45 protein-coding genes (2 of these 45 only partly in view) are annotated in these 57,671 nt (G+C 44.2%); 39 read left to right on the top strand and 6 right to left on the bottom strand.

Annotated elements, in window-relative coordinates; genetic code table 11:
* Window positions 1-2,050, top strand: the 3' portion of a protein-coding gene (locus ACT89M_RS12455; protein ID WP_154886222.1) for a bifunctional cytochrome P450/NADPH--P450 reductase. The gene continues 1,124 nt to the left of window position 1, outside the view; 2,050 of the gene's 3,174 nt are visible here — the last part of the coding sequence; its start codon lies beyond the left edge, outside the window; it ends in the stop codon at window positions 2,048-2,050.
* Between the two features lie 171 nt (window positions 2,051-2,221).
* Here ACT89M_RS12455 and ACT89M_RS12460 read toward each other — a convergent pair whose 3' ends face one another.
* Together ACT89M_RS12460 and ACT89M_RS12465 are read right to left on the bottom strand one after the other, a co-directional pair.
* Window positions 2,222-2,647 carry a hypothetical protein gene (locus ACT89M_RS12460; RefSeq protein ID WP_154886221.1) on the bottom strand — a complete coding sequence of 142 codons (426 nt, stop codon included), beginning with the start codon at window positions 2,645-2,647 and terminating at the stop codon, window positions 2,222-2,224.
* Between the two features lie 210 nt (window positions 2,648-2,857).
* Window positions 2,858-4,147: a Gfo/Idh/MocA family oxidoreductase gene (locus tag ACT89M_RS12465; protein WP_090920758.1), complete on the bottom strand. Its 1,290-nt coding sequence runs from the start codon at window positions 4,145-4,147 to the stop codon at window positions 2,858-2,860.
* 125 nt (window positions 4,148-4,272) lie between these two features.
* On the opposite strand from ACT89M_RS12465, the gene ACT89M_RS12470 reads away from it, so the two are divergent.
* The 24 genes from ACT89M_RS12470 (at window position 4,273) to infC (ending at window position 29,136) form a co-directional block, all read left to right on the top strand.
* A complete protein-coding gene (locus ACT89M_RS12470) occupies window positions 4,273-5,154 on the top strand; it encodes an AraC family transcriptional regulator (RefSeq protein ID WP_154886219.1) in 882 nt (293 codons plus the stop codon).
* A gap of 82 nt (window positions 5,155-5,236) precedes the next feature.
* On the top strand, window positions 5,237-5,695 hold the full coding sequence (locus ACT89M_RS12475; RefSeq protein WP_154886218.1) for a RidA family protein: 459 nt from the start codon (window positions 5,237-5,239) through the stop codon (window positions 5,693-5,695).
* A gap of 4 nt (window positions 5,696-5,699) precedes the next feature.
* A complete protein-coding gene (locus ACT89M_RS12480; protein WP_154886217.1) occupies window positions 5,700-6,287 on the top strand; it encodes a GNAT family N-acetyltransferase in 588 nt (195 codons plus the stop codon).
* A gap of 37 nt (window positions 6,288-6,324) precedes the next feature.
* On the top strand, window positions 6,325-7,158 hold the full coding sequence (locus ACT89M_RS12485; protein WP_487345246.1) for a phosphotransferase family protein: 834 nt from the start codon (window positions 6,325-6,327) through the stop codon (window positions 7,156-7,158).
* A gap of 22 nt (window positions 7,159-7,180) precedes the next feature.
* Window positions 7,181-9,340 (top strand): class I SAM-dependent methyltransferase, encoded by a 2,160-nt coding sequence (locus tag ACT89M_RS12490; RefSeq protein ID WP_487345247.1) that lies wholly within the window; start codon window positions 7,181-7,183, stop codon window positions 9,338-9,340.
* Window positions 9,337-9,915 carry a histidine phosphatase family protein gene (locus tag ACT89M_RS12495; protein WP_487345248.1) on the top strand — a complete coding sequence of 193 codons (579 nt, stop codon included), beginning with the start codon at window positions 9,337-9,339 and terminating at the stop codon, window positions 9,913-9,915. The genes ACT89M_RS12490 and ACT89M_RS12495 overlap by 4 nt, the downstream gene beginning before the upstream one ends.
* A 5-nt stretch (window positions 9,916-9,920) precedes the next feature.
* Entirely contained in the window at window positions 9,921-10,610 is a 690-nt protein-coding gene (locus tag ACT89M_RS12500; protein WP_186809539.1) for a 3'-5' exonuclease, read from the top strand.
* Window positions 10,607-10,966 carry a hypothetical protein gene (locus ACT89M_RS12505; protein ID WP_154886213.1) on the top strand — a complete coding sequence of 120 codons (360 nt, stop codon included), beginning with the start codon at window positions 10,607-10,609 and terminating at the stop codon, window positions 10,964-10,966. Before ACT89M_RS12500 ends, ACT89M_RS12505 begins: the two co-directional genes overlap by 4 nt.
* The gene (locus tag ACT89M_RS12510; protein ID WP_251503213.1) at window positions 10,923-11,378 is read left to right on the top strand and encodes a putative metallopeptidase; all 456 of its coding nucleotides are present in this window, start codon (window positions 10,923-10,925) and stop codon (window positions 11,376-11,378) included. Before ACT89M_RS12505 ends, ACT89M_RS12510 begins: the two co-directional genes overlap by 44 nt.
* Before the next feature lie 180 nt (window positions 11,379-11,558).
* Window positions 11,559-12,872 (top strand): RES family NAD+ phosphorylase, encoded by a 1,314-nt coding sequence (locus ACT89M_RS12515; protein WP_308721926.1) that lies wholly within the window; start codon window positions 11,559-11,561, stop codon window positions 12,870-12,872.
* Between the two features lie 318 nt (window positions 12,873-13,190).
* Window positions 13,191-13,445, top strand: coding sequence for a hypothetical protein (locus ACT89M_RS12520; RefSeq protein ID WP_154886210.1), 255 nt, complete (start codon window positions 13,191-13,193; stop codon window positions 13,443-13,445).
* A gap of 114 nt (window positions 13,446-13,559) precedes the next feature.
* Window positions 13,560-14,180 carry an SH3 domain-containing protein gene (locus ACT89M_RS12525; protein ID WP_251503216.1) on the top strand — a complete coding sequence of 207 codons (621 nt, stop codon included), beginning with the start codon at window positions 13,560-13,562 and terminating at the stop codon, window positions 14,178-14,180.
* A 45-nt stretch (window positions 14,181-14,225) separates the two neighbouring features.
* A complete protein-coding gene (locus tag ACT89M_RS12530; protein ID WP_487345249.1) occupies window positions 14,226-14,969 on the top strand; it encodes a hypothetical protein in 744 nt (247 codons plus the stop codon).
* A 365-nt stretch (window positions 14,970-15,334) separates the two neighbouring features.
* On the top strand, window positions 15,335-15,772 hold the full coding sequence (locus ACT89M_RS12535; RefSeq protein ID WP_154886207.1) for an Imm8 family immunity protein: 438 nt from the start codon (window positions 15,335-15,337) through the stop codon (window positions 15,770-15,772).
* A 222-nt stretch (window positions 15,773-15,994) separates the two neighbouring features.
* Entirely contained in the window at window positions 15,995-16,981 is a 987-nt protein-coding gene (locus ACT89M_RS12540) for an ABC transporter substrate-binding protein (RefSeq protein ID WP_090920731.1), read from the top strand.
* A 134-nt stretch (window positions 16,982-17,115) separates the two neighbouring features.
* Window positions 17,116-18,759, top strand: coding sequence for a helix-turn-helix domain-containing protein (locus tag ACT89M_RS12545; protein WP_341181961.1), 1,644 nt, complete (start codon window positions 17,116-17,118; stop codon window positions 18,757-18,759).
* Between the two features lie 294 nt (window positions 18,760-19,053).
* Window positions 19,054-20,130 carry a fibronectin type III domain-containing protein gene (locus tag ACT89M_RS12550; RefSeq protein ID WP_154886204.1) on the top strand — a complete coding sequence of 359 codons (1,077 nt, stop codon included), beginning with the start codon at window positions 19,054-19,056 and terminating at the stop codon, window positions 20,128-20,130.
* Window positions 20,131-20,340: 210 nt separating this feature from the next.
* Window positions 20,341-22,500: a putative PEP-binding protein gene (locus tag ACT89M_RS12555; protein ID WP_154886203.1), complete on the top strand. Its 2,160-nt coding sequence runs from the start codon at window positions 20,341-20,343 to the stop codon at window positions 22,498-22,500.
* A 251-nt stretch (window positions 22,501-22,751) separates the two neighbouring features.
* The gene (locus tag ACT89M_RS12560; protein ID WP_154886202.1) at window positions 22,752-24,695 is read left to right on the top strand and encodes an LTA synthase family protein; all 1,944 of its coding nucleotides are present in this window, start codon (window positions 22,752-22,754) and stop codon (window positions 24,693-24,695) included.
* A 280-nt stretch (window positions 24,696-24,975) separates the two neighbouring features.
* Window positions 24,976-25,983, top strand: a complete 1,008-nt coding sequence (locus tag ACT89M_RS12565; RefSeq protein WP_308721922.1) for an LLM class flavin-dependent oxidoreductase — start codon at window positions 24,976-24,978, stop codon at window positions 25,981-25,983.
* Between the two features lie 141 nt (window positions 25,984-26,124).
* Entirely contained in the window at window positions 26,125-26,871 is a 747-nt protein-coding gene (locus tag ACT89M_RS12570) for a metallophosphoesterase family protein (protein WP_487345250.1), read from the top strand.
* A gap of 117 nt (window positions 26,872-26,988) precedes the next feature.
* Window positions 26,989-27,312, top strand: coding sequence for a (2Fe-2S) ferredoxin domain-containing protein (locus ACT89M_RS12575; protein ID WP_154886199.1), 324 nt, complete (start codon window positions 26,989-26,991; stop codon window positions 27,310-27,312).
* 210 nt (window positions 27,313-27,522) lie between these two features.
* The gene (locus tag ACT89M_RS12580) at window positions 27,523-28,455 is read left to right on the top strand and encodes a manganese-dependent inorganic pyrophosphatase (protein WP_308721920.1); all 933 of its coding nucleotides are present in this window, start codon (window positions 27,523-27,525) and stop codon (window positions 28,453-28,455) included.
* A gap of 189 nt (window positions 28,456-28,644) precedes the next feature.
* Window positions 28,645-29,136, top strand: coding sequence for a translation initiation factor IF-3 (gene infC, locus ACT89M_RS12585; RefSeq protein ID WP_308722023.1), 492 nt, complete (start codon window positions 28,645-28,647; stop codon window positions 29,134-29,136).
* A 116-nt stretch (window positions 29,137-29,252) separates the two neighbouring features.
* Here infC and ACT89M_RS12590 read toward each other — a convergent pair whose 3' ends face one another.
* On the bottom strand, window positions 29,253-30,077 hold the full coding sequence (locus tag ACT89M_RS12590; protein ID WP_090920700.1) for a protein-glutamine gamma-glutamyltransferase: 825 nt from the start codon (window positions 30,075-30,077) through the stop codon (window positions 29,253-29,255).
* A 202-nt stretch (window positions 30,078-30,279) separates the two neighbouring features.
* Here ACT89M_RS12590 and ACT89M_RS12595 point away from each other — a divergent pair, with 202 nt between their 5' ends.
* Window positions 30,280-33,036: a PAS domain-containing hybrid sensor histidine kinase/response regulator gene (locus tag ACT89M_RS12595; RefSeq protein ID WP_308721919.1), complete on the top strand. Its 2,757-nt coding sequence runs from the start codon at window positions 30,280-30,282 to the stop codon at window positions 33,034-33,036.
* Window positions 33,037-33,123: 87 nt separating this feature from the next.
* Here ACT89M_RS12595 and ACT89M_RS12600 read toward each other — a convergent pair whose 3' ends face one another.
* Together ACT89M_RS12600 and ACT89M_RS12605 are read right to left on the bottom strand one after the other, a co-directional pair.
* Window positions 33,124-33,336, bottom strand: a complete 213-nt coding sequence (locus ACT89M_RS12600; RefSeq protein ID WP_253495001.1) for a cation:proton antiporter regulatory subunit — start codon at window positions 33,334-33,336, stop codon at window positions 33,124-33,126.
* A 119-nt stretch (window positions 33,337-33,455) separates the two neighbouring features.
* A complete protein-coding gene (locus ACT89M_RS12605; RefSeq protein ID WP_154958806.1) occupies window positions 33,456-34,211 on the bottom strand; it encodes a hypothetical protein in 756 nt (251 codons plus the stop codon).
* 594 nt (window positions 34,212-34,805) lie between these two features.
* Here ACT89M_RS12605 and ACT89M_RS12610 point away from each other — a divergent pair.
* From ACT89M_RS12610 to ACT89M_RS12630, 5 genes are all read left to right on the top strand, one after another.
* Window positions 34,806-36,500 carry a M3 family oligoendopeptidase gene (locus ACT89M_RS12610; protein ID WP_253494997.1) on the top strand — a complete coding sequence of 565 codons (1,695 nt, stop codon included), beginning with the start codon at window positions 34,806-34,808 and terminating at the stop codon, window positions 36,498-36,500.
* 205 nt (window positions 36,501-36,705) lie between these two features.
* The gene (locus tag ACT89M_RS12615) at window positions 36,706-37,857 is read left to right on the top strand and encodes an iron-containing alcohol dehydrogenase (protein ID WP_339838422.1); all 1,152 of its coding nucleotides are present in this window, start codon (window positions 36,706-36,708) and stop codon (window positions 37,855-37,857) included.
* Between the two features lie 108 nt (window positions 37,858-37,965).
* Window positions 37,966-39,417, top strand: coding sequence for a glycoside hydrolase family 32 protein (locus tag ACT89M_RS12620; RefSeq protein WP_487345251.1), 1,452 nt, complete (start codon window positions 37,966-37,968; stop codon window positions 39,415-39,417).
* Between the two features lie 144 nt (window positions 39,418-39,561).
* The gene (locus tag ACT89M_RS12625; protein ID WP_253494991.1) at window positions 39,562-40,500 is read left to right on the top strand and encodes a tyrosine-type recombinase/integrase; all 939 of its coding nucleotides are present in this window, start codon (window positions 39,562-39,564) and stop codon (window positions 40,498-40,500) included.
* Window positions 40,501-40,543: 43 nt separating this feature from the next.
* Window positions 40,544-41,779 carry a PLP-dependent aminotransferase family protein gene (locus ACT89M_RS12630; RefSeq protein WP_154958802.1) on the top strand — a complete coding sequence of 412 codons (1,236 nt, stop codon included), beginning with the start codon at window positions 40,544-40,546 and terminating at the stop codon, window positions 41,777-41,779.
* Between the two features lie 77 nt (window positions 41,780-41,856).
* Here ACT89M_RS12630 and ACT89M_RS12635 read toward each other — a convergent pair whose 3' ends face one another.
* A complete protein-coding gene (locus tag ACT89M_RS12635; RefSeq protein ID WP_253494989.1) occupies window positions 41,857-44,199 on the bottom strand; it encodes a tetratricopeptide repeat protein in 2,343 nt (780 codons plus the stop codon).
* Window positions 44,200-44,928: 729 nt separating this feature from the next.
* Here ACT89M_RS12635 and ACT89M_RS12640 point away from each other — a divergent pair.
* The 8 genes from ACT89M_RS12640 to treP form a co-directional block, all read left to right on the top strand.
* Window positions 44,929-46,092: a glucose-1-phosphate adenylyltransferase gene (locus ACT89M_RS12640; RefSeq protein ID WP_487345312.1), complete on the top strand. Its 1,164-nt coding sequence runs from the start codon at window positions 44,929-44,931 to the stop codon at window positions 46,090-46,092.
* 34 nt (window positions 46,093-46,126) lie between these two features.
* Complete coding sequence (gene glgD / locus ACT89M_RS12645) at window positions 46,127-47,230, top strand: glucose-1-phosphate adenylyltransferase subunit GlgD (RefSeq protein WP_487345252.1); 1,104 nt, start codon at window positions 46,127-46,129, stop codon at window positions 47,228-47,230.
* A 332-nt stretch (window positions 47,231-47,562) separates the two neighbouring features.
* Window positions 47,563-49,995: a glycogen/starch/alpha-glucan phosphorylase gene (locus ACT89M_RS12650; RefSeq protein ID WP_487345253.1), complete on the top strand. Its 2,433-nt coding sequence runs from the start codon at window positions 47,563-47,565 to the stop codon at window positions 49,993-49,995.
* Window positions 49,996-50,278: 283 nt separating this feature from the next.
* Window positions 50,279-51,148, top strand: a complete 870-nt coding sequence (locus tag ACT89M_RS12655; protein ID WP_487345254.1) for an AraC family transcriptional regulator — start codon at window positions 50,279-50,281, stop codon at window positions 51,146-51,148.
* Between the two features lie 182 nt (window positions 51,149-51,330).
* Window positions 51,331-53,034 carry a glycoside hydrolase family 13 protein gene (locus tag ACT89M_RS12660; protein ID WP_487345255.1) on the top strand — a complete coding sequence of 568 codons (1,704 nt, stop codon included), beginning with the start codon at window positions 51,331-51,333 and terminating at the stop codon, window positions 53,032-53,034.
* A 332-nt stretch (window positions 53,035-53,366) separates the two neighbouring features.
* Complete coding sequence (locus tag ACT89M_RS12665) at window positions 53,367-54,059, top strand: metal-dependent hydrolase (protein ID WP_487345256.1); 693 nt, start codon at window positions 53,367-53,369, stop codon at window positions 54,057-54,059.
* 291 nt (window positions 54,060-54,350) lie between these two features.
* Window positions 54,351-56,066 carry an alpha,alpha-phosphotrehalase gene (treC, locus tag ACT89M_RS12670; protein WP_487345257.1) on the top strand — a complete coding sequence of 572 codons (1,716 nt, stop codon included), beginning with the start codon at window positions 54,351-54,353 and terminating at the stop codon, window positions 56,064-56,066.
* A 37-nt stretch (window positions 56,067-56,103) separates the two neighbouring features.
* Window positions 56,104-57,671, top strand: the 5' portion of a protein-coding gene (gene treP, locus ACT89M_RS12675) for a PTS system trehalose-specific EIIBC component (protein ID WP_487345258.1). The gene runs 427 nt beyond the window's last position; the window shows 1,568 of its 1,995 coding nt (coding positions 1-1,568); the start codon lies at window positions 56,104-56,106; its stop codon lies beyond the right edge, outside the window.

The following is a 57,671-nucleotide window of genomic DNA, read 5'->3' on the forward strand; positions in this document are numbered from 1 at the left end:
GTTTCGCCCTGAACGTTTCGAAGACCCAAGCAAAGTACCGCATAACGCGTATAAGCCGTTTGGCAACGGTCAACGCGCATGTATTGGTCAGCAGTTTGCGCTTCAGGAAGCGACGCTTGTGCTGGGCATGGTCCTGAAACATTTTGACTTCATCGATCATATGAATTATCAGTTAAAAGTCAAAGAGACATTGACACTTAAACCCGATCAATTCATCATTCGTGTACGTTCGCGTGGAGGTCAGCCTGTGATGGCTGTACCTGGTGTGGCTATACAAGAGCCTGCTAACACAGTGAAAAAGGATGAACAAGGTGCTGTAGAAGCACACGATACTCCCTTGCTTGTACTCTACGGTTCGAATCTCGGGACGGCTGAAGGGATCGCTCGCGAAATAGCGGATACCGCGATACACCAAGGTTTCCGCAGTGAAGTGGCTGCGCTGGATGATCGCGTCGGTAGGCTGCCTAAAGAAGGAGCTGTCATCATTGTCAGCGCATCGTATAATGGTCAGCCGCCAAGCAATGCCAGAACGTTTGTAGAGTGGATTCAGCATGCAGATCAGAAGGAATTCGAGGGCGTAAAATATACGGTTCTTGGGTGCGGTGATCACAACTGGGCTAGCACGTATCAGCGAATTCCACGTTTGATTGATGAACAGCTCTCCTCACGGGGAGCCAAGCGTTTATCCTCTCTGGGAGAGTCAGATGCCAGCGGGGATTTCGAGAAGCAGGTCGAGGATTGGACGGAACAGTTATGGCCTGATCTTGCACGAACGCTGGAACTGAATCTGAATACGGGATCAAAAAGTGAACACAGCTCCCTGTCGGTACAATTTGTTAGTGGCAGAGCGGTTACTCCGCTGGTTGAAACCTATGAAGCTCATGTTGCAACCGTGCTGGAGAATCGGGAGCTTCATGATGAAGGGAGCGAGCGAAGCACGAGACATCTGGAGATTAAGCTGCCGGAGGGCATCACTTATAAGGAAGGTGACCATCTTGGCGTTCTGCCGCAAAATCCACCAGAGCTTGTGGAGCGTGTGCTGCGTCGTTACGGTTTCACCGGAACAGAGCATCTGGTACTGGATGCATCGGGGAGAAGCGCGGCGCATCTGCCATTGCAACGGCCAGTGAACTTGTACGATCTGCTCAGCCACAGTGTGGAATTGCAAGAGGCCGCAACACGTGCGCAATTAAGGGAACTTGCTGCATATACGGTCTGCCCTCCACACAAGAAGGAACTTGAAGCGCTCTTGGATGAGACATCATATATGAAGGAAGTTCGTGGCAAACGGATAACCATGCTGGACTATCTGGAGAAATATGAAGCATGTGAATTGCCATTTGAACGTTTTCTTGCATTATTGCCTTCGTTGAAGGCCAGATACTATTCCATATCCAGCTCACCACGGGTACAAGTAGCGCAAGCGAGCATAACGGTAAGTGTCGTAAAGGCATCTGCCTGGAGTGGAAAAGGGATATATAAAGGCATTGCTTCCAATTATCTAGCTGATCTGAAGCCTGGTGACGAGGTTGTGATGTTTGTCCGTACACCGGAATCCGGCTTCCAATTGCCTGAAAGAGCAGACGTGCCGATCATTATGGTAGGTCCGGGAACAGGGGTAGCTCCATTCCGTGGTTTCTTGCAAGCGAGACATGTGATGAAGGAACGAGGCGAGCCAGTTGGTGAAGCGCATCTGTATTTTGGCTGCCGCAATCCGGAGCATGATTATTTGTACAAAAACGAGCTGGAAACTGCAGAGCAGGAGGGGCTTGTACAGCTTCATACAGCTTTCTCCAGGATTCAAGGGGAAGAGAAATGTTATGTGCAACATCGGATGAAAGAGGATGCACATCTGTTAATTCCTTTGCTGGTAAACGGGGCGCATCTATACATCTGCGGAGATGGCAGTAAAATGGCTCCTGATGTGGAAACAACGCTAAAACAGGCTTATGCAGATACTCAAGGTAAGACGGTAGAAGAGGCAGAAGCCTGGCTTAATCAGCTTCAAGAGCAAGGTCGTTATGCCAAGGATGTCTGGACAGGCATTTGATTGGATGGAGCGAACGCGTTCTAAGATTTGAATAAATACAGCAAGCATGCGTAGCAATGTGCGCATCTAGCCTCGCGGTGAGAAGCGGAGACAACCGATTCTCACCGTTTTTTTCTCATGGGCTTGTTGATTAGTTATCTAACTTGAGCAGTTCTTTCAACTCGATCTGATCTATCTACGACGGATACAAGCACGTTTCCGCTTCAAGGTTCGCTTGCGAGGGCGATAGATGGACTCCACGCTGGAAAGCGGAAACAGAATACGTGAAGGAACTCTACCTTTGCCTTGTACCTCAATATAATTGAGTCCAACGCCAACCAGTCTAATATTTCGGAATGCATTGCGGGAAGGAAATGTTGTACGAATGCCAACCCGAATCCCTCGCTGTGTGCGTGGAACGTTGAACACACGAATGGAATTCAGGCTAAGCGGAATAAATAATTGATGATTGATTTTGACAAAATTACGAGGGAATACCCGACGGATGCGTCCAGGCTCCAGACCGGAACGCGGGGCGTTAAGCTCAGCAAGATGTCCCTGGAATTGGGCCAACCGTTGCTGGAGTGTTTTGCCTGTACGAAGATGTTGCCAGCTCATAATTTATCCTCCGTTCATCATTTATACCTAGTATATGAACGGAGCAAGGAGGAAGGTGAATACTTGACAGCCCATGTTGATGGCGGGGTGCAACGTACGTGAGATGTACTATGGGATGTGAAATAGAATGTGCAATGAAACGAAAATCAGAAAAGGCATCGGATTAGAGATACAAGGTCTCTAATCCGATGCCTTTATCCGTGCAATTTATTAGAATTGCACCAGAGTATCCACTTTAACGGGAAGGCCTGTTGCAATCGCACGATTGGCTGCAATGCCTGTTAAAATCGAACGGGCTCCATCCACATGATTGGCTGCACGATGGAACGGATCTTCTGACGGTGCGCCGAACAGATCGTTGAGCAGTACAGGGTCGCCTCCGCCATGGCCGCCTTCCTTTTCCTCGACTTCAACGTCATAAGGTGAGCCGAACATCGGAAGTACACGGAGTGTTTTGCCAATCAAAGCGCCTTCCTTGCTTTTGTCACCCAGGGAATTGACGTAGGATTGTTCGATAATGCTCATTTCGATACGGCCTTTAGTACCGTTAATTGCAATGCGGTAACCTTCCCACGGCTGATAAGCAACAAGGGAGTACGTCAAGATTGCCTTGTTCCGATATTGGACAAGAACACCCATCGTATCTTCAATGTTGATTCCTTCACCAAATACACTCTGATCACGCTGGTAGCCATCTTCAGTCTCGGCATCCAGATACATCGATTTCAGGTGATCATCAGAATCCAGATGCAGTGCAAATGGATCATCCTGTGCGAGCGGATTACCTGTAGCACGGTTGTAGAATTGGGTAACCCCGCGATCCTCGGCATTTTCTCTGCCGTAGAACATCAAATCTCCAAACGCAAAGACAGTATCTGGCTGTGAGCCAATCCAGAAGTTGACGAGATCGAAGTGATGCGTCGATTTGTGAACAAGCAGACCTCCACTATTGCGCTTATCCCGGTGCCAGCGGCGGAAATAGTCCGCACCGTGACGTGTATTCAGTAGCCATTCAAAATGCACAGAAGTCACTTTGCCGATAGTATCGTTCAGAATAAGCTCGCGTATTTTCGTGTGATGCGGTGCATAACGATAGTTGAATGTCACGCGTACATTCTGTCCGGTACGTTTTACTGCATCCAGAATGTCCTGACATTTCTCTTCATTTATAGTCATCGGTTTCTCCGTAACCACGTCACAGCCGAGTTCCATTGCTCGAATGATGTATTTATGGTGAGTTCGATCCACGCTGGTCACGATAACGTAGTCGGGCTTCTCGTTCTCAATCATCTGGTCAAATTGATCTGCCAGGTATGTAGGCACCTCAGCATAGTTATATTTTTCTCGCAATAGCTTGTTCGCATAGTTCATACGTACTTGATTGATATCACAAAAGCCGACAAGTTCGGAAGTAGCGCTAAAATCCCGGGTCAAAGCACCATAGAAAAATTCAGCACGACCACCGGTTCCGACTAATACATAACGTTTTTTGTTCCCCACATATATCGCCTCCTTGAATGTAGGTTTAGACTATAACAAAGGAGCACTTCTTTCACCGCATTTTATGCGTAACCGCTTTCAAACGCCGCATATTTTGCTATAATTGTGAAAAAGGAGAGAGTGACATGACCGAAGCCATTCGTGCAGATTATCATGATGCAACGGATTTATTACATATGGAATACGATCGCCGGATCGGATATTACTCTATGCCTAATGATCATTTTCATGACCATTATGAGTTGTATTATTTACTTTCTGGGGAGCGCATTTATTTTATCAAAGATCGTTCGTATCTGGTCAAAGCAGGTGACTTGGTATTTGTAGACCGCAATACGGTGCACAAAACACTGGAAAGTGGAATGCCGGACCACGAACGAATTGTGCTGTATCTGCAACCTGAACTGTTTGCCGCTATGGCGGTCACGAGTGAGCTCACAGAAGGGTTAACGGAGCCCTTTCGCTGGGACATACCGATTGTGAGATTCGCCGCTCAGGTCGCCAAAGTGACAGAGGAGATTGTGGCAGAAATGGTCCGAGAAATACGTAACCCCGACGAGGGAAGTGGAATGCTGCTACGTCACCGTGCGCTGGAGCTGTTGCTACACACGTACCGTCACCGTCATCTATCACGTATACAGTCGGATGATCAGGCCCCTGTCCTTCACCCCAAGATTCAGGTCGTTGTCCGTTATCTGAATGAAAATTATCAGAACCCGGTTACACTGCCGGAGGTGGCAGACAAGTTTAGGATTAGTCCTCATTATCTAAGCCGGTTGTTCAAACAAACGACGGGTTTTACATTTAGCGATTATCTGAATTTACTGCGAGTGAAGGAGGCCCAGCGATTACTGCGTGAGAGTGAAGAGTCGGTGACCGATATTGCTTTGCTGGCGGGATTCGGCAATTTTTCGCATTTTGGAAAGATGTTCAAACGCTCGGTTCAGATGTCGCCAAGAACTTACAGGCAGGAGTACAATGGACGGGATGGAATTAAAAAAACATAAACAACAATAAACTGATGAGTTAACTATAGTGAGGTAGGGAAAGAATTCAACGAATGCATGACTAAAATAGAGAAGGAGCCTGATGATGAACATAATCGAAGCCAGACTACAGGAACTAGGAATCACGCTACCGCAATCCAGTTCTCCTGCGGGGAAATATGCGAATGCTGTCATTGTAAATGGCATGATGTATGTATCAGGAAAAGGACCGGCTACGGATGAACGCGGCAAGCTTGGCGTGGAATTTACGACAGAACAGGGATATGATTTTGCCCGGAATGCAGGACTTGAGGTGCTCGCAGTTGTTCGGGATGTGCTAGGTTCGCTTGATCGAGTTAAAAGGGTAGTTAAAGTGCAGGGCTTCATCAACGCTTCGGCTTCCTATCAGGAACATCATAAGGTACTGAATGGGTTCTCGGATCTGATGCTTGACGTTTTTGGAGAAGAACAGGGAATGCACGCCCGGTCTGTTCTTGGGGCCGTTTCTGTCAGAGATCAGCTACCGCTAATTATTGATTCGATCTTTCAGGTGGAGGAATAGATTTATGACAGATTATGGTGCGGTTGATCCCGTGATGCTTGAATTTCCGGAGAGCTTTGATACGGAACGTCTTACGATTCGCTCACCGCAGTGGGGTGATGGCGCTGATGTTAATGAAGCGATTCGGGAAAGTGTGAAAGAGCTGCGGCCGTGGTTACCTTTTGCAGAGAACATTCCTACATTAGAGGAGTCAGAAGCTTCTGTACGTAAAGCCAGACTACAATTTTTGGAACGCAGTGACCTCATGTTACACTTACGCGATAAAGCTACAGATGAGTTTGTGGGCAGTAGCGGTCTACACCGGATGGACTGGAGTGCACGCTCTTTCGAGATTGGTTACTGGGTGCGGACCTCCCGGTCGGGCGAAGGTTTGGTTGCAGAGGCTGTGCGGGGGATCGAACAGTTTGCCATAGTACATCTGCAGGCCAATCGGCTTGAAATTCGTTGTGATGCCCGAAATGTTCGCAGTGCCAGTGTAGCTAAACGGCTCGGTTACACACAAGAAGGAATATTGCGCAGGATAAAACGAGATCGCACAGATGCATGGGTAGATATGATCATTTTTTCCAAAGTCAGAGGCATTGAGTTTTGATTAGCAAAAAATCTCACGTACTCAGGGGGATAAGCAGATGAAGCTGATTGGACAAGGAAGAACGGCGGAGATTTACCATTATGCAGATGATCTTATTTTAAAATTATACCGGACAGGGTTCTCAGGAGAAGCGGTACAGAATGAATATCGCATGAGTCAGTGGGTATATGAAAAGGGGTTGCCCGTTCCTCGTGCTGTGAAACAAATGCATCATGCTACACGTACGGGTATTCTATTTGAGCGGTTTGAGGGAACAACATTGTTATCGCTGATGATTCAGCAACCGGAATTGCTGGAACATCTATCCTACATCATGGCGGCAACTCATTATAAAGTGCACATGGTACAGGATGAGGGTAACTTATTGCCTTCTCAGAAAAAGATTCTGGAGCACGCGATGCTGCGCGTATCGCTCTTCTCCGATCTTGAACACGAACGACTGATTCACTATTTGTCCGTATTGCCTGAACAACGGGCGATTTGCCATGGTGATTATCATCCTGATAATGTAATGCTAAGCAAGGACGGAGAACAACATTGTGTCATAGACTGGATGACTGGCATGGCAGGTGATCCTGCGGGTGATGTGGCCAGGACATGGGTAATATTAAAGAGCGGCAAGCTGCCAGACGATGCGGAACCTGCTATTCAGGAAGGATTCGAGCAAGCTCGAAATTTGATATTGGAGCAGTATATAGCACATTACATCGCTCTTTCCGGGATCAAACGTGGGCAGATCGATGCCTGGATGTTACCTGTTGCTGCGGCACGTTTGGACGAAAGCTTGCCTTTCTCGGAAGAGGAGTATCTCCTTCAGTTTGTGCGGGACAGACTGCGCTTGCTGGATGAAACGGTTCATACAACATCATGAAAATAAAGAGGGTGGAGAATCCATGCTGCACGCGCTGGAAGTGATTCAACGTTATAAATCAGGAAAGACCCAACAACAACATTTGCAAAAAGAACAACAAGAGCCGCAATGGCTGCAATGGTTAGTCGCGGCGGAGAAGCCGCGAATTAATCTGGAGCGCATTCACTCCATTGCCGAGCTTCAGAAGACAAATGCGGTATTGGATTACACCGAGCGTACACTTCGCATGCTGGATGGAATGCAGCTTTCGTTCTGGATTCGGGAACTGCTGGAAGAGGTGCTGTCCTGGTCGGAAACGGCAAAAGGGGGTTCACTGGAACAGCGCAGAACGTGGCAACAGCAGGGCATTAACCTGTTTGTACATAATATTGGCTCGGCTCAGCTATATCATCGATATACTACAGAGCAAGAAAATGGACTGGAATCGGCAGCCTCGCCGAGACAGGAGATCATTCGTATTTTAATATCAACACATGGACTGATTGGGCAATACATACGGGGGGAAATTCCGTACGCTGAGAATACACCGTTGCGTGCTTTGATTTCTGAAGGCTGGGTTACTGGTGGTGAACTTCGTATTCTGTTAATGGCTCTGAACCAATGTATTATTGGAGCGGTTGATTCTGGTCTTTGGGAGCAGGTTCAGGATGAAGTAGAGCAAATTGTGGACTGGATTGTGTCAGGAACGGAACATACAGATTGGAGCGTGAAGGAGCGATTATCTCGCCTAAGAAGTAATTCAATCCGGCAAGGTGAGGCGATGGATGAAACGTATGCCAAGCTGAAACAACAGTTTCCTGTGGAGCAACAACTGTCTGCTCTTGCTTCACGTACATTGTGGTATGTGGAGTCAGCCATGCGGGATTTTTCGTTGGAAGAGATGGTCAAGGTGTTTTTACTTGCACTTCATAGCGAAGAGTGGGAGAAGGAAATAGAGGGGCATTCAAAGGACTCTTCATTGAACTCTATACGTCATATCAGCTTTGAACCGTTAATGAACACGATGTATTACGACTATAAGGGTGTCAAAAAGCTGAATATTTACAAGAAACGTATGATTGAAAAATATCTGGAGCAGTATTCATGGGAACAGATTACCGCTGGCGAGCAGTTGCCTTATCCGCATCTGGGGCATCGGATTGAGCGGTATCCCGATCTGCCCGATACGTTGTTTGTAACCTTTGAATTCTCGCCTGCGGCCGAAAAATTGATTGCTTTTTGCATCGAAGCAGAGAAATCTCCGTTGTACGAACAGGCGGTACTGCTTTTATTTGATCTGTTTGGCCTGCGACGGGATGCGTATGATCGGTTCCACAACGAAGAGACGTACCTTTCGGATATGAATAGCTCGGGAGACTACAAAAAAGTGCTCCTTGACTATATGGTGGGCAAACGTGTACTTGATATCGGCCCGGGTGGCGGTGTGTTGCTGGATTTGATTGAGCAGGAGAAGCCCGAGGTTGAAGCGATCGGCATCGATATTTCGGCCAACGTAATCGAAGCGCTGGAACGCAAGAAGCAACGGGAGTCTCATCGCTGGCATGTGATGAAAGGGGATGCGCTGCAACTGGATCAGTATGTGGAGCCGGGAACAGTGGATACGGTGATCTTTTCCTCTATCCTGCATGAGTTGTATTCGTATATTGAGCGTGACGGACGCAGATTTAATACTGATACGGTGGCGGCTGCGTTGCAAAGTGCTTTTCAGGTGCTCTCGCCGGGCGGAAGAATCCTTATTCGGGATGGTATTATGAGTGAACCGGAGTCACAAAAACGACGAATTCGATTCATGGAGCCGGATGGGTTAAGCTGGCTGGAACGTTATGCAACTGACTTTAAAGGGCGCGGGATCAGTTACGAACGTCTATCCGATGATGAGGTGATTATGCCAATTAATGATGCGATGGAGTTTCTGTACACGTATACTTGGGGGGAGGAAGCCTATGTGCATGAAGTTCAGGAGCAGTTTGGTATATTCACACCGCAAGCCTATGAGAAATGCATACGCGACACGTTAGGGGAGCAAGCGGATATCATCATGCTACGTCATTTCCTGCAAGAAGGGTATACCGAAGCTTTGGCAGATCGGATTATTTTTATGGATGAGAAGGGTAAACCTGTCTCCTTGCCTGACAGCACCTGTCTGATTGTGATCGAGAAGAAGGGCGGAGTAGATGCATGAGCGTAGAAGCTTATACAAGCTTGTATTTTGTGCGACATGCAGAATCCAGGTTCATCGAAGGTCAAGAGCGCGAACGTGGACTGACTGAGCAAGGGGATTTGGACGCGAACAAGGTCGCTCAGCTTTTGCATAAAGAGGACGTGGAGGTATTTTACTCCAGTCCTTATCTCAGGGCTGTACACACCATTCAGCGTCTGGCTGACTTGTGCGGAAAGTCTGTATTCATTGAGGAAGATTTACGTGAGCGTACGCTGTCTTGTTCCCACGTAAAACATGATGATTTTCATGAAGCCAAGCGGCAGCTGTATCGTGATGCCACCTTTGCTTTTCCAGGTGGAGAGTCTGGTATTCAGGCTCAGAAGAGGGCTATTAACACCATTGAAAAAATGTTAGGCGAGCACAGGAGGAAAAAGGTCGTAATTGGCACGCATGGTGATATCATGACCCTTATTTTTCAGCATTATAATCCGAGTTATGGTTTCGATTTCTGGAAGGGCACGACGATGCCGGATATCTACAGGATGGATTTGGATCAAGCTGACAAGATGCTTCAGATTACACGAATGTGGGAGTGAAAGATGTGAAAATCACGTTTTTGCCGGGTACATATACGGTGGACGAGCTAAATGTGACACTGCTACAGGATAGAACATACTGCATATTTGATCTGGAAGGAACAGGTATTGATGTAGCCGTGGAGAGTGTCACTCAGTTTGGTGCAGTACGCTACAAAAGGAGCGAGGGAGCCAGTGGATCCAGTTTCTCTTCTCTGGTTCGGGCATCCAAACCAATTCCGGCATCGGTGGAGAAACTCACTGGTATTACGAATCAAGCGATGTCACAGGCTCCGCTTTTTAAAGAGGTTTACGAGCGATTCTGCAGCTTTATCGGAGATCAAGTGCTCGTGACTCATGCGGGATACGAATATGATCTGCCCATGCTGGAGCGTCATTGTGAAGAATTCGGGTTAACCATGTTTACCAACAAGGTGCTGGATACCAAGGCGATGTTTACATATATTCATCCAGAGGTAACGGACGTTGTTTCAACCGATTTTCTTATCGCATATTACGATCTGAACACAGAAGGCATTCACAGACATGATGCGCTGGCGGATTGTGGCATTATTGCTCGTATCTTCGAATGTGTACTTGAAGAATACGAGGAACGGGGATTAGATCATTTTATAGCAGATTCAAGTAAACACATGAAACGTTTTGTTATACCTGAGATGTATTTGAAGAAGGAAAATGAAGGAGTGACGAAATGAGCAGAAGCAATGTAGACACGTTGTTGCAAGATTTGAAGGAAGGACGCTTGCTTGACAAACGGAATTTTGAAGGACTTGATGTAGATGCGTATCTGGATGAAAGGGATGAACCCCCATTTGCAGATGCGTGGATGCAGGCCTACGAACGTTATGCAGGGGACTCGGTCGTAGCCGAAGATGAAGTGTTGCGACAGATCAGGGAGACAGCATTTAAACGAACACTGGCCTTAACAGGTGAACCGGAGTTAGCGGGATATGTCAGCGATGATTTTGGATTGATCGGTTGTTACTTGTTACAAGGTGGCGAGCAAAATGGGTTTGTGGAACGGTTGTATGAGGGTTACGTTAAGGCATAGGGAATTAAAGTGCTTTTTTAGAGCCGCTATAATAGTATTATCCCCTTTTGTAGACAAGAGAAAAAAGACATCTGTTAAGATGGACTTAATCTTACCAAACAAAGTGTGGGAACACCTAACGGATCAACAGAAAGAGGCGCTAGTCTTTCATGAGCTATGTCATGTTGAAGCATCGGTAGATAAAAATAGAGCCCCCAGAAATTCTTCTAATGATGGACGACCAGTCTTCAGACTATGTAGCCATGATCTAGAGGAATTTAAGCTTGTAGTAGAAAAATACGGGCTTTGGAGACCTGACGCTCAGGATTTTATGGTTTCTGCTAAGAAAGGCGAACAATTAACCATGGATTTCCCTCAGCAAAATCCCAAAAAGGCACCTAGCAGTAATGTAATACATTTACGAGCAAAATAAATCTAATCCATTCAGGGGCATAATGGCAACTAGTTGTGTCCCTTACTTTTTCTTACCCAGCTCCTGCTTCATACCTGTACTCCATTTAGGTATATGTAATAGTGTAGTATCCCGCCCCCAGGTGGTTATAGTACTATAGGAAGGAGAGTATTACCACAAGGTAGAGAGTAGGAGAAGAATATGCCAAATGAGTTATCCGATCTACATGAGCGTACGGTCTGTAGTTGTTGCGCAGAGGACATTTTTAAATTCTTTGAAAAAGTATGGAGGCAGATCAAACTCTACGAACGTTTTGTACAGAACCGTATTGCACTTGTATCCAGAGAGGTGCGTTGCGAAATCTGTAATTATCAAGTATTAGAGAACGAGAAATATCACAGGATTAATGTTGAAGACAAATTTCTTATTCCTATAGCGGATATGTTGTCCGAAGATATTGGTGGATGCGAACATTGCCACGGTAAAGAAATTGAAGATATGTTAAATGAAAACCGCATTGAGTTGCAAGATGAGTATATACCCTATGATCCTGGTGGTTCTTATTATAAGGCGGGCGAGTACATTTCTGACTACGGCGTTCCCGACTCTATATCCCCTTTATTCCTTTCACTGCTAAAGTGCCCCTGCGGCTATGGTAGAGGCCAAGCTGTCAGCTCATCCAACTCTAAAATGAGTTTCTCTAAATATTGTGATTTATATACAAAACAAGAGGTTGAATCCACGTATACTTTTGACATCCAAGAATTCTCCGATTTTGCTGAACAGTACGGAGAAGAGATTAGTCTGAAGGATTTAGAGGCATTTAAAGAAATACTCAGAACGAATCCGATGTTGGCTTATCATCATCAAACTGGTAGAGCGATCTATGAAGTTCTGAAGCAACACTTCCATCACGGAAATATACATATTTTATCAACTGGGCAGACGGATCTGTTTCGTGGAAGGACTAGAGCTGTAGATTCTATTAAGGCATACACATTCGAAGAATTATGGACTGCACCTGTCGGCAAATCTTCACATGGGAGATACAATTTCATTGGGGTGCCTGTTCTATATCTAACGAACTCAAAGGAAGCCATCCCCTATGAAATTAATCCTGCGCATGATCAGCTCATAGATATTGCCACGTTTAAGATTTTGAGAAGAGAACTTCGCTTGTTTAACCTGGGTGAATTTGATCCGAAGTTTCAAGGTTTCTTTAATGAATCGAATGCTGAAACAGATACGAGAGTCAAATCTGCATACCTGCTTCCTAACTATATTGGAGCTTGCTGCAGTCATATTGGCTACGATGGTATTGTCTATTCAGGAGTACACCATGTGGCCGGGTTAGAACCGTATACCAACTATGCGTTGTTTGATATGGATGCAGAATTAGATTTAATCCCCACGTCTCAAACAGTCAGTACGTTTAAACCCATGATACATATTACATTGCAGCATTGTGAACAGAAAGAGCTGAAGGATACTACTGATAATCTAAGTCATGTTTGAGCCAGGATTTTCGTTTTTCTCAAAACTAACTCCATAAAGTTCTACTTCGTTACTTTATTGCATATTATCCTTGTCTCATCATCCTGAATCTGCAGAGATCATAGAATTGCTTAAAAGGAGCAGCACCTATGTACGACAAATTGATATGGGATACCTTAAAACCACTTCTTGTTACTGAAGTTCCATCTATCGCCACTATGATTCTATCCTAGATGAATATATTGAGTCAGGGATTGAAAATATGAAATTCGTTAGAGAATGGTGGGATGTTGAAAAAGTCTATAATGAAATCAAATTATTTGTGAAGAACTAGGAGGTATGGGATACCACATCTTCGAGGATGAAGACGATAAAGAAGATTGGTTAGCGGATTACATGCTTGAGCATCGAACGTGGCCAGAACCTATCATCGTCCTGGATAACTTAAGTTTAACTTCATGGGGAAAACCCTTTCATTTGATGGAAGGGCATCGTAGATTGGATTATTTTAGAGAAGTTTACCAGGAAGAAAGAGATACATTAAAATCACTACACGAAGTTTGGGTTGTGACTCTTAAATCAGACCGGATATAGAGGGTTGCTAGCCCATAAATTCAAATATATGATTTAATATTACAAAATGTAACAAATTAAGCGTGAGGCGGTGGTACAATTTAACTGATTACAAACTGGAAGGAGAATGTAACTGTGCTAAAATGTACTAGTGTATGTGGTAAATTATTCATCTTATTCATCTTTGCAGTTGTCTCGTTCTATATTCCAACAGACAAAGCAGACGCTAGGCTTGTATCGTACAGCAAAAAGGTCAGTGTATGGGATGTAAAAGCTTCAGGTTTGAACATTCGAAGTGGACCCGGTAGCGTGTATCCAGTGATTGCTCAAGTGAGTAAAGGCGCTGATCTCGTAGATTATTGCCCATCTGCAGATTGTGGTCTTACCACTGGTGGTGATTTTGAATGGAGTCGAGTTTATTACCCAAATGCTAGTATTGGGTATTATGCAAACGCTGCTTCAGGATGGGCTGCTATGTATAATACAGTAGGGAATACAGTTTTTAATTTTCATTATACTCACGTAGCTAAAACAAGTAGAGCTACCAGTATGTATACAAGTGATTGTAGCAATTTGAGTGGAATGATCAGACATTTCCCAGAGCAGAATTATTACCTGCAATCATTCGATTCTGAATTAATGGCTTCGCCTTGCAATCCTAATGCTTGGAGGTTGCAAGATCCTCAAGGTGATTCGGATGCACAGGGTTATTTTTATAGCGGATTTGTAAATGGCTGGAACTTAAAAGCGGAATAATGCGTTAAGAAGATATACAGAATAAATAAGAGGAGGATCTGAACTGTGAAGAAAAAATTATGGGTCTCATTGCTGACCATACCACTGGCCTTTGCATCTGTTGGGGGATACATCTATTTCAACCAACCGACCGTCGTAAGTGCGCAGAGTGACGTCGAAAGCGCAGCACAAAAAGCAACTCAAGCAAAAGTGGAGTACATTAAAGAAACGTTGGAAGATGGATCGTACACCGTTCGCTACCGGGATCGCGTCAATTTGACTGAGATTACCGAGGAGTATCGGGATAACAAACTTCACACCAAGTTGATCGTGGAAGATGACGGGAAGAAGGTCACATCATACGGACGTGATTTTGAGTCTGGTAAATTGGTGGGTAACACCTGGACGATGCCTGAGAATATTGCCGCAGAAAATGAAAAATTGCTTCAAATGTCATTGCTTGAAAATGCAAAGCAAGAGTTACAAAAACAGAATTGGACAGTACTTGAGCCTGAAGGAGCACAGGCTCGTTCACTTGCAGAGAGTAACGAACAGCAAGCTGTTACAGAAGACAATCTCCATAAAGAAATTGTAACGATTGATGTTAAAACGGGCTTACCAACGAAACGTGTAATTTATATGAAAGATAAGAATGGTGAGATTGTCTCAAGTTCAACAAAAACAGAGGAATATAAGTATCTGGATGCTATGCCGATGAAAGTTCAAAGAATGGCTGCTCCTGAAGAATCGGTTGAGATTAAAGAAATTCCAGCACCGGTGATTGAAGACAAAGTGATTGAAGGTTCATAAACTGAAAGTGATCAACAAAAGCCAGCACCAATAACCTAGTGCTGGCTTTTTATTACACACTCAAGAATTTCTGTTAGAGTAGTTTCTAGGAATAAGTAACATCTTCTCGAACAGTTGCGGATCCGTATCTTTAAAGAATTAAACCTGCTTTTGACTCAGTTTGTCTAAAATGCCTTCTTGTTGAGCCATTACAAACATGGAGAGACCTAATAGCTTGGTGGGGAAAAAGGCATTTAAAATCTGATCCGGATATTTGTAATGGATAAGGTGAATAAAGGCATAAGTACTAGATTTTAGGTAACGAATACAAATTATCATTTCTAATAAACTAGCAGATTATTTTTTGATGTAAGAGGTGCACTAATATGATCCAACCCGTACTAAAAGATATTGTCATTACAGGAAACCCCAATATCCATGGCAAATTAGAGTTCACAGAAACAGAAGATATTGGAGATGACTTTTATCTGTCAGGTACCGCTTGCATCGGAACTGAAGATGACACAGGTGCGTATAATTTTGACTTTGGAATAATAACCCCAAAAGCGCTGGAAAGAGAACTTAAAGAGAGCTCAGATATTATAACGGGTGCGAAGTGTTTTATCGTTAGTCGGCTAGATTTTGAATTGATTACTAATAAAATAAATCAAATACTTCTACAGCACGAAGGAGACACATGGGAGGATATTGCCGTAAATCTCGCGCCTTATTTCGATTGCGAATATACCGGTTCAGTACACTTAAATAGTGAGGAAGAGCTTCTTGAGATGATTACAAGACATCAGGAAGAGAGTCTTAATTAAAACACGTGTAGATAAACAGCCCCTGCATTCGTTTGCAGGGGTTATTTTTTATCAAGAATGCTTCGTTTGTATAAAAAAGAGTCTTCAAATGTGTATTGTGACGACACAGCTACATCATGTACAATTCACCTACAGAGTTTTATGAGAATGATTATCATTATAGATTAAAGTATTCTGTTCTCATGATGACATCTACAGATTACACATAGGGGGAAATGCATGATGGTAAGGCTAAGCAAAGTAATTCAAGGGTGGTTGATGTTGTTATTGCTCACTGCAATGGTGATATCCGGTTGTAGCGCAAATACGGAAACGTCAGCACAACAGGGAGAAGCCAAGAATAGTACCTCTGTAGAAACGGAGGCTCCAAACAACGAGACACGTGTTGTGAAGGACGAGTTTGGAGAAGTAACGATCCCTGTCCATCCACAGCGGATTGCGGGTATCTATGTCGAGGACTATCTCAAGGCGCTGGATATTACACCGGTTGTACAGTGGTATCATCCCACTTGGGGAGTACAGGATTATTTGAAGTTAGATGCGCCAAAGTTTGATACAACAGGCAGCATCGAGGCACTTTTGCAATACAACCCGGATCTGATCATTGTGGACGGTGGGGTAGATGCAACACAATACGAACAATATAGCAAAGTAGCCCCAACCTACCGTCTGCCGGAGAGTGTTCTTCAGGACTCCAATCAGGTATTGACGACCATTGCCGATATTGTAGGGCAGCCAGAAAAAGGGGTAGCATTTGAAAAGCAATTCAAACAAAAAATTGCAGATGCGAAAGCAAAATTACAACAAACCATCGGAAATGAGACGGTTGCGGTTGTGAGGTTAAACGTAGCAGACAAAGGATTGGCGTTATTCGGGGTCAAAAATCGGTATACCGGATTTGTTTACTCTGATCTTGGACTCACTCCACATCCACTTGCACGAGATATGAAAGAGTACCAAGAGATTCTGTCCGAAGAGGCGATTCCGAGTCTGGATGCCGATCACATTATCGTGTTTCCTTCGAACGGAACCTGGGATTCCGCAGAAAATCAGGAGGCCATCCACATGTTGGACGGAAAACTGTGGCAGTCGCTTCCGGCAGTTAAAAATAAACATGTCTACATGATGGAAAGGTCTCAGTGGCAGTCCGGAGCAGTCATTGCAAATTCCATGAAGATTGATGATTTGTTGGAAAAGATGACGCCATAACTTGTGAATTGAATAGAGAAAGTTCTTCAGCGTGGGTTGAAGAGCTTTCTTTTTTCGTTTACACTAATTCTAATTGATAACAATTCTCATATAAGGAAGATGGATGCACAATGTACGTTTCAATACAGCACATCATGACCAAGCCATGGCTCTGCTTCTTACAACGGATACAATACGTAGATTATACATTGGAAACAAGCTCAACATATTCAGTTCAGCAAACGGAAGCTCATTCTTTTATTATTGTGGTGCAAGGAAGAGGCGTTCTAACGTATTCTGAGGGCCAAACAAAGCTGGAACCGGGTTCCATATGTTTGGTGCGTGCAGATGTTTCTTTCTCTGTAACAGCTGATGTTGGAGAAGAAGAGGCCTTGACGTTTTATAAAATGGATATGAATTCAATGTTCGAAGACAGCTGTTCGGGTAAGTTAATGCCGATCCAAAACAATCTGGAGAAGCAGGCTATTAACCGTGAAATAAGTTTGGTTACTGACAACATAATATCCGTAATTGAGTTTACATATACCCCTTGGAGTGCTTGTGTGGAGTGTATAGAACAGTTATATCGCCAGCAACATGTTACAGTTGTGCATGACGTGTGGGATGTACAAATCCAGTTCCAACAGTGGTTCCGAGATGTCATTCGTCAAAATGATCCAGAGCTTCAACCGAATCATGATCGGACCTCCCTCCAGCAATCCGTTCAATACATTGAATCGCATTATAATCAGATACTCACAGTGGACGAGCTAGCTTCCCGAGCCGGTCTGTCCAGAACAAGTTATACGCGGCATTTCAAGAGATTGACAGGCCAGCTTCCTCTTGATTATGTGAACCGTGTTCGACTGGAGCGATCCAAACAGCTGTTACAGATAACGGATGATCGTCTGCATGATATTGCGAGTCATGTGGGATTTAACAATGAGTATTATTTTAGTCGCCGCTTCAAGCAATACTCGGGTGTCTCACCAGGCGTGTACCGTCGTCATCACCGCCAGGAGGTGCGTGTGTTTGCTCCTTACTTGGAGGATTTCCTGTTGGCGCTCGGAGTAAAGCCGATATTGCAAGGTTCGCACAGAGCCTGGGGCAAACAACGTTATTTACAGCTGGATGATGTGCCCGAATTTGACGTCAGTCAGCGGGATGCCAAGTTTCAGGCGGAGCATATACCAGAGTTCATCATGCTGGACATGGGATATAAAACATGGAACCTGGATCGATTCGAGCAGGTGGCGCCCGTGTATTATGTACATCAAGAGGGTGAAGATTGGCGTGCCATTTTGAAATCGGCGGCAGACGTGCTTGGCAGAAACAATAGAGTCCAGGACGTTATTGAGTCATATGAAGATAAAGCCATGGAGGCCAAAAAACATCTGCAAGGACGTATGCGCAAAGAATCGGTTGCTTTTCTCCGTGTTTCGGCTTCGGGAATTACACTTTACGGTGATCAATCTGGTTATGTAGGCCCAGTCATCTATCGGGATCTCGGTCTCAACCCTCATGAATATGTGACACAGTGGACACAACATGAGCGGAGAGTCGACATTGGATTAGAGCAATTAAGTCAGCTTTGGGCTGATCATCTACTGATTACCTTTGATACTCGTGACTCTTTAAGTTTCGGAGAGGAACGGCAACTGCTGGATAGAACGGAATGGAGGCAGCTTCCTGCCGTGAAGAGTGGTAATGTTTATGAGGTAGACTTTTTGACGTGGATGAACTACGGTGTGATCTCTCATGGGAATAAAATCGACGATATCTTGCGGTTTATAGGGTAGTATACTAGAGAGAAACAATCTCGAATCAATGAATATAAAGGGTATATAAAATGAAAAAATAAAAGTGAATTTTACTTAGAAAGATGTTATTTAATAGCTGAAAGGTGATAAAGTAAAGAGAATTTATTCTCTTTACTTTATTTAGTGTGAGGTAACATTAAAACTAGCAAACTTCCAATAAAAAAATAAAATACAAAAATTTTGCTTAAATTTATAGATGTGCAAGTTTATGTTTAGACAGAGAAAATGGCTTGATTTAAAGTGAATCCTATACATAACTTTAGGAGGATTCATGTGAAGACAAAATTGTTGAAAAAGGTAAGTTGCATGCTAGGAGCTTTTATTTTTGTAATTGGAATTGCACTTCATTCGAATGCATATGCTGCGGTAGATTACAGTGGTGGATTAATGGATCGAATGGTAATGACGCTTAGTGATACCGAAGAAAAAGGGCCAAAATCTACGAATGCTTTGACGGATAATAATGAATCTACGAGCGCAATTATAGAAAAGTGGAACACACCTTCAACCGCTTTAGACCACGCAGTTGCTATTTTTAATGGAACAGTTAAAGCAAATGCAATCCGTGTAAAAGCAGATTTTGACATTTACGTTGGATTGTTTGATTCCAGTGGAAAGGCAATTTTACCAACATACTGGTTTACAGTAAAAGCGAATCAGGCTGATGGAAGATTGATTTATCTTCCCAAAACTTATACAGGGATAGCAAAAGTTAACTTGTTCAACTACTCTAATTCACGAACCGTAAATGTTTCAGAATTCCAAATGTATAACATTACTCCTCCAAGCCAACCTTTAAATCTCCTTGCAACTCCAGACGGATCATCAATTGGATTAACTTGGAATGAGGTAGAAAAGGCAACAAGTTACACAATTAAAAGGTCAGTGACAATGAATGGACCTTATACAACTGTTGCTACAGGTGTTAATCAAGGCAGCTATACTGATGCAGATATTACTCCAGTTACCACATATTATTATGTGGTAACAGCTGTTAATCCTGTTGGAGAAAGTGTAAGTTCAAACGAAGCTTCAGCATCTATTGAAAGCACTGGCGAAGTTGAACCTACTCCCGAAGAGCCACCATCAACGGAGCAGCCGGAACCAGAGCAACCTTCAAGTAACCGTGCAATTCTTGTGGTTACGATGACTACAGGTTTGGAAAAAGAATTTGATCTAAGTATGAAAGAAGTAAATGATTACATCAATTGGTATGAAACGAAGCAGTCTGGAAGCGGTCGAGCTTCATATGCCATTGATAAGCATAATAATAATAAAGGCCCATTTATAAGCCGAAAAGACTATATTCTGTTTGATCGAATTCTGACATTTGAAGTAAACGAGTACTAAATAAGCGCTCCTTCAGCTCATGCTGAGGGAGTTTTTGCTTTGTACGGAATCAAATTTAACAAAAAAACAGAATAACGTTCACAAAATGTTGAACCTGTAGTCTTTGAAGACGCTCCTGCAACATAACATTAGAGTGAAGGCAGCGCTGTTTTAAGGCCTAACGACGCTGCTAATTAATCACAGCCATGGACGGCAGATGGGAGAGTTGCAATGACTAAACGGGTAATGCTGTTGGGAGAAAGAGGTGCAGACTTGGAAGGACTGACGCATGGTATGGGGGTACCCCTCGCAGAACTGATGCAAGCAGGATGGTCTGTTCCAGCGGGAATGGTCGTTACGACGGATGGCTGTCGCGCATATTGTACCCGTCTTGGTCAACTTTCCGATGAAATCATGGAAGAGCTGGTTAGAGCCATCCGACATCTGGAGCAACAAACGGGTACATCTTTTGGAGGACCGAACCATCCGCTTCTGTTTGATGTGCGATCAGATGAGGCTGGTTCTTCTTCGGTATCAGAAGAATACGCTATATCTTACGTAGGTCTGAATGATGAAACCGTCGAAGATCTCGCTCACCAGACAGGCAATCGTTTTTGTGCGCTTCAATGTTATCTCGCCTTACTTCAGCAGTACGGGCAGATAATTTATGGTATTCCTTATAAGATGACACTAGCGAAGCCTTCAGATTCAGAGCCTTATTTTTCAGGAGAAGCGGAGCTTGAATCATTGATTAAAGAATGGAAGGATTTGATTCAGGGGGTCAGTGGAAGTCCTTTTCCACAGGATGTATTTTCTCAACTTCAAGCAGCCGTTCGAGCGGTGTTCTCTTCTGCTAACAAGATGAATCATAGAGCTGGTCTCCTTGAGGATCAAACAAAGGAAGAAGCAATAAAAGGAACAGCAAACGGAGCAACAAGCGGGTCAGCTGTACTTATACAGGCCATGGTACAAGGTAAAGATGTCGATTATATAGGTTCAGGGAAAGTCTACACCCGTAATCCGGCAACGGGGGAACAAGGCATGATAGGAGATTATCTGCCGTCAAGAAGCAAGTCTGGAATGGTGCATGCGCTCTCTTACTTAAAAAGAAATAATTCAAAGCGTTATACAGATCTAGAGATGATCAGTATGGAGCTCGAGAGACGCACAGGAATAGTACTAGAACTCTCCTACGTGGTGAAGTCGGATTCGGTATGCATACAACATGTGCAACCAGCGAGATTAAGTTCTTTGGCTACGATCAGAAACGCAGTCCATTTCGTGGATGAGGGGCTGGTTTCAAAAGAGGAAGCTCTCCTCCAAATGAGATCAGAAGATGTAACAGCGTGTATGCAGCAGGAGCTGCCCGAACTGAAAGTTTTGCTGGAATGGGCTGATGACATAAAAGAGTTATCCATTCTCGCCAAGGTGGAACATGTATCAGAGGCTGGACATGCGCGAGCATGGGATGCAGAGGGAATCGGGTTATGTGTAACCGAGACTATGTTGTTGTCTCCGTCCAGAAAGCCTTATATGCAGAAGATGCTCTTGGCGGATACGGAAGCAGATCGCAGGTGTGGGTTGGAACGATTGCTGCCGATGCAGCAGTCAGATATGGAATGTCTTTTTGAAGTGATGGACGGACGACCGGTGAACATTCAATTATTTGATTTTCCGCTGCAAGAGTTGTTCCAGGATGTAAATGTGCTGGATAAGGATAGTAATGCTTCGGCACTGATTTTATCCCGGATTCATGAAATGCAATTGGAGGCTATTTTCAAGGCAGCGGTCAAGAGTATCCGTAAAGGGCTATGGGTTCGTCCCGAAATCATGATTCCGCATGTGGAGCATGTACAAGAAATTCAAAAAATGAGAGCATTGGTGGATCATGTAGCGGATCAGGTGCTTGGTGAAGAGCGACGCCACTGTATTTATAAGGTAGGGGCTGCAGTTACCTCACAAAACTCTGCAAGGAAAGCAGCACAAATCGCGCGTTATGCAGACTTTATCTCGTTTGATGCAGATACTCTGACACAATCTATATACGGCAACACTCGTGAGGAAACAACTGGGCGAGAGCTAGTGGACGAGGAGACTTTCCAGAGGGAATGTAGTTCTTCTCATACCTTTGATATAGAAGGGGTAGGCCGTTTAGTGGAGATGACAGCTACGCAAGGGCGAATTCGCAAACCACATCTGAAAACATTCATAACCGGTGAACATATACTAGATGCAGCGTCCATTTCGTTTATCCATGATATCAAGTTAGTGGCTGTATGTTGCAGACCCGATCAGATTCCATGGGCTCGAGTTGCAGCAGCGCAGGCAGTCATTCGAGCATCACGCAACCATCAAAGCATGAAGAACGAGGATATATCCACGATTGCCTGAGTCCATCCTCGTCCTTCAATAAAACACATCTGAACCAGTGTGGACGTCTTTATAAGTTGAAAAGAGGGATCAGAAAAATCTGGCGATAATAGCGATTGAAAGGTTATTCTGTCTTTGGAGTGCCCGTGTAAATCATTTTAGTTCTACTTATATAGCATAACCTCAATGGAACAGTGACACGAAAACTGTTATACTGAAATATGCGTTTTGTAAAATGAACGTAAAATTTCAGATAAGGGTTGAAAACGACCATGTTTACATCGACGAATAAAAGCAAGCAGTCAACATCACGGACCTTATTTGCCGTCTTGTTTATTTTAATGCTGCTGAAGTTATCGCTTCTGCGTTATTTCTTCTTCAATGGGTTGTCGGGCGTGGGGCTGTTCACCGATGCTCTCGCTGCGCTTACCATTGTATGCGTGCTGGATTTAATTGTACCGCTGAGCTGGAAGCGCACGGTATACGGGGCGTTTAATGTTTTGTTCTCCCTGATTTTGTTTGCAGCCACGCTATATAATGCACACTTCAGTTCGGTTCCTACGTACACCGCGTTAAGTGAACTGGGGCAGGTTGCTCAGGTCAGAGGAAGTATCGGGCCGCTGGTTCGGCCGCAACACTTTATGTTTTTTGCCGATATTATTCTGGCTATACCGTTCTGGTTGATCAGACGCAGACGTAGCAGAGGGGCTTATCGTAGCAGTTACCAGGAGAGTAGCCTGACATTTGGCAAAAATCGCAGCCGTTACTGGGGCAAACTGGGTGTTGCACTTACAGCGGCGTTCTGCATCGTTTTGTCTGGCAGCTTTATCGTCAAGGGGGAAACGATTGATAACGAGCTGGTACGGGCTGAAAATCTCGGTTTTCTGAACTATCAGGTGTCCTCGGCAATTCTGACGAGCAAGGAAAATGAAGCCATTGCCAATGGCAATATTAACGAAACGATTGCCAAGATTAATGCATTGGTGAGCAAATATCCCTACCAGAACAAAACGGATAACGGTGCATTAGTGAAGGCCAAATATTTTGGTCAAGCAAAAGGCAGTAACTTGATTGTGCTTCAATTGGAATCCTTTCAAAATTTTCCGATTAACGCTTCGCTAAATGGTCAAGAATTAACGCCAGTCTTAAATAATCTTGCAAAAGAAAGCTATTATTTCTCTCATTTCTTCCAACAGATCGGTCAAGGAAATACATCGGATGCGGAGTTTATGTCGAATACGTCCATTTATCCTACAGGAGTTGTACCGATGTCAGCCGGGTATAGTGACCGTGACCTTCCAAGCCTGCCCAAACTGCTGGCGAAAGAAGGATATGAGTCTGAGACATACCACGTCAATGACGTAACTTTTTGGAACCGCAACAAGATGTACCCCGCCCTGGGTTTCACAAGATACTTCGATAAACCGAGCTTTACGAATGATAAATTCAACGATTTTGGGCCATCGGACGAAGAATTGTATCGGGTGGGTGTGGAAAAAATGACTGCGCATCAGGCTGCCAAACAGCCGTTCTATGCTCAGTTCATCACAGCGTCAAGCCATTCGCCGTTTACTGTTCCAGCCGATCGCGCACGTATTGAAATTCCGGCGACGATTACAAACAAACTGTTACATGATTACCTGCAAGCGATCAATTATACAGACTACGCAGTAGGTCAACTGATTGACGAATTGAAGGCCAACGGTTTATGGGATAATACAACGCTTGTGCTCTATGGCGATCACTTTGGACTACCGGAGGAACCAGAGATTACACAGCAGATTCAGGAAAACTTGAATATCCCTTACGATGGAAAAGTAAGCCGATTCAATATTCCGCTGATGATTCATACGCCGAAACAAACGAAAGGGCAAGTGATTGAGCAGCCGGGTGGTCAACTGGATATTCTGCCTACCGTTATGAATCTGATGGGCGTATCGCTGAAGCAAGAGAAGTTCACAGCGTTTGGGCATGATTTGCTCAATATGGATCACAATGCATTCGGTATTCGTTATTACTTGCCAACAGGTTCATTTGTGAATAATGACATCATGTTTATTCCTGGTGCAGGCTTTGACGATGGAACGGCATACTCGCTCAAAACCTATGAGCCAGTCACGAATCTGGAACCGTACCGTTCCGATTACGAACATGTGCTCAGCTTGATGAAGCTGTCTGATGAGTACGTGAAGTTATTACCTAAACGAGCACCTTAATTTAAATGAGTTGAATAGTGCAGTGTCATATTAGTAAGGTGAATAAACAGGCTAGACAAATAAGGTAGACAAGTAAGATAGGCCGAGATAATGTCCTATAACGCAGCCAGCTAAAAACTGGCTGTGTTTTTTTATTTTCTTTTCGATATGTCATGGGGAAAATGAAGAGTAAAGTAATGTAAAGTTTGAAACTGTAATTTTTAATGTTACAATGGACAAGTAAGCAAGAAGGAAAAGCACCTTTATTCTATCACTTCACTGACGAGAGGAATGAATATATATGAAATTGAGTGTACTGGAGCATGGACACATTAGTGAGGGTCGCCATGTACATGATGCCTTGCAGGAAGCTGTAACGTTAGCACAACATGCCGAACAACTAGGTTATTCCCGATTTTGGATGTCCGAGCATCACGGCGGAGGTGCGATGTCCTTTTCAAGCCCGGAAATCATGATTGGCCATGTGGCTGCCCATACGGAGCGTATTCGAGTAGGATCAGGAGGCGTTATGCTGCCGCATTACAGCGCGTATAAAGTGGCGGAAAACTTCCGTTTGCTTGAAGCTTTGCACCCCGGACGTATCGACCTTGGCATTGGGCGTGCACCAGGAGGTATGCCTATTGCCAGTAGGGCATTGAACGAGGGCAAATCATCGAATGTACAGTTTTTTCCGCAACAGATTGCGGATCTTGGTGGTTACTTCCACGAGCAGTTGCCTGAAGATCATCGTTTTGCTTCCCTTGTAGCCGGACCTTCCGTTCCAACGGTACCCGAAGTATGGCTCTTGGGGTCCAGCTCGGAAGGAGCAAGGATTGCCGCGGCGCAAGGGACTGCCTATGCATTTGCCCAGTTCTTTGGAACACCAGGCGGAGAGGAAGCGATGAAACATTATCGTCGCCACTTCAAACCGTCCATTCTAGGCGACAAACCTCACTCCATGATTGCGGTCTCCGCTTTCTGTGCGGATACAGAAGAAGAAGCCGCTGAACTGGCTCGCAGCAATGAGTTATTTTTCCTGCGACTTGGACGCGGACTGGAACAGAAGTCCTTCCCTTCTCTTGAAACAGTGAATAACTACCCATATACAGCGATGGAGCTCGAACAGATTCGTCAGCGCCGCTCATTCTCCATCATTGGCACGCCGGATCAGGTGAAGGACAAAATTATTGCGATGGCTGAACGTCACGAAGCCGATGAAGTGATTATTGCGTCTGCCATCCATTCGTTCGAAGCACGTCTACGTTCTTTCCGTCTGATTGCAGAAGCTTTCGGTCTGAATCAGAACTAAAGCAGGATTATACCTATAGGACCTGGAATATAAGTTTGGATAAGACGGGAACCTTGCTGACTTGGCTGCAGTTGTTGTTGCAGCAGGCAGACAGGGTTCCGGTTTGCATTTTGGGCTCAACCGGAAAGAGAGGAGATTCACTTGCGCAGATGTGTCATCAGTGACATTCACGGTTGTTATGATGAATTCAATGCACTGCTGGAGCAGGTTCATTATGCCCCGTCGCAGGATGAGTTGATTTTGCTGGGGGATTATGTAGATCGAGGCCCTAAAAGCAAACAGGTCATTGAGCAGATTATGAAGCTAAGACAAGAGAACCAAATCGTTATTCTCAAGGGAAATCATGATGCCATGATGGTGAAGGCTCTGACCCATGATGTCGAAGAGTACGATTTACACTGGATTCGCAATGGCGGATTACAGACGCTCGCGAGTTATCTACCCGTTTCGTATGATGGTGATCAGATGGACTGGCAGGCGTATGCCCAGGACAAACAATGGATGCGCTCTCATTATGAGCATCATCTGCATTTTCTGGACGAGCTTCCGTTGTCGTATGAAATTCCAGGATACATTTTCGTACACGCGGGCATTAACCCGGATGTACCCGACTGGAGAAACCAGTCCGAACGGGATTTTATCTGGATTCGCGAACCTTTTTATAGCAAACCTACAGCACTTCAGGACATTGTTGTGTTTGGACATACGCCTGTGCAATATTTGCAGGATGAGCCTGGAATCTGGATGGACCCGCGCGGAGACAAAATCGGTATAGACGGTGGATGTGCTTACGGGGCACAATTAAATTTGCTGGAGATTAACGAGGCAGGTCGTTTGCAGACATTCTTTGTGAAAAAAGGATTGAAGACGTTTGATCCTGAGCTGTAGTTTATCGTTATCGTTGCACAAACCTGGATAGATGTGCTAATTTATAGAGTTGTAATGTTATACTGTGCAATCATAACAAGATACATATCCTATTGATGTGAGAGGAATGAAGCGAGTTTGGCTATCTATAATCTGGATCAACTGCAACACCATATTTTACTCTGTAACGGCGGAACATGCATGCGTAATGAGGGGGAAGAAGTCACTCAGGCGGTGCGGGACGAAATTGCGAAACAACAGGCGGGAGGATTCATTCATACAACACGTACCAAATGTAATGGCCGCTGTGATGATGGATGTGTAACGATTGTGTATCCGCAAGGCGACTGGTACGGTAAAATGACTCCGGAATCAGGCCGGGAGCTCGTGCAAGCCCTGTGTAAAGGTGACAAGCTGGACGGACATCTGATTACAAATGTAGCGAATACACCTGCAAATTAGAAAAGACGTGGATACCTGTTGATGATAATAAGCCAATAGCTTCTTCTTGATTCCCGGCGTTCTCCACTTGCGAAACTGGCCTTTGTGTAATCTCTCATTAATTCGCTGTAAAGGGATTGGAATTAAGACGTATAAGCGCTATAATCAGTAAGGTATGATTCAAATAAGGATAAGATTAACTTAAACTCGAATTGACGGAGGGCTATGAATATGGAAAAAGTACTAATTTTCGGCCACAAAAACCCGGATACAGACACGATCTGCTCAGCAATCGCGTATGCAGACCTGAAAAGCAAATTGGGACAGGAAGTTGAAGCCGTGCGCCTGGGCGAAGTGAATGGCGAAACGCAGTTCGCACTGGATCAATTCAAAGTTGAAGCACCTCGTATGATCAAAACAGCGGCTAACGAAGTGAATAAAGTCATTCTGGTGGATCACAATGAGCGTCAGCAAAGTGTAAGCGATATTGAAGATGTAACCGTTGTTGAAGTCATTGACCATCACCGTATTGCCAATTTTGAGACAAGTCAGCCTTTGTATTTCCGTGCGGAGCCTGTAGGGTGTACTGCAACGATTTTGAACAAAATGTACAAAGAGAACGGCATTGAAATCAGTGCGCCGATCGCAGGTCTGATGTTGTCCGCGATTATCTCGGATTCCTTGTTGTTCAAATCTCCAACTTGCACAGAGCAAGACGTAGCTGCAGCACGTGAGCTGGCTGCTATTGCCGGTGTAGATGCAGATAGCTATGGTCTGGACATGCTGAAAGCTGGAGCAGACTTGAGTCAGAAAACAATTGCTGAGCTGATCTCTCTGGATGCGAAAGAATTCGCTATGGGTACAGCGAAAGTGGAAATCGCCCAAGTGAATGCGGTTGACGTTAATGATGTGCTGGTAAAACAGCCAGAGCTTGAAGCGGCGATTGAAGCGATTATCTCCAGCAAAGGACTTGACCTGTTCTTGTTTGTTGTGACGGATATCTTGAACAATGACTCCGTTGGACTGGCTTATGGTACATCTACTCAAGCGGTTGAAAAAGCATACAATGTAACGCTGACAGACCACAAAGCATTGCTCAAAGGTGTTGTATCTCGCAAATCGCAGATCGTACCTGTTCTGACAGAAGCATTTAACTCGTTGTAATTCGGGGGACACGCCACGATATTACGAGAAAAAGTCATCGTAATGACAGGTTGTTAATCTTAACGCAACGTATGCAATGTAGGTAACGTTTATAACAGCACACGAAATGTAGTCTAATATTTAAGCCTGCTCTGATCTTCAGTGATCAGGACAGGCTTTTCATGTCAAGGAGGAAGATGCATGGCTCAGATCATTAAAAATGAAAAGATCAAAGCTAACGAAGTGCAACTTACTGGTCTGAATGGAGAAGACCTGGGCGTCATGTCAACACGGGAAGCACTGGCACTGGCCAAACAGCATAAGGTAGACTTGGTGTGTTTGTCCCTGATAACCAGCCCACCTCCGTGTAAACTGATTGGTGCGGGCGCTGCCCGTGAAGAAGCACAACAGGCGAAGAAAAAGGCAGGCAAATCTCCGGATAAACGCAAAGTAAAGGAAATTCGCCTGCATCTGCAAATGGAGGATCATGACCGGGATGTGAAGCAGTCACAAGCAGAGCGTATTCTGAAAAAAGGTGACTCCGTGAAATTGGTCATCCAAGTGCATGGAGCCAAAGAGGGAGAGTCAGGCAAAGTCTGGGCAGAAGAACTGTGCAAAGCGTTGAAAGAACACGGCACTAAAACGACAGGAGTTCAGGTTAGCGGCAAGCAAGTTGTGGTTCAGCTTGATCCACCGAACTGATAACATATTGCAAGGAGCCCAATATCAAGTCAGCGCCATGGCTGCTTGTGATTGGGCTTTTTGCAATGTATGGGTTATTCTATTAATGACGCGTAACTGATCTCATGATCGGACATTCAAGTACGCAAATAGCGACTGCCGCCCACTCGAACATACATTTGTCCAGGTAATACGGGTGTGGTTATGTCCGGGTTGTTGCCGGTGGCATTTTTGGCATAGCGGGATAAATAAAGGAAGTCTGGATATATGACCATATCCATTAAATAGGCCGAGGTCATGCTGCCGGGAAAACGAAAATGATTTAAGGTTCGAATAATTTCCTGACCGTTTGCAATGCCAATACCATGTCCGTAGTACCAGTTTTCCCTCAACATAATGGTGTTTTCACCTTGCCATTCAGGGGTTTTGGGTGACACGTCTGGATTTTTGAAATAAAGCACATCTCCAGGTAGTGCGAGTTCCTTGCCATTCTTTTCTGTCAAACGCAGATCACTGTCGTAATGCCAGTCAAATAGCAACAGATTACGGAATAATGAATTAAAGGCATCCTCACGGATGCTTCCAAGTACGCCTCCATAGAGTACAATAACGGTAGCGGTTGCACACTCGAACGCATATAAGCGTCCGTTTCTCCATATATCTCGGATGCCTTCTGCAGGTGTTACATCTGGCCTTAGCTCGAATCCACCCCGTGCATTTCGATTCCAAAAGGCAGGGTTACACCTGGAGTCTTCGAATGAGGCAAAGCTGACACCGCTTCGGTTCAACCCTTCGGCTGCATCAACAAGGGATTCTCTTAAGCTCCATTCAAAATGGAGATGTTCCATGGATTGATACACATACCTAATGGGGCGGTTTTGTAGCTGCTGTAACCAGTACCATTCAAATGCAGACCATTCGGATGGCGACAGTTGAATCGGTTGATTCGCAACAATAATCATGGGGCAATAACCTCCGTTCTTTCATGACCTGGGTGTGCTGAAAAGCTGAAGATCTTAACGTGTCGATTGTTGCCATGTTTTTTTACTTTTGTTTCGTTTAACTATCGTGGTATTTGGGGTACTACTCTATAAGATATAGTTATGTTCAGGTCGATCTGTTCATACGAATAACATTTACATTCTCGGTAAGGGAGGATACGTAGTGTCGAACTCCATCACACAGAGCCGGTCTCTGTTCGAACAATTATACACACACGCGCCAATCGGCATTGCTGTCGCTTCTCATGTTAATGGACTATGGGTGCAGTTAAATCCAGCTTTTTGCGAGATGCTTGGATCAACGGAGGAAGAACTGTTGCATACTTCCGTTGTACATATGATTTATGAAGAGGACCTCAGGTACGAAGAGTTTCGCCGTAATTTCTGGGAAATGACCAACGGTGAACAGCCGATGTATGAAACAGAGGTGCGCCTGAAACGAAAAAACGGCACGTTGCTGTGGGCAACAATCAGAGCTTGCATTGTCCGGGACGAGGTAAGCGGAGAGCCATTATATTTACTAGTACAAGCTGCAGACATTACGAAGCAAAAAGAGGCGGAAAAAACGCTTCTTAATCAGCGTCAACAACTGGAAGAAAGTAGTCGTATTTCGCGCATCCTGGCTGAATCATCCATGGATCTGATTGCAATTCACGAAGCGGATGCCGAGCGCACGTTCAAATATGTATCACATGCCAGCAGAAAAATGCTCGGTTACGAGCCTGAAGAAATGATCGGACGCTCAGGAATGTTCTGTATTCATCAGGACGATATCCCGGCTGTAAAGGCTTATATCCGCCGTCAGATGATCGGGCTCACTCCGGAGCGGATTAGTTATCGTCTAGTGCACAAAGATGGTTCCCTTGTATGGGCGGATACGCTGACTCATTATGTTTGTGACGAGTCGGGAAATTTGCAAGAGATGGTTGCAGTCACACGTGATATTACAGAAAGCAAACAGCAACAATTGAATTTGCAGGAGTACAAGTCGTTGTTTGATTGTAATCCGCTTGGTGTGGCATCTCTGGATCTGGACGGGAACTTGCTGAAAGCGAATGTTGGGCAGGAGCAATTAACAGGGCATAGCAAAGAAGAACTGTTAAGCCGACCTTTTGATCATCTGATTGATCCGGTCGACTTGGAGAAGACGCGTTATCATTTTGAAGAATCGGTCAAGGGTGTAGCGCAGCGTTATGAGATTGGTCTGATTCATAAGGATGGACAACGAATCGAGACAAGTGTAATCAACGTTCCTATTTTATTAGAAGATAAAGTGGTTGGTGTCTATGGCATTACGAGTGATGTTACAGCAGCCAAACGTTACGTCGAAGAGATTGAAAATTTAAGTTATGAAAGAGCACTGATCTTGAATGGAATGTCCGAAGGTGTGATTGGGCTGGATCTGGATGGAAACGTGAATTTTGCCAATCCTGCAGCGGCGGAGATGATGAATATCTGTCCGAGTGAGATGAACGGTAAACCTTTGGAAAAAATGATGATACAGATGCAGAGCGAGGGCATTCCATATCCGACGAACGCCACACCTATTTTGCGGGCTGTGCGTGAAGGTAGGGCCTTGCCTCGTACAGAATCCGTATTTTGGCGTCAGGACGGATCGAGTTTTCTTGCAGAGTTCCAACTGAAGCCGATTATGGATCAAGGGAAAACACGTGGTGCTGTGCTGGTCTTCCGTGATATGACTTCGGTAAAAGAAATCATTCGTGCTAAGGAAGCAGCAGAGCATGCGGATCGTGCAAAATCCGAGTTTCTTGCCATTATGAGCCACGAGCTTCGTACACCGCTAAACGGGATTATGGGAATGGCACATCTTTTGATGGAAACGGAGCTGAATGAGGAGCAACAGGGATTTGCCGAGATCATGATTGATAGCGGGGAGTCGCTACTCTATATTTTGAATGAAATACTGGATTTCAGTAAAATCGAAGCAGGCAAAATGGATCTGGAACAGGGGCCAGTAGATATTCGGGACATGTTAGGCAGTGTAATAGAGCTGTTCTCCATTAAAGCCTCTGAGAAGAATATTGAGCTGTACAGTGAAATATCGGATCACATTCCGGAACGTGTATGCGGAGATGAGACAAGAATTCGTCAAATTCTGATTAATTTGGTGGGTAATGCTGTTAAATTTACTGAAAAAGGAAGCGTCACGATCGTCGCGGAGATGGATTCTTCCCAAGCATATGGTCCAGATCAGCTGATGCTTTCGTTTAAAGTCAAAGATACAGGCATTGGTATTGCATTTGATAAACAGCATCAATTATTTCAATCCTTCTCCCAGTTGGACCCAGCGATCAATCGGAAATTTGGAGGAACGGGGTTGGGACTTGCCATTAGCAAGAAATTAGTTGAGCTGATGGGCGGAGCCATTGGAGTTCAAAGTGAGATTGGGCAGGGAGCGGAATTCCAGTTTACAATTGTGCTGCACAAGTGGAGAGAAGAAATGATGTCCGAAGAAGGTAATGTTGCTGTCAAGGTAGAACTGCCGGAACGCAACCGTCTCGCAAAAGGCATTCGGATATTAATCGCTGAGGATCAGGTATTGAATAGCCATCTTCTGGAGGAGATGCTTCGCAAATTTGGCGGGGTGTGCGATGTCGTGGAAAATGGAGAACAAGCTATACATTTGCTTGCAACTACCCCTTATGATCTGATTTTCATGGATATCCAAATGCCTGTGATGGATGGGATTGAAGCGACTTGTGAGATTAGAAAAATGCATCCGGAAATCCCTGTGATCGCTGCGATAACAGCCTTTGCAGGGGAGCGAGACCGGGAAGCTTGTTTGCAATGCGGAATGCAAGACTTCATAAGCAAACCTTTTCACTCTGCAGAAATTATCCGAGTGCTGAACACATGGGTACCTTATATTCAATCCCACCGGGGGAATTGGAATGATTAACTCAAAAAACCTGTAACTCCAATGGAGTACAGGTTTTTTTGTGCGCTTAAGTGTGTTGAAGTTACTAAACTGCTAGGAAGCTCGTACTCAGGACCATCCTCCGATTAATCCCGAGAGCGTTACACATTCATCATCTTCCAATTCTGCAATCAGTGTGAGCTCTTCCTCATCCTTCGGATTCACCGAAAATAACTCACGGCGTCCGTCTTCGTGTTTGATGATGACTAACTGATTACCACCTTTTGTATGGAACTGGTACTTCACCCCGATACCAGGCAGGGCGCATTCCCGGATATTCATAAAACTTGTTCACCTCTTTAGTTTTTGCTTAATCATCGTTAACCGTTCTCACAGTACGGATGTATTCTACTATCCATAACACCGTTTGGCAAGTCACAAATCTCATTGCCCGGAAGGGGTCATGAATTTTTTAGATCCGCAATCGAATTTCGCCGTCGTCTTGTCCGTCTGCGCCGTATGAAGAACCAGATGAGCAAGGCCAGGACCAACACAAGGCCTGCGATGGCAACTAACAGGATATTCCGAATATTCGGAATCTGTACTGTCAAATCCAGCTTATTCTTTTGCAAAGGAGAAACGTTCCAGATTAGCGTTTTACCGCCATCTTCTACCTGGTCAGCATTAGAATTCTGGGCTTTAATCGGCAGAGAGAGTTTGAAGTCAAAATTCACATCTTTTAACAAAAGCCGTTTGAGAAAACCCGGAACGCTATTGATCCTATCTTTAATATCCCCATCGGGCATGGATTCCATAAGGTCAGCTTCGGCAAGGATATGCAATTGGGATGTGAAAAAGCCTGGTGTCTTGGATTGTTCGATATGAATTCCTGGCGGTAGCTTCGAGGAATCGAATCCGGTCATGTTGCTTTTTTCATAATGAGTCGTTGCTTTCAACACGTTCTGGTCCGCCTGTTTGGTCACTTCTGTCTTAAAATTATTCCGTTCCAACGCTTCAGCTAGCAAGGGCATTAGATTGTCTTGTCCAATTTTGCCAAGGGCCGAGTCCGACACACTTAGATTCAGATCCAGATCGGCCGTTCCATCTGTATTCACGGTTACATGGGCTTCTCCATCTGCACAGGCGGACAACATGATAAGCATGAGGGCAAACATAATAGAAAGCGATATTTGACGTATAGAAATGCGAGTTGACATGTGAAGCCTGCCTTTCTGCGTAGGTCTAGTGTGGTAATGTCCATATCTATCCAATCCAGAAGTATAGTATACAACGGAACGACGGGAGATGCGAACAAGATGTATAAAACGGGGTAAATGGTGAGATTACTATGGCGCTGGATTAAAAAAGTGAACTAAAAGTGATGTTTATCGTTGATTAAAATTAAAGATTTCGTATTTTTGTCAATGTTCGGTTAATTCAAACGGCCATTCCGCGTGTACACTAAGATAGAGATGAATATACGGGCAAGGGAGGTACATTCATGACTTATATTATTATTCTAGCTGCGATTATGGTTGTGGGTATGATTGGAATGGGCTGGTTCTATAAGATTGTTGACGAAGACAAACATTAATTGTGGAACCATCCATAGGAACAATTGAAAAAAAGACAAGCCTATAAGCTTGCTTCGCGGATGCGAGGCGGGCTTATTTGATATTTTTGTAAAAGCATTTGACCGATGGACAAATATTTTTCGTAAAGTTGGGATTTTTAGGCTTCACTTTTGTATAATAAGGGATAGCTTCTCGGGTTTTTCCCGAAATTTGCCAAACAGGAAAGGGTGTACATAAATGAAGTTTAGTGAATACACGTATACACGTCCCGATCTGGAACACATCAAGACCTCTTTCGGTGAACTGCTGAAGGGATTCGAAGCGGCATCTACAGTGGAAGAGCAGAGTGAATTCATGGACAAGATCAATGCTTTGCGTAACGATTTTGAAACGCAAGCACAGCTGGTCTATATCCGTCATTCTATTGATACCAATGATGAGTTTTATAAGGCAGAGAATGAATTCCTGGATGATAGTCAGCCTGTTGTTCAGGAATACATTACCGATTTTTACCGTGCGCTGGTGAACTCCAAGTTCCGTGCAGAACTAGAGAAAAAGTGGGGACCCCAACTGTTTCAACTCGCTGAGCAAGCTTTGAAAACATTCAGCCCGGAGATCATTGAAGACCTCCAGAAGGAAAATAAACTTTCTACAGAATACAATCAGCTGATTGCTTCTGCCAAAATTCCATTCGAAGGTGAAGAGCGCACGCTGCCTCAGCTTCATCCGTTTGAGCTGTCTACGGATCGCTCGATGCGTGAACGTGCTTCAGAAGCCCGGTATACATTTATGGCGGAGCATGAAGCTGAATTTGACCGCATTTACGATGAACTGGTGAAGGTACGTACACAGATTGCGAAAAAACTGGGGTATCCAAGCTATGTGGAGCTTGGTTATGACCGTATGAACCGTACAGATTATAATGCGGAGATGGTCGCTAATTTCCGTGCGCAAGTCCGCGACTACATCGTACCTGTTGCGACCAAGCTCAGAGAGCGTCAGCGTAGCCGGATTGATGTCGATACGCTTTATTTTTACGATCAGGGCTTCAGTTTCAAAACGGGCAACCCAACACCCAAAGGTGATCCGGACTGGATCGTAGAGAACGGGAAACGCATGTACGCAGAACTTTCACCAGAAACAGATGTGTTTTTCCAGATGATGACTGACAACGAATTGATGGATCTGGTAAGCAAAAAAGGCAAACAGGGTGGCGGATATTGCACGTTCCTGAACGATTACAAAGTGCCGTTCATTTTCTCCAACTTCAACGGTACGTCGGGTGACATTGATGTATTGACCCATGAAGCTGGACATGCTTTCCAGGTGTATGAAAGCCGCAACTTCGCGGTACCGGAATATAACTGGCCTACATTTGAATCCGCAGAGATTCATTCCATGAGTATGGAGTTTTTCACTTGGCCATGGATGGAGCTGTTCTTCAAGGAAGATACAGACAAGTACAAGTTCGATCATTTGTCCTCAGCCCTGTTGTTTATTCCATATGGTGTATCTGTGGATGAATTCCAGCATTTTGTCTATGCGAACCCGGATGCGACACCAGCAGAACGCAAGCAGGCTTGGCGTAACATTGAGAAGACTTATCTGCCGCATATCAACTACAAGGATAACGCATATCTGGAGCAAGGCGGATTCTGGCATAAACAAGGTCATATTTTCTCTTCACCATTCTATTACATTGACTACACGCTGGCACAAATCTGTGCGTTCCAGTTCTGGAAACGCAGTAATGAAGATATGAAATCAGCATGGGCTGATTATCTGACTTTGTGCAAAGCTGGTGGTAGCCTGTCCTTCACAGGTCTGGTGGAGCTTGCTGGTTTAAAATCACCATTTGAAGACGGCTGTGTATCATCCGTCATTGGTGAGATTGAAGCTTGGCTTGATAGTGTAAACGACAAGGCATTGTAATCGGAAAAGTAATCAAACGATATGACGGCTTAGACCCTGCGGGTGTCCAAGTCGTCTTTTTTATGATCAAAGAAACTATAAAATCCGGTTAGCTGCATGGGACAATGTAACATTTATCAGTTGATTGTGATTTATTTCACTATAGCTGGAAACGGATTCAGTTACAATAAAGGTAGTAAATCAGGGTTACAGGAGGCTGGTTCAGATGGCAACGCATGCATATTATGTCCCACCCGTGAATTTGATGGGTAGAGGGTGTTTGCAGGATGCAGCTCCAATGATTGGACAGATGGGTATACGTAAGGCTCTGGTCGTTACGGATCAGGAACTGGTTACGTCAGGTATTGCCGAACGTGTATTGTCTACGCTGCGGAAAGCAGGGTTAGACTATGTCGTATATGATGAGGTACAGCCCAATCCAACATGCGAGCAAGTGCATGAAGGGTTACAAGTATTCCAGAACCATGGCTGTGACGCCATTATATCGATAGGCGGAGGTTCACCGCAGGATGCTGCAAAAGCGATTGGAATCGTTGCTGCAAACGGTGGACACATCCGTCAATATGAAGGACTGCACCAATCCCGAACCAAATCGGTTCCGCTGGTAGCTGTGAATACAACAGCTGGTACATCAAGCGAGGTAACGATGAACTACGTGATTACAGATGAGGAGCGAAAAGTGAAAATGGTGATGGTAGACCGGAACTGTCTAGTTGATCTGTCGGTAAATGATCCTGAACTTATGCTGAGTAAACCTGCGAGTCTGACTGCTGCAACGGGTATGGACGCGTTAACCCATGCGGTTGAAGCAATGGTTACACCAGGCGGATTTACGGTTACAAGTGCAACGGCTGCTGCTGCGGTCAAATTGATCTTTGAATATTTGCCAAGAGCAGTGAAGGATGGGACTGATCTGGAAGCAAGGGAGTATATGACTTACGCCTGTTTCCTGGGAGGTATTGCTTTTAACAATGCGGGTCTCGGGTATGTTCATGCCATGGCTCATCAATTAGGCGGGGTATATGATCTACCGCATGGTGTGTGTAACGCGATGTTGCTTCCTTATGTTGAAGAGATGAATGCCAAACATGTGCCGGACAAATTCCGTCATATCGCCAAGGCGATCGGGATGGATGTAAAGGAGCGCACCGATGAGGAATGTGCAGCATACGTCATTACTGCGATTCGGAACCTGGCCAAAGAAGTGGGGATTCCTGAAAAGCTGTCCGAACTTGGGGTACAGAACCCGGATGTGGAGTTGCTTGCAAGTAATGCAATGAAAGATGCTTGTGCACCAGGTAATCCGTATCAACCGTCCAAGGATGAGGTTATGAACCTTTTCCGAAAGATAATCTAGAACAGATTGAAGAGAAGCTTTTATACTACTCAGGTTTAGACTATAGAGAAATAAATAATGGTACAATGGAGTCGCTGAGATCAGCGGCTTTTTTTGACTTGATTTGACTTGAATAGATATGAATTGTGGGATACGCTTACATCTGTTGTTGAAGAAGTTAATAATGTTGACGTTACATACTATGTTGGAGACTCCGATTTATTTAAATCGTTGATGGAGGCCGTGATGAAACAGGATCAATTACATGTAAAAGCACCTGGCAACTGGATGAATGACCCGAACGGGTTTATCTATTACCGAGGAGAGTACCACTTATTCTATCAATACTTCCCGTATGGCCTGCAGTGGGGCACCATGCATTGGGGTCATGCGACCAGCCCGGATTTGGTCACATGGACGCACCATCCTATAGCCCTATATCCAAGCAAAGGGTATGACCAAAATGGTTGTTTCTCTGGAACGGCACTCGAAGTGCAAGACCAAATGTTTTTATTTTATACCGCTGTCAAATACGATGTGCTCAATGAAGAGAACATTCATGTGATTGTGGATGATCAATTCGAGTCGAGTCAGGCTTTGATCATCTCGGAGGATGGCTATACGTTTGATAACCTGACCTCTAAGCAGCAGATCATACCTCCGATCGTCGATTCTGTTCTGGGGGATCGCACGCATACACGTGATCCAAAAGTGTGGAAGTCCCGGGATCGGTATTATATGATTTTGGGCACCAAGACGAGAGATCGACAGGGCAAGCTTTTGTTTTATTCAAGTGAGGATCTGCTCCAGTGGACGTATGTGAACAGCTACACCAAGTCAGGGCTAGGGTATATGTGGGAGTGCCCGGATATTTTCAGTTTGTTGGATCATTCGAGTGGAGCCCAGCAGACTGTACTGCTGATGTCCCCGGAAGGGATTCAAAGCGAACCGTTGTATACAAGTCACGCGATGTGCAGTCTGGTTTCCTTCAAAGAAGAGAGCTGCGATATCATCATTCCGGATCAATTGAATATGGTCGATTATGGTGGGGACTTGTATGCGCCTCAGACGAATCTGGATGCAGCAGGGCGCCGAGTCATGATAGCCTGGATGCGGATGCCGCTACCTGTGGAGAATCCGGGTGAGAAGCCGTGGATTGGCATGATGGCCTTGCCACGAGTCATCGAGGTCGAGGGCGAACAGATATATTTCCGAGTGCATCCTGAGGTGGAGACACATTTTAAGACCCCTATCCCTGTCGAGCAGATTAATTATGCCAAGCCATTTCAATTGAAAGTTGCGTTGCAGGAACGTCAGGTTCTGGATATTGGTGGTTATCGCATATGGCTGGAAGACGGAAGAGTGCATACCGATCGGGCAGAGGTGTTTAGGGGCTTGGATCAATATGATCTTCAGTTTCAGACTCCGGAGCTTCAGGGGAACTGTGAACTCAACATTTTTGTAGAACCTAACTTGATTGAAGTTTTTGTGAATCAGGGGCAGTACGTATTAAGCAATGTGGTATATGATCTGCAAGCTTATGTAAGCTATACGGGTGAATTGGAGTGTAAAATAGGATAAGTGCAGTGTTAGAGCCGGAGAAATCCGGCTTCTTTGATGCATACGTATTCAATGTGTCTATAGACATCTTCACAAATAAAGTCTAATGCGTAATAATGTAGGTCGGACTATTGGCAGCATATGACATGCACTTCAGGAGGCATCATGAAACTCAGCACAACTGATCTAAACCATTATTTGCGACAGTATGAGATCTATTTGAGTGTAGAACGCAATCTGTCTCATAAATCCATCAGAGCATATTTATCTGATCTGAATAGACTTGTAATCTGGCTTGATTCACATGTATTACACGAAGTAACTAGAGATAATTTGCGTAAATACCTTGAACAATTAACGAGTGAACAGACGCTTAAAGACTCTACGATTAAGAGGAAATACATATGTTTTAAAGCATTCTTCAATTATCTCGTGCAGAACGGAAATCTGAAGGAATCACCCATCGACGGTTACGGGAAGAAATTCAAAACGGCAAGGCGCATTCCCAAGACACTTTCCGTCAATGAGATTGAGAAATTGTTAAATGCCCCCGAAGAGCATATGAAACAGTTACACACGATTTTTCGAAAGAGGATAAACCTGCGAAATGCCGCAATTATTGAGTTGTTATACGTCATCGGGATTCGTATTGGTGAATTGGTTAGTATAGATATTGAGCATATTGATCTTGAAGAGAGAACCGTGCTCATCTTTGGGAAAGGGCGTAAGGAGCGACTCTTATATATATCAAGTGAAGAGGTTATTCAAAAGATTAAGAGCTGGCTCCAAGTTCGTGAGAACTTCGAACCTCAAAGTGACGCTCTTTTTCTTAATAAATACGGCCATAGGCTCTCCATATATTCTATAGAGGACATTTTTTCGAAATTTAGAGATATGTCAAAAGTAAGTAAAAATTCAACTCCGCATTATCTTCGCCATAGTTTTGCTACTCATTTGCTGAATAATGGTGCAGATCTGCGATCGGTACAGGAGATTCTTGGACATACCAATGTAAGCACGACACAAATCTATACCGAAGTCTCTGTGGAGCGAAAGAAGGATGTGCTGTCGAGGTTTAATCCAAGAAATAACTTAAAAGTGTAGAGAAAAACCTCCAAATAACTATAAATTATTTGGAGGTTTTGTAGTGTTAGAGACTGTTTTAGGATATTTAAATTTCAAAAAAAATGAAGAAGACTATTTAGCAAAAAAAAGGCTCACCTTGCCTCTATGTGCCGCCGAGAATAGAATGTCAGATTTCTCTAAAATACCCCTACTAAAAGATTACCAAGAGAGATACATAATGAATGGAATAAATTCATTTAGTATTGAGGAAAATTTTATTGGGAGTGAACATTTATATGAAGTTTATAAACTAATTAATTCACAATGTTTAAAATTATTTTCAGCAAAGTATGCTGATGCTAGAACCTTATCAGGTATGAACTGTGTTACATCTTTGTTAATGTCTATTACAAATATAGGTGACAAAATCATGCTTTCCACTAGTTCATCAGGCGGACACCCTTCAATGGAGCATGTATGTAAAAGATTAGGTTTAGAAATCATTGATATGCCATATAACTATGAAGAATTCGATTTAGATTATGAAAAAATTTACGAAACCCTAGTAGAAGAAGATATAAAATATTTGTTATATGCACCATCGGATATTATAAAGGCTCCAGATTACAATAAGTTGAACCTTCCTTCCCAAACGTTATTTTTATATGATGCTAGCCAAACGCTGGGGTTAATTGCAGGGAAACAAGTAGCTAATCCACTGGAAACTCCAATAAATTGCGTGTTGTTTGGTGGTACACACAAAACACTACCTGGACCAGCCAATGGTCTAATCATGACTAATAATGAAGAAATAGCAAAAGAATTGGACGAAAACATAAGCCCTAAATATCTTAGGAATACCCAAATGCATCAAGTCGTAAGTTTACTTTATACTTTGTTTGAGATGGAAAAATTCGGGGTAGATTATGCAAGAAAAACGATAGAGTATTCAAGAGATTTAGGGAGGGTACTTAAAGAATATGATTTTGATATCCCTTTTTTTAACAACACTCCTACGTTTACACATCAAATATTTATAAGAACGAGCCAGGACACTATGAATACTATGTTCAGTAATGCTTTCAGAAATAATGTTACACTCAATAAAAAGAACAAAAAGTTGTTTAATGAGCATGGTATAAGGCTAGGGACTCAAGAAATAGCAAGACTTGCATGGACAGAAAATCCTGTAGTGCAGATAGCAAAAATAGTACAGAATTTGCAATATTCTAACCAAAATATACAAAAACAAATTAAAGATTTGAAAGTACCAGAAGATTTGAATTTCACTTTTAGTGTTTCTTCAATGAAATTATGAAAAACAACCCATACCACATTATTAATTAATGCGGTGTGGGTTGTCCTATTCTCCAATTTTTATATAACTTTAAATGCCTAAAATAAAGGTAGCATTTTATCGTACAGGCTGGGTGCTTTGTTATTTAGGATATTGAGGATTGCCCCCACGTGCTGTTTACCAAGTTCAAAACAAACATTATCATCTTTGTCTTTACAAAGGCCTAAACAGTGTTCAAGTAATTGATATTGTTCTTCTTTTGAATTTGTAAAGTGATGGTGCTTTGTTTCTAATTCAACGGAGAGTATACCCAAACTACTGTATAGTTCAATATTTTTATCTCCATTCAGGAGCGAAGCGTCCAAACTTTTTTTGAAGTATTTTATAGATTGTTTGAAGTCTTTCTTGCGTCTTAATAACTCTCCCATTTCAAAAAATAAATTGAATTGCAATCGTTCACTTTTCTTCTCATATATTTTTATCGTTTTTTCTAATAAATTTATTCCTTTATCAAAGTTTCCTTGTATCCCTTGCTCGATAGCTTTGTATTTATTGGTTGAAAGATCAGCTACCGAATTTTCTTCTGTGATATAAGAATCAATTATTTTAAAGCTAAAAGGCTGTTTCTCGTTCCTATAAAAGAAAATGTTATTCATTTCGTTCATGCATTTAATATATATGTCTCTTGTCTGCACAGTGTCAATATTACAAATTCTTATAGACTCATTATAAAAATCTATAGCTAGATCCAAAAGACCCATGTGACGATAACAGTGGGCTACCCCCCAATAACATTTAGATTTAAATCTGAAGGATTGCCTTACATGTGTCGAATCTATCATCTTTTTAAAATGTTCTATAGCTTTTACATATTCATTCTGTAAATGATATAAATTGCCTAACAGAAAAACTATATCGAAGTTTTCCGACGAAACAGTATCAGGTCGTACTATACAGTGATTAGTGTTCATTTCAATCTCTTCAATTGCATCTTGATATGCGCCGTAACCCGTTAACGCTTCCGCAATATAGTAACTCAATTTTTCAAAAAACAAAACAGAATCAACTTCATTGTGATGTTCAATCTGCTCTTTCAGTACAAAAATATTTTTAAATAAATAACGGATTCTCAGAGTAGCTGTATAATCTTTAGCGTCATTATTAATTTTTAGTGTATTTATTATATGCTTCGCTTTGACATCCGTTTCAATACCTTGGATGAATTCATGAACAACTTTATGTTCCAAGAACAGTTTTTGCTGCTGAACTAAATCCAGTATTTTATTTTGGAAATATTGAATGTATTCAATCTCCTTATTAATGGATGGTAATAGTAAGGCTTCTGTAACTGAATAGGAAAAGTTTTTGTTTTTTCTTAATAAACCTTCTATTACTAATTTATCAAGTTGTTTTTTTATTGTATCTAGGGAAGAATCATTGAGTAATTCCAGCATTTTTATGGAAACCTCATTTTTAGATATTGAGAAAGATAGTATACATCTGAACAATCTTTTCTCATCATCATTTATATCTTGGTAGAAAATATCAGTGACATGTTCCCAATTTATAGAGTTCATCTTCTCATTATTGATATCTGCATTGTACTTGTCAGCGATCAAACTAAGTGTATGAATGTTACCATTTGTTAAAGAAAACAGTTTATCATTGTCCGTATCATTCAGTGAAATATTTTTCTTATCCAAATATTCAATCATATAATCTTTCTCAAAATTAAGTATATCAGAAGTTTTTATATTACTATTATTTATTTCTTTTCTCTCAACTGCACCAGAATAGAATAGCATAAAGATACATTGACTGTTCAAATTCATTTTTTTCAGTTTGCCAATGATTTCATTACAAAGTTCATAGAATTTAGTTTTTTCGTCATAGTTTTTGATATCATCAAAAATAAAGACAGTTCTCTTTTTATTTCGAATTTTCCTAGCAATCAAATGGGCAGTTAATGAGTAACTAAGACCTGGTTCCCCCTCAATTAGTAGGAGTTCAAATATTTGTTTAACTGCCATCTGGTAGCAACTATCATCTTCACATGTTATGAAAAAAGCTTGTACATTTAATTCTTTTTTATATCCGGTTGAGATAATGAAATTTTCCTCATCTTGCGTCTGACAATTATAATTGATAGCCATATTTATCAATTTGGCGAATTCTGTTCTCCCTACGCCTGGAGGACCAAATATTTGAAACATTTGTTTTCCGTTAGAACTTTGTAACTCTTCAAAAATATCTTTGGTGATTTCTATTCTATCAGTAAAGTATGCAATGTCAGGTTTTGAATCAGAAAATATAGTTTTTCTCTTTGTTTTTTTTATATATCTAGATACTCCAATAATAGCTGTGATTAAGGGGATACAGACCCCGATTATTGTAAAAACATTTGCCCAAGACCCCAGATTCCATAAACTGCTTGTAAACATACAGACCTCCAAATAATTTATAGTTATTAGTATGTAATTTCTCGATTCATTGCTGAATGTCTTGATCTTACTTTCATACCACCTTTGATATTCGACACATTTCTATTATATTCCTCTAAAAATTTACAAAAAAATCGCCCATTTCTGATTCATAAGACCCTCTTTGTTAGTACCATAGGATAAAAGGTTCAGATCACCCGCTGTTTACCATATTATTACCAAGAGGATTTTAATTCGTGTCTATCGAATAGATTAAAATAACAGCGTCGTTACAGGAGCGCGTAAGGTTCAAACCAGCGATGCCCTGATTTTTTTTCAAATTTGCTGTTACCGCAAGATTCCCCGATCGAATTCCTGTTTAATGGGTAATAAGCTCATTTTTCATTACCCATCATTAACACAGTCTACAAGGCAAGCCAAGTCATTTTCTACACAATCAACATGCTCTGCAACACCAACACCATCTACATGCATTAAAACACATCATCATCGTCGCATTATTTGCATTTGAAAAGAAATTCGAACCAAACTGGATCATTAATTCGATCCGCATCAACATTCCAGTGATCATCTAACGAAAGACGTCCGGTTACATATGAATGATGTCTTTATTCCGTTACACATCTGTACAGCATGCTCCTAATCAAGACAGCCGTGTTTTCACAACAGAATATCGATTATGGGCTCTGAAATGAATCAGAATGAATGCACGTGGAGGAGGCTGTAATGATGGCAAAAAAAGAGGTTGTAGCGATGCTGCTCGCCGGAGGGCAGGGGAAACGATTAAAGGGATTGACGAAATCACTGGCAAAACCCGCTGTTTATTTTGGGGGAACCTACCGCATTATTGATTTTCCGCTCAGCAATTGCTCGAATTCAGGTATCGATACCGTGGGTGTGTTGACCCAATATGAACCACTTGTACTGCATTCCTACATCGGTATTGGCAGTGACTGGGACCTGGATCGTAAAAATGGCGGGGTTTATGTGCTTCCTCCCCATGAACGGGAAGATGGAAGTAACTGGTACCGCGGGACTGCTGACGCGATTTACCGTAACCTGAACTTTATTGAACAATTTGATCCCGAACATGTGCTGATTCTATCCGGTGATCATATCTATAAGATGGACTACGACAAGATGCTCCAGTATCACAAGGAAAAGAATGCGGATTGCACCATTTCCGTGATTGATGTTCCTCTGGAAGAAGCGAGCCGCTTTGGTATTTTGAATACGAATGAAGACTACAGCATATATGAGTTCGAAGAAAAACCTTCTCAGCCCCGAAGCACACTTGCTTCCATGGGCATCTATCTCTTCAAATGGGATGTGCTTAAACGTTTCCTGATTCAGGACGAACAGCAGGCATCCACCTCCTACGATTTTGGTAAAGACATCATTCCGTTGTTGCTTGAAAATGACAAATCTTTAGTTGCTTACCCGTTCCAAGGATACTGGAAAGACGTTGGAACCATTCGCAGTCTGTGGGAATCCAATATGGATCTGCTGGACGAGGAAACACCGCTGAATCTGAATGATCCGAACTGGCGGATTTTCACCCGTAACCCTAACCAGCCTGCTCAATATATATCTCCTGCCGCCAAGGTGCGCAATTGCATCATCAGTGAGGGCAGCATCGTGCACGGTGAAGTGAATCATTCCGTCCTGTTCTATGGAACTGAGGTGGGAGAGAACAGTGCAGTAATCGATTCCGTTGTTATGCCTCGGGTCAAAATTGGCCGTAATGTGTCCATTCACAACGCCATTATCGCCGAAGGCTTAGTCATTCCGGATGGAACCCAGATTGCCCCCGCGCCTGGAGACGAGAGTGACATCTTACTGGTAGATCAGGAAGAATTGGAAAGACAATTGCGTCAAGGCATAGCAAATTGATTGACCAAAATGTTGGCAAAGGACGGTGCGCGGCATGAAATCACTAATTGGAGTTATTAACCTAGACCATGAACTGGAAGAATTGAAGGAATTGACGTACTTTCGCTGCGGAGCCGCGGTACCTTATGCCGGGCGTTATCGTCTGATTGATTTTGTCCTGTCTAACATGATGAATGCGGGTATTGAGAGCATTGGTGTCTTTGTTCGCCGCAAATACCGTTCGCTGATGGATCATCTGGGTGACGGTAAGCCTTGGGATTTGGACCGCAAACATGGTGGCATGTTTATTCTTCCTCCGGATTGGAACGATCCAACGGACACGTCGCAGGGAGATTTGCAACATTTTCACAACAATCTGGATTTCTTCCACAGAGGCGCCGGGCAATACGTTGTGCACGCAGGCAGCCGCCATGTGACTAAGGCCGATCTTCAGGATGTATACCAGTATCATATCCGTAAGGGAGCTGACGTCACGCTGGTTTGCAAAAAAGTAGACCAAGTGCTGCCTGAGCATGAATCCTGCGTCAAAGTCGATCATGATGAAGATGGCAATGTGGTGGACATTCACCAATGTGCTGACCATACGAATATATATACGGAGATTTTCATCATGGAAAAAGAACTTTTCCTTAAACAGGTGCAGCGCTGCATTGAACATGGGGAGACTCATTTCTTCCGTGACGCCATCCTGAAAAACCCGAACGGATTGAAGATTGCGGCTTATGCCTACGAAGGATATCATGCCGTAATTAACTCGATTGACAGCTATTACCGTAATAGCATGGATCTGCTGAATACAGGACAATATGAACAGTTGTTCAAAGAAGATCCCGTGCAAACCAAAATCAAATACGAAGCCCCCGCCAAATATCTGGAATCGGCGGATGTCAAACATTCCTTGCTTGCCAATGGCTGCATCGTAGGCGGTGAAGTGCAGGACAGCATCCTGTTCCGGGGTGTGCATGTGGCTAAGGGTGCGAAGATTAAGGGTTCGATCATTATGCAGAAATGTTATATTGGCGAGGGGACTGTGCTGGAGAATGTCATTCTGGATAAAGATGTGAAGCTGACCGGCGGGCAGACGTTAATCGGTGCCCCGTCGAACCCGTATATTTTAGCCAAAAGCACTATTATTTAAAACCGAAATCTATCCGATATCATCCATAACTATATATAAAAAAATAAAATCTTGCGGGTAAGTTTTCAGGTTTGTGTGCACTAGAAGTAACTCAGGGTTCGCGTTCTCACTAACGTGCAGCGTAGTGCAGGGCACGAAATCAATTCTGGAGAAGCGAAGCGCTCGCCTTTGTCTCTCCATTTCTACCTTGTGAAAGGTGATCAGGAAATGGAAGAGACAACAGCGATCGAAAGAATGATTCGTGACCGAAACGGTCACTTAGCAGAGAGGCCTGATTACTTTAAATCACGAACCGCCCCTACCCGCAGGATTTCACCGGGAGGAACCTACTTTTGTTTGACAACAAAGAAACGTTCAAATCGATCTTTCAACGGAATCTCGTCAGCAAACTGGGCAAACCAATTGAAGAAGCTACCAAGGAAGATGTGTACCATGTGCTCGGCAGTATGATTCGGGAATATGTGGGTCAGGACTGGGCAGCCTCGAATCAGGGATTCAAGCAGCGTCAGGATAAACAGGTGTATTACTTCTCGCTGGAGTTTCTGATTGGACGTCTGCTCGGTAACAATCTGCTAAACGTAAATGAGCTGGAACTGGTTCGTGACAGTCTGGCGGAACTTGGCTTTTCACTGGAATGTATTGAGGAACAGGAAGCAGATGCAGGGCTAGGCAATGGAGGACTCGGAAGGCTTGCTGCCTGTTTCCTGGACTCCTTGGCCTCACTTGGCTATGCGGGACATGGATGTGGTATCCGCTATAAATACGGTCTGTTCGAGCAAAAAATTATTAATGGTAATCAGGTAGAATTACCTGATAACTGGCTGGATAAGGGCAATGAATGGGAAGTTCGCCGTCCAGACAAAAAGGTGGAAGTTCAGTTCTGGGGCCGGGTTGAAGCCTATGAGCAGGATGGACATTACCGTTTCGTGACAAAGGATGCTGAATCGGTTGTTGCCGTACCGTATGATGTGCCCGTTATCGGTTATGGCCAGTCCCATGTGAACACATTACGGTTATGGAGTGCGGAGCCGAAACGGGAGACGTCATTGGACACCCCATCGAACTATTACGGATACCTGGATTACAGCCGTTCCGTGGAGTCGATCTCGGAATTCCTGTACCCGGATGATTCCCAATACGAAGGTAAGTTGCTACGTTTGAAACAGCAGTATTTTATGTGTTCCGCAGGAGTGCAGAGCGCGCTGCGTACATTTAGCAAGCTGGGACTGTCTTATGACCGCTTGCCGGACAAAGTGGCCTTCCATATCAATGACACCCATCCTACGCTGGTCATTCCCGAACTGATGCGAATTCTAATGGATGATAAAGGCTACGGCTGGGATGAAGCGTGGGATATTACTACCCGCACGGTATCTTATACCAATCACACGACACTAAGCGAAGCGCTGGAAAAATGGCCTGTATCCATGGTCAGCAAGCTACTGCCACGTATTTATATGATTATTGAAGAGATTAATAAACGGTTCTGCGGGTTGCTCTTAGATCGTTATCCGGGTGATGACGAACGAATTGAGCAAATGGCGATTGTTGCGAATGATCAAGTTCGCATGGCACACCTTGCCATCGTAGGAAGTCATAGTGTCAATGGTGTGGCTGCACTGCATACGGAGATATTGAAAGAGCGGGAGATGGCGCCGTTTTATGCCCTGTACCCTGAACGTTTTAACAATAAAACCAATGGTATTACACACCGTCGCTGGTTAATGCATGCCAACCCGAAGCTGTCGAATCTTATTACAGAGACGATCGGCAATGAATGGATCACGGAACCAGGCAAACTGGAGCAACTGGCTGATTACGCCGATCAATCCGCGTTCCAGGAGCAATTTCGTGCAATCAAACGAGATAACAAAAACCGTCTGGCGTCCTACATCCTGGATCACACGGGTGTACCCGTTGACCCGGATTCCGTGTTTGACGTGCAGGTGAAAAGGTTGCATGGGTACAAAAGACAGCTCCTGAACATTCTGCATGTAATGCATCTGTATAACAAGTTGAAAAGCGATGCGTCGTTTGATATGGTGCCGCGCACGTTTATTTTTGGAGCAAAGGCCGCGCCAAGTTATTATTTTGCCAAGAAGATCATCAAACTGATCAATACGGTGTCAGATACCGTGAATCGCGATGCAGCGGTAAATGACCGGTTGAAGGTCTTTTTCCTGGAGAACTACTCTGTCTCGCTTGCCGAGAAAATTATCCCTGCGGCAGATGTCAGTGAACAGATCTCGACAGCGGGGAAAGAAGCCTCGGGTACAGGTAATATGAAATTTATGATGAATGGCGCACTGACGATTGGCACGATGGATGGGGCAAACGTGGAGATGGCAGAGCAGGTCGGTGAAGAGAATATGTTCATCTATGGCTTGCGTGCCGACGAAGTGCTGGAATATTATCGGAACGGTAACTACCGTCCGAACGAAATCGTGGATCAGGATGAACGTATTCGTGAAGTCGTGGAGCAATTGGTGCATCCGGGGGCATTCTGTTATCGGGATGGGGAGTTCTGGGATATTTATGACTCTTTGCTCGCACATGGGGATGAATATTTTGTATTACGGGATTTTGCAGCGTATGCTGACGCACATGTAGCGATTGATCAAGCGTATCGTGATGTTTCGGATTGGACTCGCAAGGCTGTGCTTAACACAGCACATTCAGGCATTTTCTCCAGTGACCGGACAATCAGTGAGTATGCAACCGATATATGGGGTATTCATCCTGTGTCCGGGCACTGGAATGGTTAGTGTAGAAAAGAAGCATGTTTAAAAAAATAGAACTGATAAATTAGCTTTTAAATTAGCTTTACAAACGGAAGTCCACTCTCTCTTGTTTGATGTCTGCGCCTGGCAGTGGGAAGTTCGCTGCAGGGCTGCGGACAGGAACAAGAGATTTTTGTTATGAATACCCTAAGTTCGCATTCAGCATCAAAAAATGCTGGGGCATTTCAGTCATACTTAGGGAAGCAACAAACCAGCACGGAAGACAAAGTAGACTACATATCACGCAAAAGAATAGGAGACGGGACATATGGATCACTATGCACGTATTCAGCTTGCCATCGAGCATCTGGAGAAGCATCTGCAGGAGCCTTTCAACATGAAGGATGTATCGGCGGCCGCCAGTTTTTCGGCATTTCATTTTCAACGTTTGTTTCAGGCGATTACAGGTTTTACTGTTCTGGAATACTTGCGCAGACGAAGACTCACGGAGGCTGCTTCGACTTTGAGAAACACGGCGCAGGGTGTACTTGAGATTGCGCTTAGCTATGGTTATCATTCGCAGGAAGCCTTTACCCGCGCTTTCGATACGCACTTTGGTATCACACCGGCGCGGTTTCGCAAGCTGGAACAGAAGGCTTTAACAGAGGAATTCATGCAACACCGTATTGATTTTAATGAATATCGTTTACGGCTTGGCACCGCGTTCCATATGAATCCGCCACGTATGGTGACACTGGAGCCGATCCGGATCATTGGATATGAATATAAGACCAACCTGAATTCAGAGCAACATTATACAGAGATTCCCGGATTCTATCATGAATTTGGGCGTGAGCAGAAGTTTATGAACATTCCAGAGCGAATTCGCCCTGATAAGGCGTATGGTGTTGCGGCTCATTTTCAGGAGGATGGGGCATTTTCATTTATCGTTGGCGAAGAGAGCTCAGGAAGCGGTGATTCCTTAGAACCCGGATATACCTGTCTGGAGATTCCAGGCGGGCTGTATGCCGAGTTTACAACCGAAGGCTCAGAGCAGGATGTGCGCAAAATGATCTACGGAAGCTGGCTGCCAGCTTCCAAGTATGAGCGCCGGGAGGGGCCGGACTTTGAAGTGACCGATGTGTGGAAATCAACGCCTGAGCGGTTAGACATGAAGATCTACATCCCGATAAAATAGACCTTACTGCTTATTTGGCGGGAAAACAAGGTCAAGAAAGACTCGAAGCTGATCGCGTGCTGCGATTGCGGTTTCGGGTCTTTTGTCTTTTTGTATAAAACCTGAGTTCAGGTGTTTATAAGGGTTTCTTTTCGGATAAAACATATTAACGGGTGAATTGCTTCACAAGAGAAGAAAGCGAGGTGGGTGTTATCGTTTGGTGGAAGGAAAGTGTGGTATATCAGATTTATCCAAGTAGCTTCAAGGACAGCGACGGAGACGGATATGGCGATTTGCAGGGGATTTATGAAAAGCTCGATTATTTGCAAAAACTCGGCGTGGATGTCATCTGGCTGTGTCCCATCTATGATTCCCCAGGTCATGATAACGGATATGATATCCGAGATTACTACGCGATTTTACGAAAATACGGGACGATGGAGGACTTTGACCGGCTACTTGCCGAAGCGCATAAGCGTGGGCTCAAGATCATGATGGATCTTGTGCTAAATCATACTTCGGATGAACATGCCTGGTTTGCGGAATCCCGTTCTTCCAAAACCAATGCAAGACGCGACTATTACATCTGGCGTTCCGGTAAAAACGGGCAGGTGCCGAACAACTGGGAGTCTTATTTCGGGGGTTCAGTATGGAAGCATGATCCGGAAACGAACGAATATTACATGCATCTATACTCTGAGCATCAACCCGATCTGAACTGGAATAATCCGGAGATGGCTGAAGAAATGTACGAAATGGTGCATTGGTGGCTGGAAAAAGGGGTGGATGGCTTCCGCTTTGACGCAGTTGCCCATATTGCCAAAGCCGATGGCTTGCCAAATGCACATAACCCGAACAACCTGCCTGTGGTGCAGGCATATGAGCTGTTTTCCAATCTGGAGCAGGTACATTCCATCCTCCGCAAGTTGAATCAGATGATACTGAAGCCATACGGCCCGATGACGGTGGGTGAAACCTCCGGGCTTGGGCCTGAGCAGGCTCTAGCTTATGTAGGTACGGATCGGGATGAATTGAATATGGTGTTTCAGTTTGAGCACATGTTTGTGGATGCTGAATCCTCTGGTATAGGGAAATGGAATTACAAACCGTGGAAGCTGACAGAGCTAAAAGAAATCATGAGCCGCTGGCAGACGGTGCTACACGGGCGGGGCTGGAACGCCAACTATATGGGCAATCATGATCAGCCGCGACCTGTGTCCCGTTTTGGAGATGACGGAAAATACCGTGTGCGTTCTGCACAGATGCTGGCAACCTGGATGTTAACGCTGGAAGGCACGCCGTACATCTATCAGGGAGAAGAGATTGGCATGACCAACGTAGCGTTCCCTGACATTGACCGATACCGGGACATCGAAACTAAAAATTATTACAATCACTATATCGGGCAAGGGAAATCCAAGCATGAGGTGATGGAGGCGATCTGGCTGAAAAGCCGCGATAATGCACGTACACCGATGCAATGGGATGAATCCGAGCATGCCGGTTTTACGGCAGGTAATCCTTGGATTGAAGTGAACAGCAATTATAAGGACATCAATGTGGCGGATGCGGAGACGGACCCACATTCCATTCTGCATTATTACCGAAAATTAATCACATTGCGCAAGCAAAATCATGGGTTAATCTATGGCTCGTATGAACTGCTTTTGCCGGGTGACCCGGAGATTTATGCGTACACACGTACACGTGATGATGAACAATGGTTGATTCTGATGAATTTCAGTGCAAATGAACCAGAGATGGCATGGCCGGAAGGCTGGAATGCAGAAGACTGCAAATTAATGATCGGCAACGTGAGCAGACGTTATTCTACGGATGAAGGAGCTATCTTGCTCCAGCCGTATGAAGCAAGGGTGTATTGCAAAAAGCGTACAAGCGGCGAGTAAGCAATGCGCAAGCAGCGTATGGAAGTGATTAATATGCATAGCTAGCTGACGAACGTAACAAGGATGACAGTTTTGCGCTCGCAAAGCTTTCTGAATTATAATTAATAAAATAAATACTCATTATAAGTTGGAATTTTTTGTTCACACAGACACGGAGAGGACAGAAAAAACCTGAAAAAGCGAAGCGCTCGCCTTTATCACCGGATTTTAACCTTGACTAAAAGGTAATCAAAAAATCTGGGGATAACAGCGATTGGAAGGTTATTCTGTCATCGTAGTGGAAGTGTGAACAACGGAGAGGACAACTATATCAATGTCAGGAGGAATATGAATTGTTGAATATTACGTACCACGGACACTCCAGTGTACAACTGGGCACAGAAAATAAATCACTCATGATTGATCCGTTTTTGCGTGGCAATGAGTTAGCGGTAACTAAACCAGAGGACATCAAGACGGATGTTGTCCTGTTGACACATGCGCACATGGATCACATTCTGGATGCGGAACCGATTGCCAAAGCCAATAATGCCAAAGTGGTGGCGATTGTGGAATTGGCTACATATATGTCGTGGAAGGGGCTGGATACCCTTGGCATGAATATGGGCGGTACGATGGATCTGGAATTTGCCAAAGCGAAAATGATTCAGGCATTCCATACGTCCGGTATTGTGCTGGAAGAGGAACAGCGCATTATGTATGCAGGTTTGCCTGCGGGATTTATCATTGATATCGGTGGTAAAACGGTTCTACATGCTGGCGACACAAGCCTGTTCGGCGATATGAAGATGATTGGGGATCGGCATCAAATCGATGTTGCATTCCTGCCTATTGGTGGACATTATACGATGGGGCCTGAAGATGCATTGCAGGCAGCGGAATGGTTTAACGCCAAATTGACGATTCCCGTTCATTACGATACCTTCCCTGCGATTCGTCAGGATGCGGAGCATTTTGTAGAGCAACTGGCTTCCAAAGGATTAGAAGGACGTGTAATGGCACCTGGGGATTCTATTTCCCTGTAAACGATGTTCACATATTCAAACAAAAAGACGAAGCGGAGTTGATCCGTATCGTCTTTTTTGCGTTCTCATTCTTGTCAATATTTTTTGAATAAAGACTGCTATCAGTGGATTTACGAAACGTGAGTTCAAAATTAGTTGTTACAGAGTAACTATTTATGGGGAAGTTGTAGAAGAGGTACATCAACCAAATTTCCGTTTCAACTTGTATATACATGTTTACTTATGTAATATAGATGAAGAAGCTAACAGGTGGGTTAGATGAGGGTAATACAACATATTGGAGGCGTTAACATGAGTTCAAAAAATAAGGAGCCGTCCACGTGGTGGAAGAAATCAACGGTATATCAGGTATATCCGAAGAGTTTCAATGATACAACTGGATCGGGAACGGGCGACATTCGGGGGTTAACCGAGAAGCTGGATTATTTGCGGCACTTGGGGATCGACATTGTTTGGTTGCAACCCGTATACGTATCCCCGCAGCGGGATAACGGGTATGACGTAGCAGACTATTACCGCATTAACCCCGACTTTGGAACAATGGAAGATTTCGATGAATTGCTTGCCGAGTTGAAAGCGCGTGACATGAAGCTGATGATTGACATTGTAGTGAATCACTCCTCAACCGATCATGAATGGTTCAAACAGTCTCGCTCATCGAAGGGCAATCCTTATCGGGATTATTACATTTGGAGAGACCCCGCGCCGGACGGTGGTGTACCCAACAACTGGCAATCCAAATTTGGCGGGCCAGCCTGGCAGTATGATGAGCAGACCGGACAATATTATCTAACGTTGTTTGATCGAACGCAGGCAGACTTGAACTGGGAAAATGAAGAAGTGCGCAAGGCTGTACGCGATATGATCAAGTTCTGGGCTGAAAAAGGAGTCGATGGATTCCGGATGGACGTCATTAACCTCATCTCCAAAGACCAGCGTTTCCCGGACGACGATGGTAGCGTGTCACCGGGCGATGGACGCAAGTATTACACGGATGGGCCGCGTGTGCACGAATATATTACAGAAATGTACGATGAGGTATTTGGACCCTATAACATGGTGACGGTAGGGGAGATGTCCTCGACTACGCTTGAGCACTGTATTCGTTATTCCAATCCGGCTTCCAGAGAATTCTCGATGACCTTTAACTTCCATCACTTGAAAGTGGATTATCCGGATGGGCAGAAATGGGAGCTCATGCCATACGACTTTGAATCCTTGAAGCAACTGTTCAGTGAGTGGCAGGCCGGAATGCAGGCTGGTGGCGGATGGAATGCACTGTTCCTGAACAACCATGATCAACCGCGTGCGTTATCCCGTTTTGCGGATGATGGGGATTATCGCGTGGAGAGTGCCAAAATGCTGGCGACGACTTTACATGGATTACAAGGAACGCCTTATGTCTATCAGGGCGAAGAGATTGGTATGCCTAACCCTGTTTGGAATGACATCAGCGAGTTCCGCGACATTGAGTCCACGAATATGTATCGTTTGTTGCAGGAAGAGCGGGGCAAAACGGCCGAAGAGGCTTTCCGGATTGTGAAGGAGCGGTCCCGGGATAATTCCCGGACACCGATGCAGTGGGACGGTACGGCTAATGCTGGATTCACAACCGGAACACCTTGGCTTAAGGTGGATGAGAGATATCCGTCCATTCATGTGGAAGAGCAGATGGCTGACCCGGATTCCATCTATCATCATTACCGGAAGCTGATCGCTCTGCGTAAAGAGGTGAATGTACTGACTGACGGTTTGTATGAACGGTTGGATGATGCCCACCCTGAAGTATTTGCATACGCACGTACCAACGGCAATGAGACATTAATCGTAGTGTCCAACTTCCGCAAACAGAATACAGCATTTCAAGTTCCTGAAGCGGTCTGGAACAATCATATTGCAGGTAAATCACCTGAACTACTTGTCAGTAATACTGATGCAAAACCTGAGCTGAAGCAGCAAATCACGCTCAGTCCGTATGCTTCTTATATGTGGTTAATCCAGCAGTAACAGAATGAAGTCCATTTTATAAATAGGAAGTGACACTATGGCAATCGATAAAAAACAGGTCGAAGAGATCGTCCGGGCGGTCGGCGGCAAAGACAACATTGAAGCGGCGACACACTGTGTGACACGGCTACGGTTTGCTCTATATGATGAGGACAAAGTGGATACAGAGCTTCTCGATCAGAATGATCTGGTCAAAGGGCAGTTCTCCTCCCAAGGTCAATTCCAGGTCGTCATCGGTCCAGGTCTGGTGGATAAAGTTTATGAAGAGATGATTCAGATTACCGGAGGCGAACGCTCTTCGAAAGATGATGTTAAGGCGGCCGCGGGTAAAAAGCAAAATCCGTTGCAACGTGCCATCAAAACGCTCTCGGACATTTTCATTCCGATCTTGCCAGCAATTATTACAGCAGGTCTACTACTCGGGATTAACAACATTTTGACAGGTCCTGGTATTTTCTTTGATGGAAAATCATTAGTGGATGTGTACCCGGCATGGAAAGACCTTGCCTCCATCATTAACACCATAGCAAGCACTGCTTTTACATTCCTGCCCGCTTTGATCGGTTGGTCAGCGGTGACCCGATTCGGCGGCAGTCCGTTGCTCGGGATTGTGCTGGGTCTGATTCTGGTACATCCCGATCTGCTGAGTGCATATGGTTACGCTGATGCGGTAAACAAAGGCACGGTTCCGACCTGGAATTTGTTTGGCTGGGAGATTGAGAAGATCGGTTATCAGGGTCAGGTATTGCCCGTATTGGTATCGGCGTATCTACTTGCCAAGATGGAAATTTTCCTGAATAAAAGGGTGCATGATTCCATCAAATTGCTGGTCGTAGCTCCTGTGACATTGCTGGTTACCGGATTTCTGGCATTTACGATTATTGGACCGGTTACATTTGCAATTGCAAACGCCATCACATCCGGTTTGATTTACATCTATGATTCGTATGCAGCGCTGGGTGGTCTGATCTACGGTGGTCTGTATGCGTTACTCGTTATTACCGGTATGCACCATACGTTCCTTGCCGTAGACGTACAGCTAATTGGTAGCCAAGGTGGCACCTTCTTGTGGCCGATGCTGGCTTTGTCCAATATTGCGCAGGGTTCGGCGGCACTTGCGATGATGCTCGTGTTACGTGAGAAAAAAATGAGAGGGCTTGCGGCTACCTCATCCGTATCTGCTTTCCTCGGAGTGACCGAGCCAGCCATCTTTGGTGTGAATATTCGTTATCGTTATCCTTTTATCTTCGGTATGGTCGGTTCCGCCATTGGTGGTGTACTGCTTACGATGAATAATGTTCAGGCCACGTCCATCGGTGTAGGCGGTGTGCCTGGATTCCTGTCCATTTTCCCGGATAAATGGGGTGTGTTCTTTATCGGTATGGCCATCGTTCTGGTGGTGCCGTTCCTGTTGACCGTTGTGTTTGGACGGGCGAAGTTGAGAAAAGAAGATCGACTCATGGCGAACGGAGAGTCCGCTTCAGGGATCACATCTGCCGAGACAGCAGCAGGAACAGAGATGGCTGAGCGCAATCGTAGTACAGCGAAGCCTGGAAATGCATCATCAAAAACACTCGAAGTCATGGCGCCATTGACGGGTAAAGC

It is taken from the genome of Paenibacillus sp. NN59, from assembly GCF_057597225.1.

Bases quoted from the DNA above. Each gene is read 5' to 3' on its own strand.
- ACT89M_RS12600 (WP_253495001.1), bottom strand. From the start codon at position 33,336: ATGAATATCCGGGAATGCGCCCTGCCTGGTATCGGGGTGAAGTACCAG.
- ACT89M_RS12610 (WP_253494997.1), top strand. From the start codon at position 34,806: ATGAAGTTTAGTGAATACACGTATACACGTCCCGATCTGGAACACATC.
- ACT89M_RS12535 (WP_154886207.1), top strand. From the start codon at position 15,335: ATGATCCAACCCGTACTAAAAGATATTGTCATTACAGGAAACCCCAAT.
- ACT89M_RS12615 (WP_339838422.1), top strand. From the start codon at position 36,706: ATGGCAACGCATGCATATTATGTCCCACCCGTGAATTTGATGGGTAGA.
- ACT89M_RS12635 (WP_253494989.1), bottom strand. From the start codon at position 44,199: ATGTTTACAAGCAGTTTATGGAATCTGGGGTCTTGGGCAAATGTTTTT.
- ACT89M_RS12565 (WP_308721922.1), top strand. From the start codon at position 24,976: ATGAAATTGAGTGTACTGGAGCATGGACACATTAGTGAGGGTCGCCAT.
- ACT89M_RS12515 (WP_308721926.1), top strand. From the start codon at position 11,559: ATGCCAAATGAGTTATCCGATCTACATGAGCGTACGGTCTGTAGTTGT.
- ACT89M_RS12605 (WP_154958806.1), bottom strand. From the start codon at position 34,211: ATGTCAACTCGCATTTCTATACGTCAAATATCGCTTTCTATTATGTTT.
- ACT89M_RS12460 (WP_154886221.1), bottom strand. From the start codon at position 2,647: ATGAGCTGGCAACATCTTCGTACAGGCAAAACACTCCAGCAACGGTTG.
- ACT89M_RS12545 (WP_341181961.1), top strand. From the start codon at position 17,116: ATGACCAAGCCATGGCTCTGCTTCTTACAACGGATACAATACGTAGAT.
- ACT89M_RS12480 (WP_154886217.1), top strand. From the start codon at position 5,700: ATGACAGATTATGGTGCGGTTGATCCCGTGATGCTTGAATTTCCGGAG.
- ACT89M_RS12590 (WP_090920700.1), bottom strand. From the start codon at position 30,077: ATGATTATTGTTGCGAATCAACCGATTCAACTGTCGCCATCCGAATGG.
- ACT89M_RS12520 (WP_154886210.1), top strand. From the start codon at position 13,191: ATGGGATACCACATCTTCGAGGATGAAGACGATAAAGAAGATTGGTTA.
- ACT89M_RS12485 (WP_487345246.1), top strand. From the start codon at position 6,325: ATGAAGCTGATTGGACAAGGAAGAACGGCGGAGATTTACCATTATGCA.
- ACT89M_RS12580 (WP_308721920.1), top strand. From the start codon at position 27,523: ATGGAAAAAGTACTAATTTTCGGCCACAAAAACCCGGATACAGACACG.
- ACT89M_RS12640 (WP_487345312.1), top strand. From the start codon at position 44,929: ATGGCAAAAAAAGAGGTTGTAGCGATGCTGCTCGCCGGAGGGCAGGGG.
- ACT89M_RS12560 (WP_154886202.1), top strand. From the start codon at position 22,752: ATGTTTACATCGACGAATAAAAGCAAGCAGTCAACATCACGGACCTTA.
- ACT89M_RS12625 (WP_253494991.1), top strand. From the start codon at position 39,562: ATGAAACTCAGCACAACTGATCTAAACCATTATTTGCGACAGTATGAG.
- ACT89M_RS12540 (WP_090920731.1), top strand. From the start codon at position 15,995: ATGGTAAGGCTAAGCAAAGTAATTCAAGGGTGGTTGATGTTGTTATTG.
- treC (WP_487345257.1), top strand. From the start codon at position 54,351: ATGAGTTCAAAAAATAAGGAGCCGTCCACGTGGTGGAAGAAATCAACG.
- ACT89M_RS12655 (WP_487345254.1), top strand. From the start codon at position 50,279: ATGGATCACTATGCACGTATTCAGCTTGCCATCGAGCATCTGGAGAAG.
- ACT89M_RS12475 (WP_154886218.1), top strand. From the start codon at position 5,237: ATGATGAACATAATCGAAGCCAGACTACAGGAACTAGGAATCACGCTA.
- ACT89M_RS12490 (WP_487345247.1), top strand. From the start codon at position 7,181: ATGCTGCACGCGCTGGAAGTGATTCAACGTTATAAATCAGGAAAGACC.
- ACT89M_RS12510 (WP_251503213.1), top strand. From the start codon at position 10,923: ATGGGTTTGTGGAACGGTTGTATGAGGGTTACGTTAAGGCATAGGGAA.
- ACT89M_RS12505 (WP_154886213.1), top strand. From the start codon at position 10,607: ATGAGCAGAAGCAATGTAGACACGTTGTTGCAAGATTTGAAGGAAGGA.
- glgD (WP_487345252.1), top strand. From the start codon at position 46,127: ATGAAATCACTAATTGGAGTTATTAACCTAGACCATGAACTGGAAGAA.
- ACT89M_RS12470 (WP_154886219.1), top strand. From the start codon at position 4,273: ATGACCGAAGCCATTCGTGCAGATTATCATGATGCAACGGATTTATTA.
- ACT89M_RS12495 (WP_487345248.1), top strand. From the start codon at position 9,337: ATGAGCGTAGAAGCTTATACAAGCTTGTATTTTGTGCGACATGCAGAA.
- ACT89M_RS12555 (WP_154886203.1), top strand. From the start codon at position 20,341: ATGACTAAACGGGTAATGCTGTTGGGAGAAAGAGGTGCAGACTTGGAA.